Origin of the sequence: Thermogutta sp., assembly GCF_039793925.1 — a bacterium.
Classification (GTDB): domain Bacteria; phylum Planctomycetota; class Planctomycetia; order Pirellulales; family Thermoguttaceae; genus Thermogutta.
Genome location: NZ_JBAMME010000130.1, coordinates 1 through 49,704, shown reverse-complemented (window position 1 = coordinate 49,704; position 49,704 = coordinate 1). Strand labels below are relative to the sequence as shown.

The 49,704-nt window shown below is 56.2% G+C and carries 35 protein-coding genes; 17 read left to right on the top strand and 18 right to left on the bottom strand.

Annotated elements, in window-relative coordinates; all coding sequences use genetic code 11:
* The first annotated feature begins 171 nt into the window (after window positions 1–171).
* The 11 genes from ABJK56_RS04970 (at window position 172) to ABJK56_RS04920 (ending at window position 16,267) form a co-directional block, all read left to right on the top strand.
* The gene (locus ABJK56_RS04970; RefSeq protein WP_347243559.1) at window positions 172–1,377 is read left to right on the top strand and encodes an NADH-quinone oxidoreductase subunit D; all 1,206 of its coding nucleotides are present in this window, start codon (window positions 172–174) and stop codon (window positions 1,375–1,377) included.
* A 122-nt stretch (window positions 1,378–1,499) separates the two neighbouring features.
* Window positions 1,500–2,669 (top strand): NADH-quinone oxidoreductase subunit NuoH, encoded by a 1,170-nt coding sequence (nuoH, locus tag ABJK56_RS04965; protein WP_347243558.1) that lies wholly within the window; start codon window positions 1,500–1,502, stop codon window positions 2,667–2,669.
* A 13-nt stretch (window positions 2,670–2,682) separates the two neighbouring features.
* The gene (locus ABJK56_RS04960; RefSeq protein ID WP_347243557.1) at window positions 2,683–3,273 is read left to right on the top strand and encodes an NADH-quinone oxidoreductase subunit J; all 591 of its coding nucleotides are present in this window, start codon (window positions 2,683–2,685) and stop codon (window positions 3,271–3,273) included.
* Window positions 3,274–3,394: 121 nt separating this feature from the next.
* A complete protein-coding gene (gene nuoK / locus ABJK56_RS04955) occupies window positions 3,395–3,745 on the top strand; it encodes an NADH-quinone oxidoreductase subunit NuoK (protein ID WP_347243648.1) in 351 nt (116 codons plus the stop codon).
* Between the two features lie 32 nt (window positions 3,746–3,777).
* Window positions 3,778–6,093: an NADH-quinone oxidoreductase subunit L gene (nuoL, locus tag ABJK56_RS04950; RefSeq protein ID WP_347243556.1), complete on the top strand. Its 2,316-nt coding sequence runs from the start codon at window positions 3,778–3,780 to the stop codon at window positions 6,091–6,093.
* 76 nt (window positions 6,094–6,169) lie between these two features.
* The gene (locus ABJK56_RS04945; protein ID WP_347243555.1) at window positions 6,170–7,978 is read left to right on the top strand and encodes an NADH-quinone oxidoreductase subunit M; all 1,809 of its coding nucleotides are present in this window, start codon (window positions 6,170–6,172) and stop codon (window positions 7,976–7,978) included.
* Between the two features lie 33 nt (window positions 7,979–8,011).
* Entirely contained in the window at window positions 8,012–9,583 is a 1,572-nt protein-coding gene (locus ABJK56_RS04940) for an NADH-quinone oxidoreductase subunit N (protein WP_347243554.1), read from the top strand.
* Window positions 9,584–9,710: 127 nt separating this feature from the next.
* A complete protein-coding gene (locus ABJK56_RS04935; RefSeq protein ID WP_347243553.1) occupies window positions 9,711–10,235 on the top strand; it encodes a hypothetical protein in 525 nt (174 codons plus the stop codon).
* 45 nt (window positions 10,236–10,280) lie between these two features.
* Window positions 10,281–11,111 (top strand): TatD family hydrolase, encoded by an 831-nt coding sequence (locus tag ABJK56_RS04930; RefSeq protein WP_347243552.1) that lies wholly within the window; start codon window positions 10,281–10,283, stop codon window positions 11,109–11,111.
* A gap of 328 nt (window positions 11,112–11,439) precedes the next feature.
* Window positions 11,440–13,326, top strand: coding sequence for a hypothetical protein (locus ABJK56_RS04925; RefSeq protein WP_347243551.1), 1,887 nt, complete (start codon window positions 11,440–11,442; stop codon window positions 13,324–13,326).
* 106 nt (window positions 13,327–13,432) lie between these two features.
* Window positions 13,433–16,267, top strand: coding sequence for a tetratricopeptide repeat protein (locus ABJK56_RS04920; RefSeq protein ID WP_347243550.1), 2,835 nt, complete (start codon window positions 13,433–13,435; stop codon window positions 16,265–16,267).
* A 149-nt stretch (window positions 16,268–16,416) separates the two neighbouring features.
* On the opposite strand, the gene purB is transcribed toward ABJK56_RS04920, so the two are convergent.
* Complete coding sequence (purB, locus tag ABJK56_RS04915) at window positions 16,417–17,856, bottom strand: adenylosuccinate lyase (protein WP_347243549.1); 1,440 nt, start codon at window positions 17,854–17,856, stop codon at window positions 16,417–16,419.
* Window positions 17,857–17,924: 68 nt separating this feature from the next.
* A complete protein-coding gene (locus tag ABJK56_RS04910; RefSeq protein ID WP_347243548.1) occupies window positions 17,925–19,328 on the bottom strand; it encodes an HD domain-containing protein in 1,404 nt (467 codons plus the stop codon).
* Between the two features lie 234 nt (window positions 19,329–19,562).
* Between ABJK56_RS04910 and ABJK56_RS04905 the strand changes: the two genes are divergently transcribed.
* Window positions 19,563–20,264, top strand: coding sequence for an O-methyltransferase (locus ABJK56_RS04905; RefSeq protein ID WP_347243547.1), 702 nt, complete (start codon window positions 19,563–19,565; stop codon window positions 20,262–20,264).
* A gap of 201 nt (window positions 20,265–20,465) precedes the next feature.
* On the opposite strand, the gene ABJK56_RS04900 is transcribed toward ABJK56_RS04905, so the two are convergent.
* Both ABJK56_RS04900 and ABJK56_RS04895 read right to left on the bottom strand, forming a co-directional pair.
* Window positions 20,466–20,813, bottom strand: a complete 348-nt coding sequence (locus ABJK56_RS04900; RefSeq protein ID WP_095414661.1) for a P-II family nitrogen regulator — start codon at window positions 20,811–20,813, stop codon at window positions 20,466–20,468.
* Between the two features lie 278 nt (window positions 20,814–21,091).
* The gene (locus tag ABJK56_RS04895) at window positions 21,092–22,483 is read right to left on the bottom strand and encodes a Gfo/Idh/MocA family oxidoreductase (protein WP_347243546.1); all 1,392 of its coding nucleotides are present in this window, start codon (window positions 22,481–22,483) and stop codon (window positions 21,092–21,094) included.
* Between ABJK56_RS04895 and ABJK56_RS04890 the strand changes: the two genes are divergently transcribed.
* A complete protein-coding gene (locus ABJK56_RS04890) occupies window positions 22,482–22,691 on the top strand; it encodes a hypothetical protein (RefSeq protein ID WP_347243545.1) in 210 nt (69 codons plus the stop codon). The two genes, ABJK56_RS04895 and ABJK56_RS04890, sit on opposite strands and share 2 nt — an antisense overlap.
* A gap of 236 nt (window positions 22,692–22,927) precedes the next feature.
* Here the strand turns inward: ABJK56_RS04890 and ftsY are convergent, their stop codons facing one another.
* The 7 genes from ftsY to ABJK56_RS04855 form a co-directional block, all read right to left on the bottom strand.
* The gene (ftsY, locus tag ABJK56_RS04885) at window positions 22,928–23,845 is read right to left on the bottom strand and encodes a signal recognition particle-docking protein FtsY (RefSeq protein WP_347243544.1); all 918 of its coding nucleotides are present in this window, start codon (window positions 23,843–23,845) and stop codon (window positions 22,928–22,930) included.
* A 186-nt stretch (window positions 23,846–24,031) separates the two neighbouring features.
* Window positions 24,032–24,484 carry a transcription antitermination factor NusB gene (gene nusB, locus ABJK56_RS04880; protein ID WP_347243543.1) on the bottom strand — a complete coding sequence of 151 codons (453 nt, stop codon included), beginning with the start codon at window positions 24,482–24,484 and terminating at the stop codon, window positions 24,032–24,034.
* Entirely contained in the window at window positions 24,477–25,076 is a 600-nt protein-coding gene (ribH, locus tag ABJK56_RS04875) for a 6,7-dimethyl-8-ribityllumazine synthase (RefSeq protein ID WP_347243542.1), read from the bottom strand. The genes nusB and ribH overlap by 8 nt, the downstream gene beginning before the upstream one ends.
* 188 nt (window positions 25,077–25,264) lie before the next feature.
* Window positions 25,265–26,761, bottom strand: a complete 1,497-nt coding sequence (gene rho, locus ABJK56_RS04870) for a transcription termination factor Rho (protein WP_347243541.1) — start codon at window positions 26,759–26,761, stop codon at window positions 25,265–25,267.
* A gap of 525 nt (window positions 26,762–27,286) precedes the next feature.
* Entirely contained in the window at window positions 27,287–27,901 is a 615-nt protein-coding gene (coaE, locus tag ABJK56_RS04865; RefSeq protein ID WP_347243540.1) for a dephospho-CoA kinase, read from the bottom strand.
* A gap of 113 nt (window positions 27,902–28,014) precedes the next feature.
* A complete protein-coding gene (gene polA, locus ABJK56_RS04860) occupies window positions 28,015–30,888 on the bottom strand; it encodes a DNA polymerase I (protein WP_347243539.1) in 2,874 nt (957 codons plus the stop codon).
* Window positions 30,889–30,940: 52 nt separating this feature from the next.
* Window positions 30,941–31,681, bottom strand: a complete 741-nt coding sequence (locus ABJK56_RS04855; RefSeq protein WP_347243538.1) for a DUF3047 domain-containing protein — start codon at window positions 31,679–31,681, stop codon at window positions 30,941–30,943.
* 370 nt (window positions 31,682–32,051) lie between these two features.
* Between ABJK56_RS04855 and pncB the strand changes: the two genes are divergently transcribed.
* The 4 genes from pncB (at window position 32,052) to pncA (ending at window position 37,091) form a co-directional block, all read left to right on the top strand.
* On the top strand, window positions 32,052–33,503 hold the full coding sequence (gene pncB / locus ABJK56_RS04850) for a nicotinate phosphoribosyltransferase (RefSeq protein ID WP_347243537.1): 1,452 nt from the start codon (window positions 32,052–32,054) through the stop codon (window positions 33,501–33,503).
* Window positions 33,500–35,497 carry an NAD(+) synthase gene (nadE, locus tag ABJK56_RS04845; protein WP_347243536.1) on the top strand — a complete coding sequence of 666 codons (1,998 nt, stop codon included), beginning with the start codon at window positions 33,500–33,502 and terminating at the stop codon, window positions 35,495–35,497. Before pncB ends, nadE begins: the two co-directional genes overlap by 4 nt.
* Window positions 35,498–35,534: 37 nt before the next feature.
* Window positions 35,535–36,272, top strand: a complete 738-nt coding sequence (locus tag ABJK56_RS04840) for an NUDIX domain-containing protein (protein WP_347243535.1) — start codon at window positions 35,535–35,537, stop codon at window positions 36,270–36,272.
* Between the two features lie 183 nt (window positions 36,273–36,455).
* Window positions 36,456–37,091, top strand: a complete 636-nt coding sequence (pncA, locus tag ABJK56_RS04835) for a bifunctional nicotinamidase/pyrazinamidase (RefSeq protein ID WP_347243534.1) — start codon at window positions 36,456–36,458, stop codon at window positions 37,089–37,091.
* A gap of 139 nt (window positions 37,092–37,230) precedes the next feature.
* Here pncA and ABJK56_RS04830 read toward each other — a convergent pair whose 3' ends face one another.
* The 7 genes from ABJK56_RS04830 to amrS form a co-directional block, all read right to left on the bottom strand.
* Entirely contained in the window at window positions 37,231–40,293 is a 3,063-nt protein-coding gene (locus ABJK56_RS04830; RefSeq protein ID WP_347243533.1) for a hypothetical protein, read from the bottom strand.
* A gap of 2 nt (window positions 40,294–40,295) precedes the next feature.
* Window positions 40,296–40,925, bottom strand: a complete 630-nt coding sequence (locus tag ABJK56_RS04825) for an HAD hydrolase family protein (RefSeq protein ID WP_347243532.1) — start codon at window positions 40,923–40,925, stop codon at window positions 40,296–40,298.
* Between the two features lie 76 nt (window positions 40,926–41,001).
* Window positions 41,002–42,165 carry a KpsF/GutQ family sugar-phosphate isomerase gene (locus tag ABJK56_RS04820; RefSeq protein WP_347243531.1) on the bottom strand — a complete coding sequence of 388 codons (1,164 nt, stop codon included), beginning with the start codon at window positions 42,163–42,165 and terminating at the stop codon, window positions 41,002–41,004.
* Window positions 42,166–42,482: 317 nt separating this feature from the next.
* Window positions 42,483–43,937: a glucose-6-phosphate dehydrogenase gene (gene zwf, locus ABJK56_RS04815; protein WP_347243530.1), complete on the bottom strand. Its 1,455-nt coding sequence runs from the start codon at window positions 43,935–43,937 to the stop codon at window positions 42,483–42,485.
* Window positions 43,938–44,056: 119 nt separating this feature from the next.
* Window positions 44,057–45,628: a prenyltransferase/squalene oxidase repeat-containing protein gene (locus tag ABJK56_RS04810; protein ID WP_347243529.1), complete on the bottom strand. Its 1,572-nt coding sequence runs from the start codon at window positions 45,626–45,628 to the stop codon at window positions 44,057–44,059.
* Between the two features lie 472 nt (window positions 45,629–46,100).
* On the bottom strand, window positions 46,101–48,194 hold the full coding sequence (amrB, locus tag ABJK56_RS04805; RefSeq protein WP_347243528.1) for an AmmeMemoRadiSam system protein B: 2,094 nt from the start codon (window positions 48,192–48,194) through the stop codon (window positions 46,101–46,103).
* 141 nt (window positions 48,195–48,335) lie between these two features.
* The gene (gene amrS, locus ABJK56_RS04800; protein WP_347243527.1) at window positions 48,336–49,457 is read right to left on the bottom strand and encodes an AmmeMemoRadiSam system radical SAM enzyme; all 1,122 of its coding nucleotides are present in this window, start codon (window positions 49,455–49,457) and stop codon (window positions 48,336–48,338) included.
* Window positions 49,458–49,704 lie beyond the last annotated feature (247 nt).

The following is a 49,704-nucleotide window of genomic DNA, read 5'->3' as shown; positions in this document are numbered from 1 at the left end:
TGAGTGAAGAATTTCGAGTTGACGAGGCAGCCGAGGAGAAAAGGACCGGGTCGAGTTTCGACAGTAGTGGGCAGTCGACCGACGCAGCGGTTTAGAACGATGCAATTTCCTGAATCGCCGAGCGGTCCATTTCAAGCGGCTGTCAGGACCCTCATGAGTTTGTAAATACCCATGGCCGAAGCTGAACTTCAGCGTCAGCAACAGGAATCGGAAGGGGAGCTCCGAACAGAAGAGCTCCTCATCAACATGGGACCCCAGCACCCCAGCACACATGGTGTGCTAAGGGTTGTGCTGCGGACCGACGGGGAACTCGTCCTGGAGGCGACACCGTATATTGGTTATCTCCATCGGTGTGCCGAAAAGATCGGAGAAAACGTCACCCCGCGACAATGGATTCCCTACACCGACAGAATGGACTATCTGGCGGGGATGAATATGAACCTGGGCTGGGCCCTGACGGTGGAGAAACTATTGGGACTTCAGGTCACGGAAAAGGCGCGACACCTTCGGGTGCTCATTGTGGAGCTGGGGCGTATTGCCAGCCACCTTGTTGCGGCGGGGACGTATGGACTGGATTTGGGTAGTTTTACCCCTTTCATGTATTGCTTCCGAGAACGGGAGAAAATACTCAATCTCTTTGAAGCAGTCTGCGGTGCCCGTCTGACGTACAGCTACATAACGGTGGGTGGTCTCATGGCCGATCTACCGCCGGGCTGGCTGGAGGAGTGCGAAAAGTTCCTGGATCAGTTTGAGCCCGTCATCGACGACCTCCATGAACTTCTTTCAGTAAATCACATTTTTATCAAACGGACGGCCGGTGTAGGGGTGCTGCCTCCGGAGATGGCCATCGATCACGGATGCACAGGGCCTGTGCTACGCGGGAGTGGAGTGGATTGGGATCTGCGCCGGGATGGCGATCCCTTCTATACCCGCATGTATGAGGGATATCAATTCGATGTCGCCGTGTGTAAGGACGGGCGTTATCCTGGTCCCTGTCCAGAGGTCCCGCGGGAAACCGTGCTTGGCGATTGCTGGCACCGGTTTTTTGTTCGAATGGTCGAGGTCGTGCAGTCGGTTAAATTAGTCCGTCAGGCCATCGAAAAATACCGCGCAGCCGAGGGCGATATCGGCAAGCCGATCAAACTGAACCAGAAATTGCCGCCCGGCGAAGTGTATCTGGAAACGGAGTGCCCTAAGGGACAGATGGGATTCATGATCGTGAGTTTGGGCGAGGCAATTCCCTGGCGCGTTCGGGCCCGCAGCAGCAGTTTCTGCAATCTCTCCGTCCTGCCAAAACTGTGTCGGGGCTGTCTGGTGGCGGACGTGCCGGCAATCATTGGTTCCCTTGATATTGTCCTGGGAGAAGTCGATCGATAGCGATTGAGGAATAAGGTGAAAGACATCTGTTTGGTGATGTTGGGTGTTTTTTTAAAAAGTTTTAATAGTGTAAATCTTATTTGCTCTGATAGGAAATTCAGAAGCAAGTAATTGGGTGATATATGGACGAAATTGTCGCTCACTGGCTGCAGATAAGTGCGACCAGTGCTTGGTTCGTCACAGTCGGCGTAGCTTTGCTCCAGGTCGCCTTGCTCCTGGCCGTGGTCATGACGCTGGTGGCGGCCGCCACCTGGGCAGAGCGCAAAGTGGCAGGGCGAATTCAGGATCGATTGGGACCCACACGGGTGGGGGGACGATTCGGCTGGCTCCAGCCCGTGGCGGATGGCCTGAAACTCCTTACTAAAGAGGACATTATCCCTCTGAATGCCGATCGAATATTATTCAGGATAGCGCCCTATCTCGCCTTTGCTCCTGCTTTTGCCGTCTTTATGGCCATGCCGTTTTCGGATGGCTGGGTGGCCCAACGACTCAACACTGCGGCTTTCTTTATCCTGGCGGTGCTCGGCCTGGAAGTCTTCGGAATTATTCTGGCAGGCTATGCTTCCGGGTCAAAATGGTCCTTCTTGGGGGCGATGCGCGAAGCTGCACAGGTGGTGAGTTACGAAGTTCCCCTGACTTTTGCGGCCCTGATTCCCATTCTTCTGGCAGGAAGCATGGACCTGGTGGCCATCGGCGAAGCGCAGCGGGGTTGGTTCTGGAATTGGTTTGTTTTTCATGATCCATTCACCTTCGTGGCGTTCTGGATCTTCGTGACGTGTGCCGTAGCTGGAACCAATCGGGCACCATTCGACCTGGCTGAAGCGGAGAGCGAGCTGGTCGCCGGGTTTCACACGGAGTATTCCGGATTTCGCTGGAGCGTCTTTTATATGGGCGAATACGCGGCCATGGCCGCAGTGAGTGGTTTGGGAGCCATCTTGTTTTTGGGCGGCTGGAATGGGCCGATTCCGTTGGCCTCTATTCTCGGCTTGACGGAGGCTGTCGGTCCCTGGGCAGGCTTCTTTGGCCATTTTCTCGGCGCGATCAACTTTCTTATGAAGTGTGTGAGCGGCATTCTCTTCATGATGGCCCTTCGCTGGACACTTCCGCGGCTAAGAATCGACCAAATATTGAGTATGTGCTGGAAATATTGCTTTCCGCTAACAGCACTGTGCTTCGTCGGAGTCACGATTTGGATGCTGGCATTTCCAGACGGAGTCCTGGGCATTGGACATCCTAAAACGGAAACTGGCGAGTTTATTGTTTACGTTGTAAAAATCATGGCAGAACATTAGTCAGATACTCGTTATGGACGCGATCGCTGTTTTCTTTTGGTTATTGGCTGCCCTGGCTGTGGCGGGCGCTCTGCTCGTGGTCATAACGCCGCACATTGTGCACGCGGCGGTCGGCCTCATTCTCGCACTGAGTGCCGTTGCTGGACTGTTTTTTCTGGCCGGTGCAGAGTTCCTTGGCGCCATGCAAATCATGATTTATGTCGGCGGGACGGTCGTGCTGCTCGCGTTCGGCGTGATGCTCACGGCTCGCCTGACCTTCGTGCGAATGCGGACCACCGCCGACCAGTGGGTCATTGCCATCTTGCTCGCGGCCCCCCTCGCCACCATACTGCTGCAATCTGCCTGGGCTTATGGGCATTTAAAATCGGCCCAATTGTCATTGGAGACAAAAGCGACGAAGGCTGAAGTCGTCTCGGCGACGGATCTTGGCCTTGCGTTAGTAGGGGTCCGTCCGCAGGTCGATGGAGTGAATGGATCGGAGCGGCAGAGTGCGTTAGACCAAACGACTAGGGACGGCTATATTTTGCCCTTCGAGTTAGTGTCCCTCCACCTGGTAGTGGTCATGGTAGGGGCGGCCTACCTTGCCAGACGGCGAATGGAATGAATCAGTATGGCTGGCCCGCTACGGCTTCGGGGTAGAATACGAGCAGTCACGTCAGATTTTAACACAAGAGATTGAACAGTCACGGACATACGAACGCAACCACTGGAACATGATGGCAACAATGCTGCTGGCCGGTATATTAAGCCCAATTACAGTGACCCATTATTTAGTAGTCGGGATCATCCTGTTTGTATGCGGGATCGTGTGCCTCGTTGTCAAGCGGAATATTATCGCAATGTTAATTGGCGTGGAGCTCATTTTAAACGGAGCCAATATCAATCTGGTGGCGTTTTCCAGCCCGCAACTTTTTCCGTTGGGAACGGCCCCTCTATTGCTGGACGGCCAGGTCTTTGCCCTGTTTGTGATGATTTTGGCCGCAGCGGAGGCGGCGGTGGCCCTCGCGATTGCCCTTCAGTTTTATTCACGGTTCGGGACCGTCGACGTTGACCAGGGTGGTCAGTTGAGCGGCTGAAATACTGTGATTGGCGGAGTGCTGAACAGCTTATGGAAGCGATTTTACCCCAGCTAGTGCTGGCTGCCTGGCTCTTGCCGTTGCTGTCGTTCGTTGTGATTCTCCTGGCCGGAACGCGGATGGGAGAAGGTGGACGCGGTGCCGGTTATCTGGCGACCGTCGCAGTTGGAGTTTCTTGTGTTCTTTCGATCGTTGCGCTGGCGTGGTGGCTGATGCATCATCCGCTTGGTGGGCATGGCGGCCACTCAGAAATTTTGACGGGCGACTGGTACACCCTGGCCAAGTTCGAATCCCTCCGCTTCAGCGTTGGCTATTATGTGGATTCGCTGACGCTGGGCATGTTCGTTATGGTCACATTTATTGCCTTCTGGATCCACGTCTATTCTTTTGGATACATGCATGAAGAACTGCATGACGTTCGCGATCCATTTGTTACAGGTAGCGACGGCCGGAATCTGGTCAGGCCCGGGCGGTTCCATCGTTTTTATCAGTATTTGTCTCTATTTTGTTTTAGTATGTTGGGACTGGTCGTCGCGAACAATTTATTTATGGTTTTTGCCTTTTGGGAATTAGTCGGTATCTGCTCTTATTTTCTCATAGGGTTTTACGTGGAGCGCCCCTCCGCAACGCTGGCCGGTAATAAAGCGTTTATCGTGAATCGCGTGGGTGACTTTGGAATGATTATCGGCCTGGCCACTTTTCTGTTTGCATGTGGGACGCTCCATTATGCGATGCCCGGGAGTGCTTCCGAACATCATCAGGGGCTTTTTGCGATAGTGAAAGAGGTGACCAGCCAGTTGCCGGGCAAAAGTAGTTCTGCACCGTCCGAGAAGAGCACGAGTACAAATGTTGATCACGGGAAGGGTGGGGACAGTTCAGGCTTAGAAACCACGAACAAGATCGAGAAAAACCGCAGATTGACGCCCGCTCTGTTGACTCTGGCAGGGCTTGCGCTCTTTTGTGGGTGCATCGGAAAAAGCGCCCAGTTCCCCCTCCATGTGTGGTTACCGGATGCAATGGAGGGACCAACGCCGGTGAGCGCGCTCATCCATGCAGCGACCATGGTGGCCGCCGGTGTGTATCTTGTCGCCCGCACTTATCCACTTTTAACTGCGGATGCGCTGCTGGTTGTCGCCCTGGTAGGGACGGTGACGCTTTTTCTCGCGGCGACAATGGCGGTGGTGGCAACGGATATTAAGCGAGTCCTGGCCTATTCCACGATTAGCCAGTTGGGATATATGATGCTGGGTCTGGGTGTCGGTGGCTGGGTGGCAGGGCTTTTCCATCTTTTCACACATGCATTTTTCAAGGCTCTCTTATTCCTCGGGTCAGGATCAGTGATCCACGCTTGCGGAACAAATGAGATGCCTGCGATGGGTGGCTTGTGGCGAAAAATGCCCTGGACGGCCGGAACGATGCTGGTTGGATGTCTGGCCATTTCAGGGGCGGGTATTCCCCTGGTTATTGGATTAAGCGGCTATTATTCGAAGGATGCCATACTGGCGCAGACATTTCTTTTCCACCGAACAAATCCGCTATTCGGCTGGATGTTCTATGTGGCCCTGGGTGTAGCGGGTGTCACCGCATTTTATATGTTCCGGCTATGGTTCCTCGTTTTTTGGGGACAGCCGCGCGATGAGCACGTGGTCCACCATGCCCATGAGTCGCCCAGAACCATGGTGGCGGCTTTGGTGGTATTGGCCGTTCTCTCTGTGATATCGGGGTGGACCGTTCCAGGAACGAGCTGGGGCATCACCTCGCTTTTGGAGCAATCTCGTGTGACACCCGCCACCGCAATGGGCACTTTACAGACCGCGGTAACACTCCGAATCCCCGATGAGCACGCCTCACACGAACACATTATTCACGCCTGGGTGTCTGGACTGGCGTTCCTGGCCGCTTTGATAGGTTTTGGAATCGCCACAGTATTCTATGGAATCCGATGGTTGGATCCGGAAGATGTCCGCCAGCGATTCAAGGGCGTCTGGGAATTACTTGCTCAGCGATGGTACATCGACCAGATTTATGACGCTGTGTTTGTCCGCAACGCGCTTCGCCTGGCGGCTGTGGCCGCGTGGATCGATCGAAACATTATCGACTGGCTCGCGGATCACGCGGCGATTTCTGTTAGACGCCTTTCACAATGGGATGATTGGATCGATCGCACCTTTGTGGATGGGGCAGTAAACGCCCTGGCGGCGGGCATCTACGATATGGGAATTCGTGTCAGACGGTGGCAGGTGGGGAGAATTCGCGTTTATATCATGTGGATCGTCATCGGAATTGTAGCACTCTTTATTATTGGAACGATTTATTTGGGAATCGGCGCGAATCTTTCGCGCGGATGATGGTATTATGGTCGTTAACGGCTGAAATTCAGGAACTGCAAAATTGGTTCGATTGTGAATCCATAGAGGGTTATCCATGGCGGGTTTGATCTTTCTGAGTGCGATCGTTTTTCTGCCGGCACTTGGGGCATTGATCCTCCTGTTCTTCCCGGCTTCAGCAGAAACAGCCATCCGGCGCATGACTCTGGGAGTCACCCTGGTGGTTTTTCTGATGACGCTGCGGCTCGTCTTCCCGGGAGACGGGCCAGCCGGAGAGACGCTCCTGGAAAGGAGCATCCACGATGTGCGTTTTGTGGCCGGGGAACCGGGCTACCAGCACGCATTGGCGGTACCTTGGATTCGTTCCTTCAATATCGAGTATTTTCTGGGAATTGATGGGATCAGTCTTCCGCTGGTCCTGCTGACATCTTTCTTATCCCTTCTTGCCGCCGCAGCGAGCTGGTCCGTCACAAAGCATGTCAAGGCATACAGCGTGCTCTTTCTTCTGCTGGAGACGGGAATGCTTGGCGTCTTCCTGGCGCTCGATTTCTTTCTTTTCTATGTGTTCTGGGAAGTCATGTTGTTGCCGATGTACTTTCTTATCGGCATTTGGGGAGGGCCACGGAAGGAATATGCCGCGATAAAGTTCTTTCTCTTCACGCTGGTGGGTAGCGTTCTCATGCTCATCGCTTTACTGATGCTTTACTTCGCCAGTGATGTGCGGAAATTGCCGGAACAGGCGCGACGGGAAAGCCTGCTCTCCTCGGAGATGATCGTGAAATCGCTTGCTCCCGGCGAAAAGCCGCTTCATACCTTCAACCTGGTTGCGCTGGCAAAGCTCGGACAGATGCCGGATTCCCCATTTAATGAACCAGCATGGTTGGGAAAATCGATCGCTTGGTGGGCGTTTTTACTGTTGCTGGTGGGTTTTCTCATCAAGGTGCCCTCGGTACCCGTTCACACGTGGCTTCCGGATGCGCACGTGGAAGCCCCCACCCCGATCTCGATGATACTGGCCGGGGTGCTCCTGAAGATGGGTGGATACGGCATCATCCGCATCTGTTACCCGGTTTGCCCACAGGGTGCGTATGAGCTGGCCTGGTTTGTGTGTGGGCTAGGGGTTGTGAGTATGGTCTATGGTGCCTTAGCGGCCATGGCGCAACAGGATTTCAAGCGCCTCGTGGCTTACAGTTCCGTCAGCCACATGGGCTACGTGGTGCTTGGCCTCGGTGCGTGGAGCCTCGTTCCCGGGATCTGGGACACACAATACTGGAAAATGGGAATGAACGGGGCCATGTTCCAGATGATCGCGCACGGGATTTCGTCGGCGGGCATGTTCTTTATGGTCGGCGTGTTGTACGACCGAGTTCATCATCGGGATCTCGATCAATTCGGAGGTATTTTCGGAAAAATGCCTGCCTACACGGCTCTGGCGATTGTGATTTTCTTCGCGGCACTGGGCCTACCTGGTCTTTGCGGCTTTATTGGTGAAGTGCTGGTGATATTTGCGGCATTCAGCTATAGTCGCGTGCTTGCTATTATTGGGGCATCGGTAGTCATTCTAACAGCCGGATATATTTTGTGGACAGTGCGGCGCGTCTATCTCGGTGCGGAATATCGTGGACCGCATGCGGATGCTCTTACACCGTTGTCGGTGCGAGAGTTTGCGGTGGGGGCAACGCTGGCTGTAGCCGCCGTTATTTTCGGCGTGTTCCCGCAGACGGTGTTCCGATACATGGCGCCCAGTGTGAATCGTACCGTCGACGAGATGGCCCAGTGGATGAAGGCAGTGTCCATCAATGTGGTGGATTCGTCGGAAGAACCTGCTGAAAAATCCAGACGTGAACCCACGGAGGTTCTTGGCAATCTAAGTGGCAAGGTTCTGGAGGCTGGTTCACAGCAGTGAGTAAAAAGCATAAATAATAGTCGCTGAAAAAAGATGAATGAGCTTCTTGAATTAATCACCCGGATTGAGCAGAATCTCGCCGTATCAGTGCGGCTGTGGATTCCCGAAATATGCCTGGTGGTGACAGCGATCGCTCTTTTGCTACAGAGGATGGTGTTTCCTTCCTGGCGGCGGGGGGCGTCCTTTATCATGTTCGTGGGATCCGTGGCCGCGCTTGCGGTTTTATTCTGGCAGACGGCGGCCCAGTCTGCTCCAGCCAGCCCGGTGGGAGCGTTTCTGGATGTGCTGAGATTGGACCGTTTGGCAGCGTTCTTTCGAGGATTGATCCTTCTTTTTGCTATCTTATTCAGCGTTCTCACCTGGTTGACTCATTGGCCCCGCATTGAAGACCGAGGCGAGTTCTATGTATTGTTCCTGGGTTCGGTCATTGGCATGTCCACAATGGTTGCCGCCGAGAATCTCCTTTTGGTGTTTCTCGGCATGGAAATGGCCAGTCTACCCTCCTACATTCTGGCTGGATTCGAAAAGCGGGAACGGCGGGCCGGCGAAGCTGCCATGAAGTTCGCCGTGTTTGGCGCTGCCATGGCCGGGGTGATGCTCTATGGCCTGAGCCTTTTAGGAGGATCGCTGGGATCTCTCAACTTGCCGACCATGGGGGCGAATTTGGCTGCCTTGGCGAGTAACCAGGAATTTCATGGGCACGGTTTAAGCCTTATTGTTGGAACACTCATGGTGCTGGCGGGGATTGGCTTCAAACTTTCTGCAGTGCCGTTCCACTTTTGGTTACCGGATGTATTTGAAGGGGCTGCTGCAGAAGTCGGCGCTTTTCTCTCCGTGATCTCAAAGGCTGCTGCTTTGGGGCTGCTTACCCGGTTGTGTCTCACACTCCTGGGGGCTGAGCAGGCATCTGCCGCGGGGTTGCCGGGGCCACTCATTCCGTTTGTTGTGGGAACGCTCTCACTCTTGGCCGCCGTCACCTGCACGTATGGGAATTTGGCAGCCTACGGGCAAGGCAATTTCAAACGCCTCCTGGGTTATTCCACCATCGCGCATGCAGGTTATCTCATGATGCCGGTGGCGGCTGCCGTGGCGGCCCTACCCGTTAGCCGGGAAACAGCCCGCTGGGCCGTCGCTTCGATGTTGTTTTATTTAGTAGTGTACATGTTTATGAACATTGTGGCGTTCGCAGGTGCGGCGTTCCTATCGCGCGGGGCCCCGGGAGAGAAAATTGAGAATTATTCCGGCTTGGTCCGGGCAGCGCCGGGGTTTGTTATCTGTCTTACGCTCACTTTGTTCAGTCTGGTGGGATTGCCACCGCTGGGCGGGTTCGCTGGAAAATTTGCCATCTTTGCCAGTTTGGCTTCTGCACAGCTCTGGGCGCTGCTTGTCGTTGCCGCGCTCAATACCGTTTTCAGCCTCTTTTATTACGTGCGTGTGGTGAAAGTCATGGTCCTGGATCCTGCCGTCCAGCCCCCGAGTTTTTCCCTGCCGCTGTCGTCCCCCCAGGGGATGTTCCTCGTGCTGGCAACGACGCCAGTGGTGCTGCTGGGAATCCTATGGCAGCCGGTCTTTGATCTGGTGTGTCGGGCGGCTGGTTGTCAGTAAAACGACAGAATAGACAGTTTAGTGTTTCCAATCAGTTGATGATATTCGCCACGGTTATAAATTAAACAATACGTCGTTAAGTCTAAAACAGGGCGACCGTTATCTTGAAAAGCTTCCGGATACACGGATGGCGAGGGTTGATTATCACAAATCAGACACATCGCTAGCAATGAGCGACGACGCAACCGGCAACAGAGCGCCTCTCACGAACGTTTTGACGAGCCTGATGCGACGATTGGGACGGTCGCTGGCGGTTTATGCGATGCAGGCACGGCCCTGGATCCCGTACCGACGGGAAGAGCTCTGGGAACTGCTGGAAGAAATCGCGTCTCAGCACCGCGAGTGGGCCGAGCAGCTCGCAGAGGAAATCACGGCTGGGGGCCGAATGATCGAACTGGGGCCTTTCCCCTCGACTTACACACGCTTTCACGATGTGAGTGTCGACTTTCTGGCCATTCGTATTCTCGATGATTTGCGAGACATTCGTTCGTTGGCCGAGCAGGCAGGGCAGCTTCCTGGGATTGGTTCGGAGCTGGCTGCTCTCCTAACACGCATTAGCAGCGGTTTAAGCGACCAAGCAAGCAGCCTGGAAAAGGCACTTATCCAGGCCAAGATTCTCGCCGCTCAAGCGTCGGATTCAAGTGGACTCTGAACCTTAACACGAGACAACTTTTCACGGCAACGCGGGAGCCCTCCCATGTGGTTCGACACCCATGCGCATCTCTTCTTGTTGGAAGGTCCCCATACTGTTGAGCAAAATCCTCCAGTCACATTCTCAGAGGTCATTCAGGCAGCTATCGATCAGGGAGTCACGCGGATTCTTTGTGTGGGAATCGATGTGGAAACGAGCCGGCGAAGCATTAAGCTTGCGCGTCAGTTTCCCGATCGGGTATGGGCCGCCGTAGGAATTCATCCGAATTCCGCAAGCAGCGCATCCTTGGCAGATTGGGATGAGATTGTGGAACTGGCCCGGGACCATTCCGTTGTGGCCATTGGCGAGACGGGGCTCGATTGGTATCGCGATTATACACCGCCTCCCGTGCAGGTCGAATGGTTTGAAAAACACTGGGCTCTTGCAAAGGAGTTGGGCAAACCACTCGTGGTGCACTGTCGAGACGCAGAAAAGGATATAACGGAAATTCTCTCTTGTTGGTCGCGAGAAGGAGTACTTCGGGCTGTGATGCACGCCTGCGCCGCACCGTGGGAAGTCGTCAGCCGATGGCTGGATTGGGAGGGGATCGTCATCAGCTTTGCTGGGTCCGTAACGTACAAAAACACGAAATTTGCACCAATTCGAGAAACAGCGCAACATGTGCCATCGGACAGGATTTTGGTAGAAACCGATTGTCCATATCTCGTCCCGGAACCATATCGTGGCCGGGTGAAGGCCTCCGTGCCTCTCCACGTGAAAGACACCGGTTACTTCTTGGCGAAGCTGCGGGGTGTGTCACCGGAAGAGCTGGCAGCTCAGACGACGGACAACGCGATCAGGACGTTTGGCATTTCCCCTCCAAAGAAGGGTTATTGATTGACCGGGAGAAAGCGGTCCGTAATAATCACAGGGGCGATTCCTCGCAGTCCCGAACTGCGGTGCAGTGTGTCCATCTGTGGCGTTGGTCCCGGGTGTGCGGAGGAGAGCCGTCGGCGAGATGCCGGTTGCTAGGTAAGGGAGCTGTTTTTCGCCGTTGGAAAAGGTTCGTGCGACGGTTGGGGCTCGGGGAAGACCTTGTGGAGGCAGGAAGCACGATCTTCGAACGCTCCATTTGTTTTTGTTTTTATGAGGCGCATTTCGAAAGGGGGCTGTTATTACTTGGATGAGGAATGTGGATTGTCTTCAAGGACTGTGACTTGTCGGGATGCACGATCATCGCTTGGAATCTTTTGCTGAAGGTGCGGCTCCCGCTTGGGTGAAGCGATTGCCATTTCAGGTGGACGTGGCAGGTATCATCCGCCTCATGGGGCGATCACTCTACAGCCGGCCCAATGCAGCAATTCGGGAACTCATTCAGAATGCCCACGACGGCATCATCAGGCGGCGTTCCAAGGACCTGCAGTATCATGGGCGGATTGACTTTTATCAGTATCCCCAGGAAGGCGTCGTCGAGGTGGCGGACGATGGTGTGGGCTTAACGCTGGAAGAAGTGGAAAAATATCTAGGTACTCTTGGGATTGGGCTGAGCGGCTTACTCAGAGGGCAGGGGGAAGGCACCGGTGAAAGCGTCGGCAATTTGATCGGCGAGTTTGGAATTGGACTGTTCAGCGCTTTTCTGCTGGCCGATCGGGTGGAAATCTGTACGCGCCACTTTGTGACGGGAGAAGTCACCCGGTGGGAGGCAGGACCCGAAGTTGATATCGTCATCACGCCCGGACAACGCGAGACCCCAGGGACAACCGTCCGCTTATATCTTAAGCCAGAGCACAGAGCCTTTGCTGAAGACCAAGATCTTTTGGAAAGTGCTATCAAAGAATATGCCGAGTTTTTGCCCCTCCCCATCCACATCAACGGAAAACAGCACCGTGTCAACGTCGGGACGGCCTCATGGCTCGAACCCACCCCGGATATGGGGGCTTTGGAACTCGAACTGGAGAGCTATTTTGGGGAAACACCCTTGGATGTGTTTGCCATTCGTCAGGAGAAACCGGTCGTCATTCGTGGTGCCTTGTATGTGACACCCCAGCGCACCCCGGGGTTTACTGACGCTCCGGCAGTGACCGTCACCGTCAGGCGGATGATTATTTCTCGCAAGCTCCACGGATTGTTACCGGATTGGGCAAGCTTTGTGCGGGGGGTCTTGGAACTATCGGAGTGCTCTCCCACAACGAGTCGCGAAGATCTGGTACGGGACGCAACGTTCTACCTGGTACGGGAGTTCCTGGACCGATTCATTCTGGAACACTTTCAAAAACTGGCTACGGAAGCCCCGGCCCGGTGGCAATCACTCATTGCATGGCATCGGTATCTGCTTGCCGGGGCAGCTCTGGAAGTGGTTCCGCTGCGTTATTTGCTTCGGGACACGTACCGTTTTATAACCTCTCGGGGAGAGATGACATTTCCTGAAATTCTAAAGGCAAGCACCTGCGAAGGATTTTCAGAACACGGTTACGAGGCGGTCATCTGGTATAATCCGAGTCGCCACCTTGAAGCCTGGCTGAACGAAGTATTTGCCGAGCACCCGGCACCGTGCGTGCATACTCTGCGGAGTTTCGAAGAAGCGTTGCTAGCTCTGATGGTGGCAGATGTCGCTTCTGATGGCCAATTGGTGGATTTTAGGATAGCCGGTCCTAGCAGCCCGGGGTTTGCCACCACCGTCTTGGGGATCAAAGAACTCATGGACGCCGCACCCGAATGGCAGCATTTCTTGGGGACTGATCGGATCCATGTCAGCGTAGGGGAATATAGCAAGAATATCCCGGTTTTGGCCTTTTTGAGTGAACGATCAGAACTGCACCGGACGTTTGAAGTGCTGCAGAAACAGGGGGGAATGCCCGCCGGTTTTCAGAGACTCATCAGTGCCCATTTCCAGCAGGATATCCCCCAGCCGCATGAGGTCATTCTCAACCTGCGGCATCCAATCGTGGAGCGAGCACTCAGCCAATCCGTTCGATCCCCTCTAGCAAGCGTCTTGCGTTTGTTGGTCAACAAGGCTCTGCAAACGGCGGGGCTGGTCCTTGATGCCACCTTTCGAGAGCGCGAGCAGGACGATCTGACCTGGATTGCAGAAACTCTCTGGGGACGATCCTGATATAACTCCATATAACTCCGAGCATAAACACGCGAAAGTAACCAGAATAAAACGCGGTCATTTGCTAACTATTCTTTTAATTCCGTAGCATCCGGGGGTCGTAATTATGGTCGGGAAGGAAACACCTCAAGAGGGTTTTGAGTCATTGTTCGACAAACTCTTTCAGCTTAATGACAAAGGGTATAAGCGTTCAGCCTTTCGTCTGGCTGAAGAAATCCGGCGGCGAGCCAGGGAGGAGAAGGAAATAATTCCCTATCTTTATGCGAATTTTCATAGCATGAACTGTGCGCAGGCGCTTTTTGATCACCGTACTGGCCGCGATCGCGCCGTGGAAACCATTGCGCTCCTGGAAAGCGAAGAGAAGGCCCGGGAAATCCAACCTGATCTGCCGATTGACGAGTACGAAGCCGTTATCCAGTGGCTGACCGCCTGTGCCTACGACAATCTCGCCAAACACCACGCAATCTGCGAGGGATACGGCCGGGAAGAACTTCAGGGATTGATCCAGGAAGGTTTTGACGTTTGCCGTCGGACCGGAAAGCTTCAATGTCTCACCTGCTTTCGAGAATACGCCGTGAACGTTTATGAAGCCGCCGGGGATCTCGATCTGGCGATGCACTTCGCGCGGTCTGTTTATCGGGAGTTGCCCCTGGTCGAGGAAAACGATCGACGGAGTGTGGGGGCCCTCCAGTATTCACGGCATTTGACCATGCTGGGGCGTCTGGAAGAGGCGCGGGAGGTAGCGGAGGCTTCTGTGAGACTGGCCAAGTATTATCACACTCCCCTCGAACAGCGTGTGTTTGCTCAATGTCAGTTGGGAGAGATCCTGACCTTACTGGGACGGAGAGAAGAACTGGAAGAGCGGTGTGCAGTGGTTGGGGAACCCGTGGATTGGACGATCCTACCGCCGCGGGAAGAGAATCCCGAAATGTGGCTTCGACGCGATCTTTTCGAGGCCACAGAGCTGGCCTGCGCCGGCAAGCTGGCGGAAGCTCTTGAGATCCTTCACCGCTGGGATGAATGGCTGGCATCCCGAGAAGTATGGAGTGAGTGGTTCGAGGTGCGTCTGCGGCGGATTTCGCTGACGATGCTGGCACAGGAGGCGGCTTCGGCAGAGTCGTTGGCGCGTCCCCTCCGTCAGGAAGCTCGCCGCCGCAAAGCATGGTTGTATCTCACGCGATTGGCGGCGATAGAGCGGGGGGTTGTGCCGCCTTCGCCCGTGGCCTTCCTCAAGCCACCGGAAAGTGGCCCCTTCCGCCAAAACGGGGCTAAAGCAACAGAAGCTGAAAGTCCGCCACCCAAAGACGAGGAGCAGGCTATCTCCGTGGAACGAGCGGTTCGCCAATCTGCCCATGACGCGGCCGGGGCTGTCGTTCGGGATTCTCAACCAGAGACGTCGGCGGACAAAGCCAGTACGTCGCTGGGCAAGCAGCTCGACGAGTGGTTGGAGCGACTGCTTCAGGAGGGCCTGGAGCCGGATGATGTTGTCCAGGTGTTCGAAAAAATGCTGGCGGTTGATCCGGAAAGTGTGGAAAATCCCGAAGACGGGGCGCGGCTCATCTATTTGGCGGGTCAGCTATCAGAAATGGTGGGACGTCAATTGGACGTGTGGGACTGGGCCCGGCGTCTGCTGACGCGATTCCCCGAAAATGGAGACGTTTTAAACCTGGTGGCGACAGCAGCGCTGGCAGCATGGTCAGCAACCCACCAAGCCGGTGGGGAAGAGTCGCCGGATTCCCCGCCGCGTGAGTCGGCCAGGGATGTAGCTCTTCCTAGTTTGGAGCAGATAGGTACCTGGTTCCGAAAATCGCTGGATTTGTCACCTGATTATCCGCGGCATTACACCCGGGCGGCTCAGTTCTTTCGGATGACAGGCGACATCGGCATGGCCGAGTGGTGCCTTGCCAGGTCTTTTGCTTTGAACCGAAATAATCCGCAGGCTGTGCTGGGATTGGCGCAGATCTACTCCGACGCGGATCGAGAGCAGGATGCACTGGCGGTTCTTGACCTATGTTTGCGAGATGGCAACTGCCAGGATGCAGAAGTGGCCTGGGAAGCGGGATTGGTGGCGTTCCGCCTCGGACGTTATCCTGAAGCCTTGACGTATTTGAATCAGAGCGAGCAGTGGGGCTGGAACAGTCCCTGGCTTTATTTTTATCGGGCGTGGACGCTTTTGAGTCTGAAAGAAGCAGGGGATGCCCAGAAGGATATTGAACGGTTCTTGGCAACCCGAGATGAACCGGGGTTGGCCGGTCACGTCCTCTATGCCTGGCTTGCCCAAGTTCAGGATTTGCCCGATCAAATTCGCGAGCATGTCAAAGCCGTCCTCAGGGTGCGAATACAGGACATTGACGATTTGTCGGAGACGGGCATCGAGAAGAATTTGCAGCAATTGTATGAAGTTGCTCGACAGGGGCTCCCGGCCGAGGACGAGGTGCTCGCCGATCTTCAGGATCGGCTGTTCCAAGCGGGTATTGTGCCGGACAGTGTTTTTGAGGCGGAGCGCAGGAATCGTCCCAAGTTAAACGACCTTAATTACTATGTGTGCGTGTGCCGCCAACCTTTGGAAGAGTCGTGGTCGCAACATCCTGCCTGCTGGCCGCAGCAGGCGTCGTGGCCAGCGTACTTTGCATTTTGGGGCGTGCTTGCGCGGAATATCGAGGAAGCTGAGCATTACGTGCTGCAAGCCCAATCGCGATGTTACCCCGGTCTTTCTGCGGAACTTGTTAGCACGACCATGGAAGAAGGCGGCTTTTTCGATCATCCAGGAGTGGTGTGGCAGGGGGCTCGCCGTTACGATGAGGATCTCGAAGCGATTTACTCCCTCGGCCTGGGCTCCGACGACGCCGATGGCGATATGGACTTGGACGAGGATCTTGATGACGATTTCGATGAAGATGACGACGATTTCGATTCAAATATCCCGCCAGAAGACAGATAAACCTGTCTTGCACCGCTTCTCGTTGCTTGCTGGTGTATAAGGTGCCCGCCCGGTTCACGCGGCGGCCGGGCAGTGACCGCTGTCCGTCTGAATCGGCGAACCGACCCATCCGCAAATGCGTGTGAAACACGCTGTGATTTCGATTAGCCTCACACTCTCACGTCGGCGTTCATGGAGGAGCATGCCGGGTAGCGTCGGCGGATCGGTTCGATTATTTCTGAAAGAAATTCGTCGACCTGCTCTGGGGACCGTCCGACATAGCGGAGCGGGTCGGTCACCTCTGCGAAGTTAACCCCGGCGAAGGCAGGATCAGCGCGGAGTCTCTCGATGAGGTCGTTCTCTTTACCTTCTTCCTTGATGGCCCGTGCGACGGCCTGGCTGTGCTGGCGGATGCGTTCATGAAGGTCCTGGCGGTCTCCGCCTGCCTGAACGGCTGCCATGAGGATCTCCTCCGTGGCCATGAACGGTAGTTCCGCACGCAGATTCTTGGTGATCACCTGAGGATACACGACCAAACCTTCGAAAACGTTGCAACAGAGAATGAGGATGGCGTCCACGGCCAAAAAGGCCTGCGGAATAACGAGCCGTCGATTGGCGCTGTCATCCAGGGTGCGCTCGAACCATTGAACGGCATGGGTCATGTGAGCGTTGGCCTCGAGAGACATCACGAATCTTGCCAGTCCACAGATCCGCTCGCACCGCATCGGATTGCGCTTGTACGGCATGGCCGAGGAGCCCACCTGATCCTTTTCGAACGGCTCCTCTATTTCCTTGCGATGAGCCAATAGCCGAATATCGGTGGCCACCTTGTGCGCCGTGTCAGCAATTTGCGAAAGGACACCAAGTATCTGCGCGTCAATTTTTCGGGAATATGTCTGGCCTGTGATAGCGTAGCTGCCGGGAAATCCCATTTTTTGACAGACGAGCTCGTTGAGGCGTTTGACCTTTTCGTGATCTCCCCGAAAGAGCGCCAGAAAACTGGCCTGCGTGCCGGTGGTGCCTTGAACACCTCGTGCCCGAAGTTGCGAGAGTCGGTATTCGAGCTCCTGCAGGTCGAGGACAAAATCGTATGCCCACAGGCATGCCCGACGTCCCACTGTTGTCGGCTGGGCCGGCTGGAAGTGCGTGAAACTTAGGCAAGGCAGGTCGCGATACCGCTGTGCAAACCGTCCCAAACGATCAATGACGGCGGCAAGTCGCTGGGCCAGGATGTGTAATCCTTCCCGCATCAAGAGTAAATCCGTGTTATCGGTGACGTAGCAGCTTGTGGCACCCAGGTGAATGATCGGCCGGGCCTTGGGGCAGACATCACCAAAGGTATGAACGTGGGCCATCACGTCGTGGCGGAGTCGGCGCTCGTATTCCGCTGCCCTGGCCCAATCGATGTCGTCCACGTGGGCACGCATTTCCTCAATTTGCTCTTGGGAGATAGGAAGCCCAAGTTCGGCTTCCGCTTCCGCGAGAATGACCCACAAACGGCGCCATGTGGAAATACGCCGTTGCGGACTGAACAATTCTGCCATTTCTCGGGAAGCGTACCGGGTGATCAGAGGGTTGTCGCAGATATTGTGATCGATGTGTTTGCTCATGCGCAGGTACCTGTTCGTCAGGGTGTTGACGCTGTATGTGCTCCGACAGCCGAAGTGCCACTAGAAGCTCACATATTTGTTACATCATCCACAGCATCGCCGTTGAGCAGAGCATCCATGGCCGCGGCGATTTCGTTCGCATATTGTGTGTCCAGGGCATAAACCCTGCAAATTCGGTAGCTGAAGGGAATCTGGCGGTACAATTCCCGGGCATCCAGTGTCCGTATAGATTTGGTTGCAGGATCGTAGAGATAATTCTGGCCCGCGGCAGGAGCACGGGTGCCTGGGCGATGGACGTGGCGGGGTGGATCGCAGCGAAGCGGGATCTCTCGCAGACTAGGGGGAAGGCGGCGGCGAATGGCCTCCTCGAAAAGCTTCTCGTCGCTGAAAACGCTCATTTCTTCCGACTTTCCGGGACCGAAAAACACTGTTCTCTCGCATACCATTTTCCACAGGATTTTCCGTCCCAGCCATTCTCGCCAGCGCGAACCTAGGGCGGCCAGCCTTTCATCTGGCGAGTCTGCCCAGCGTTCCACATCCACAAGCAGCGACCAGTCCGTGAAGCGGCGATATTGGTCGAGATGTTCCACAGGGTTCCCCGGGAAAAGATAGTCAGCACTATCGCGGAAAAGGTCCTGGAGTGATAGGTCGATCGAGCGCACAGTGCGGTGGAAATAAATCGATCGGAACAGTTCCGCCCTAACTGTGATGAACCGCACCAGGGCAGGTAGGCCACGTTCATGGATTGTCAAACCCTGACGCGTAAAAAAACTGTAGTGAATGAGTCTGTCTAGGTCAAAGGCGCGTTGACTGTAACCCGACATGTAGGCATCTCGCAGGACAAAATCCATGTTGTCCACGGTATAGATTCCGCTGAAGAGGGATCGCAGAAGTCGCAACCAAAGCGGGGAGGACGATTCTTCAGAGCTTTTGGGTCGGGTGATGAGAAAACAGATTTGTTCGGGTTCGATTTCTTCGTCGGGTCGAAGCTCGCCCAGCGGATTTCGGCGAACACGGCGGAGCAGGGGGGCGAGTTCCCGCCGAATGATCTCGCTTCCCAGCCGTTCGTGATTGAGCCCGTAGCGGGAAAGATAAAATTGGTCGAAGAAATGGCCAAAAGGACCGTGTCCCACATCATGAAGCAGCCCGGCCAGCCGCATGAGCGTCCTCACATAGCCGAAACTGGGCGTATCCGGATCGCTGGCCTGGAGGCTCGGGTAAAGGTGCTCCGTGATACGTCCCGCAAGGTGCATCACGCCCAGAACGTGCTGGAACCGTGTATGCGTTGCGGACGGAAAGACCCACCAGGCCGTTTGAAGCTGGTGGATCTGCCGCAATCGCTGAACCCACGGATGGTCAATAATGTCCTGCTCGGAAACTTCTCCGGGGGCGGCCCCGCGACGCGACACAAAAGGGATATAGCCGTGGATGGGATCGTGGCTGAGACTCTCCCAGTCGTAGTTCGGCTGCATTGCGAGACTCCACGAAAACCGATCCTTGACGCTTTCTGGCGGGTTTATAATGATACGACGCGCCAGTTGCAGGTTTGGTGCTTCCCTGTATTTTCCGAAGGTGGCGGCATTGGGCAAAGGGGCGCTGTGGGCGAAGTTGTGGGGGACTGAGGAGACCAGTGGGCCAAAGGACTGAGAGGGCAGCTTTGGGACAGCTTGTATGATGTGGTCCTTTTTGATGAGGAGGATGCATCGATGGTACGGTTTAGTGTGCTGGTGTTGGCTGCTTGTGGAGTGATGCTTTTTGCCGATGGCCTCTGTCGTGCTCAGCCTCCTGGGGGGCCCCGGCGGTCCGGCAATCCCCGCGCGGTTTTTGAGGTGAAAACACTTCCCAAGGACGACGTCGAAAAACGAATTCTGGAGGTCATTGAGTATGTCGGTCAAAATCAGCGGGCAGGGAATATGATTGTTCCGGAAGAGGATGGACGCCTCCTCCGCGCGTGGGCTGAGGCCGTGGGGGCAAAGCACGTGGTGGAACTCGGCACTTCGGTGGGGTACTCCGGGCTGTGGTTTTGCCTGGTGCTGAAAAAGACCGGGGGCAAGTTGACCACCTTTGAGATCAACGAGAAACGGGCTGCCATCGCCCGGGAGAATTTTGAAAAGGCAGGGGTGAGCGACATCGTGACGATTGTCCTTGGGGACGCCCACGAAACCGTCAAACAGGTGAAGGAGCCGATCGATGTTCTTTTCCTGGACGCGGACAAGACCGGGTATCTCGACTATTTTGAGAAGCTTTCACCCCTTGTGCGCCCCGGGGGAGTGGTGATCGCTCATAACATGATTCCCAGTATGGCCGACCCACGATTCGTCAAAGCAATCACGACGAATCCAGACTACGAGACGGTGTTCCTGCACATGGACGCCTCTGGCGTATCCGTATCCGTGAAAAAGCACTGAGCGCCTTATATCGCCGGTGGGAGTGGTTTGCCTGCCAGACCGACAACGGCGATCTCCTTTGCGGAGAATGGAAAAACGAAAAACCGGCAGGGGTTAGTGGTATCGCCCCTGCCGGTTTATTTTGGTCTTTTCGGCGAATAGCCAGTGGCGGATGGAAAGTGGGAAATCCACAGGTAATTGCCGCTATGGGTGACAAAAGGGTCAGATCGCTTCTCCGCCGCGCTCGCCGGTTCGGATGCGGATGCAATCTTCCAGGGGCAGGACAAAGATTTTGCCGTCGCCAATCTGACCGTGCGGTCCGGTCCGCGCCCCTTTGATGATGGCGTCAATGGTCGGTTCCAGGAAGTTATCATTGACGGCAATCATGAGCTGGACTTTGCGCGTGAGATTCACTGAGTATTCGTGGCCACGGAAAGCCTCCGCATGCCCTTTTTCGCGGCCGAATCCCTGCACGTCCATGACCGTTAGGCGAAATACCTCCACCTCCGCCAACGCCTGTTTGACGGCTTCCAATCGATGGGGCTGAATGATGGCAATGATCAGCTTCATTGGGCCACCTGTGGCTTAAAGCATCGCACTCCTACGGTTGGTATCACACTATCATATCCCAGTACGAACGACAAGACACGTCCGGGACATGTTTCCGACAGCCAAAGCGCCGCCAGTTTACGGCCGTCTGCGAAAACGGGTCGGAGAAAGCCAACCAACTTGAGATGTATGGGGGCGACCGACCCGTCGCCCCCGTGCGCGTCTCCGCGAAACTTTCAGGATAAGATTTACAGAAAACCCGTTTAGCCGCCGAAATTAGCGGTACTGAAATACTGTTGTCACACCAAGGGCGGCAATTCGTAGCCCTTGCGCCGCGGACGTTCCATGTAGGAAGATTTGTTGGCACCGTCGTGGTTGGTGAACTGTTCCGTAGCCGGATCCCAGCGAAGTTTGAGTCCAACCTCGCCGACTTCCCGCACAATATTCACGAGATAGCATAGCGTTGTGGAGCGTTGTCCAAATTCGATGTCGGCGTTGCACCGCTGGCGCGTCTTAATGCACTCAATCCAGTTGGCGATGTGGTATTCCGTTTCCGGTCGTGTGATCGGGCCTGGATAACCCGGGGATTGCATGAGTTCCTTTGGATTGGTGGCAATCTTGTTGCGATTGATTTCCACTTTTCCTTTTTCCCCGATAAAAATGGCACCCAGCCCGGGACCCCAGTCACCATTCAGATGGAGTCGCAGTTCTGTCCCGTTGGCATACCACATCCGCACTTTGGCCCGTGGACCGACCACGGGACGAGCCAGCCGATTGAGATACTCCAGATAGGTAGGATCATCCTCGGGGATGGTCTCAAATTTGCCGCAGGGCTCTACCCGGACGGGCTCCTCGAGCATGATCTCTACCGGCCCCGTCTCATCAGTGCCAAGAGCGCGCTGGATCTGATCGTAGGAATGGGTTCCCCATCCGGTCACGCCAAAGCACAGTCCGCCACCGTCGTAGTCCCACCAGCGCTCCCAACCGTGATGCAGTTCGGGATGGTATGGCCGCAATTCCGCCTGATTCGTCCACACATCCCACCAGTTGGCGCTTCCCCCTTCCGGCATGGGCATTGGGGGTTTCCCTGGCCAGCGCTCCGGACCCACGAAATTCGGAGCAATGACCGTGAGAACTTTGCCTATGGCACCATTTTTGACCAGATCGCTGGCCCAGTTGTTGATGGGCATGGATCGCTGCTGGGTTCCGACCTGTGTCACCCGATTGTACTTCCGCGCTGCCTGGACCATGTAGCGCCCCTCACGAATGGTGAGGCACATGGGCTTCTCAATATAGGCGTCCATGCCCATCTGCATGGCGATAACGGTGATCCATGCCCGCGCGTGCGTGGTGGTTTCCACCATCACACCGTCAGGTTTTTCCTTTTCGATCATCGTACGGAAGTCCTCGTAAGTTCCCCATTTCTGGTCTTGTCCCACATCTTTGACGAAGCGATCGATGGCTGGCTTGAAACAATCGCACACAGCCACAATTTGCATGTCTTTGATTTCCCGGGACTCGTTCACGATAGACCGCGCTCGGCCGCCCAGGCCGATGATGCCCACTTTGACCCGTTCAGATGCTGGCGCCTGCCCTGCCAACCCCAGTGCTCGGCTGGAAACAAGCGTCGGGATGCTCAGGGCAGCGCCCAGCTTCAGAACGGAACGACGGGAAATCTGGTGTTCTCGCATGGCATACTCCTTGCACAAAACGTGGGAATGGGTTAGCGCAGCGACAATCGGCAGTGAAAGCGGATCCGCCCGCTGGCCAGAAACCGATGAAGTCACCACCAATAGAATACACCCCCACCATCCGTTTGCCAATCTTTTCGATTCTTGGATTGCCAAGTCTGGCAATGACTACGGCAAAGGGATGCTGGTTGAGGGCGAGGCATGCTGATTTGCGCGGCAAACCGGCTCAAGATGGTCAAGCCAGCCGGCTGAGTTTCTTCACTGCGCCCAACATTCTGGGTGTTTTGATCCGCCGGCGTCGCTACTTTTGGCCGGGCAAGATCAAACTCGCCAGATTTTGAGCGTGGTGGATTTGGCCTATCGCGTTTGAGAAAGAAAACTTGACAAGCGCAGGGTCAACCGACGCACAGCAGGATTTCAAGGTTTCCCGTGAGAAACACAACCTCAGCTCTCAGCGAACATTGCGTCCACGAAGCTATCGGCATCGAAGGGCAGGAGGTCTTCCGGTTTTTCCCCGACACCGACAAATTTGACGGGCAGTCCCATCTGCTGTCGAATCGCAACGACCACCCCGCCCTTGGCTGTGCCGTCCAGTTTTGCGAGGACAAGGCCGGTGCATTTGACGGCCTCGCTGAAGTGTTTGGCCTGGCTGATCCCATTCTGACCTGTGGTGGCGTCGAGGACGAGGAGGACCTCGTGAGGAGCCTCAGGGATCTGTTTTCCCAACACACGGTGGATCTTGGAGAGCTCCCGCATCAGATTCTGATGTGTTTGCAGCCGTCCCGCTGTATCGACGATACACACGTCGGCGTGCATTTCGATGGCTCGGGCCACCGCTCGATGACCGACGGCTGCGGGATCACTTCCCTGGGGACCTGTCACAATATCCACGCCCAGCCGCTGGGCCCAGATACTCAGTTGCTCCACGGCCGCAGCGCGGAAAGTATCCGCTGCTCCAAGGACGACCTTCTTGCCCTGCGACTGAAACATATAGGCCAACTTTGCGATGGTTGTGGTCTTCCCACACCCGTTAACCCCACAAACCATGATCACGGTGGGGCCTTGACTGGCGAAACGGATAGGGGACTCGGGCTGCCGCAAAAGCTCTTTGAGACCCTTCTTGATTTCCTCAATCGCTTCCGACCACTCGATGACGCGGTTGCGGTATTTCTGACCGATCTGATCGACGAGCTGCTGAGCTGCTTGAACTCCCATGTCGGTCCGAACCAGGACCTCGAAGAGCTCGTCCAGAAAAGCCTGATCGACGAGCCTTCCCCGCGTCTTGAAAAGATCGCGGATATCCGTCTGAAGGATTTGGGCTGTCTTTTTCAGGCCTTGTTTAATGCGGTCGAGCAGTCCCATAGTCGTGACCCACCGAATTGCCTTTTGCCTCCCTCAAAATACTCTCTCTTCCACTTCACAGGCTTGCCGCCTGATACCTTGGGCCTTGCCACCAGGCAGTACCGGCCTGGGATTCCACCATCATGGTTCAAAAACTTTATGGCATGGACCCCCCGTTGTTGTACACGCTGCCGAAGGAGCGCAAAGTCAGGGCTTCTCTGGTGTGCGAGCACACCCCAAAATGATCTCGCGGTACAGTCGGTCGAGAATGCCGTTGACAAAAGGTCCTGATTGTTGTGTGCCGAATGTCTTGGCCAGTTCAACGGCTTCGTCGATCGCCACCTGAGGGGGAACGTCGGTATAAAGCAACTCGTAGGCCCCGATCCGCAAGGCATTGCGGTCAGTGACGGCCATTCGACTTAAGGACCAATTTTCGGTCGCTGCCTCAATCTTGGCGTCCAGTTCCTGACGGAATTTCCGCACTCCACTGAGCAACTCGGTCGCGAAGCGGACCAACTCGGGCCGCCGGAGACGCTGACGCAATGTCTGTTCATCATCGGCGGGGTTGTGTTGCGGATTAAGATCGTCCTGATAGAGGATTTGTAGGACGACTGCCCGGGCTTTTCTCCGACCGGTCATTTGCTCCATCGCATCACGCACTGCAAGCCCCTCCGGACCGTGCTTTTCCGGCGGTTGTCACGTCGTTCTGGTGCGTTTCCAGATGTTGCTTTATTTGCTCCATGAGACGGACCATTTCGAGAGCTGCCTGGGCGGCTTCTGCCCCTTTGTTGCTGACTGGTCGCCCCAACCGATCTTTATTTCGGACAACATCACTGCCTGCTGACCGTGCCATGGCCTGTTCAAGCGTGTCGCATGTGATTATTCCGAATAAAACCGGGACTCCTGTTTTTACACCGATTTCGGCAATTTGCAGGCTCACCGCGCGATTGATGTGCTGGTCGTGGGAAGTTTCCCCTTTAATGACAGCACCCAAGCAGATGACCGCCCGATATTTCTGCGAGCTGGCCAACCGCTGGGCGACGGTGGGGATCTCAAACGCTCCCGGAACCCAGAAGACGTCAATGGCTTCACCGGGGACCCCGCCCGAGGTGAGAGTTTCCAGGGCACCCTGAAGTAACCCACGTGTGATCGTCTCGTTAAAACGGGAAACGATCACGGCAAAGCGTCCTGGGGGTAACTCGGCAGTTCCCTCGAAGACGTAAATTCCGGGAAAGCGTTCACGAAGATTCATAGCTGGCTGCGGATTGGTCGTCGAACCGGCTGTCTGTCACGCCCACTCCCTCAAAACCGTCTCTTTGCCTCCTGTGAAGGGCGGTAGTGATCGGTAGGCGCGTTGTTGAGAAACCGTGGTCCACCACTGCTGGGGTAACACCCGAAAACAGGTTGCCCGTCTGCCGCACGCTCGCATATCCGCCCGCATCAGCGGACGTTGAGGCTCATCAAAAACTCCGCGTTGGTCTTGGTCTTAGCTAGGCGGCTCACGAGAAACTCCATGGCATCGGGTGGATTCATCTCATTGAGAACACGACGGAGGATGCAAATCCGCCGATGCTCTTCCGGGTCCAGGAGCATTTCCTCGCGGCGAGTTCCCGAACGATTGATGTCGATCGCCGGCCAGATGCGTTTGTCCACCAACCGACGATCGAGCACGATTTCCATGTTTCCGGTGCCCTTAAACTCCTCGAAAATGACTTCGTCCATCTTGCTGCCCGTGTCGATCAGGGCGGTGGCGATGATCGTGAGGGAGCCGCCTTCGTCGATCTTTCGCGCCGACCCGAAGAACCGCTTGGGCCGCTGCAGGGCATTGGCGTCAACGCCACCCGTGAGGATTTTCCCAGACGCCGGGCACTCGGCATTCCATGCCCGAGCCAGTCGGGTGATGGAGTCCAGGAATATGATGACATCCTTCCCGTATTCCACCATCCGCTTAGCCTTCTCGATGACCATTTCCGAGACCTGGATGTGTCGGGCAGGGGCCTCGTCAAATGTCGAACTGATCACCTCACAGTTGCGACCTTTGACCTGGCGCTCCATATCCGTCACTTCTTCCGGGCGCTCGTCGATGAGCAACATAAAGACGTAGCAGTCCGGGTAATTTTTGAGGACGGCCTTGGCCATCTTTTGGAGCAGGATCGTCTTCCCCGCTCGAGGTGGGCTCACGATCAAGCCCCGCTGTCCAAATCCCACGGGGGCGATGAGGTCCACCACCCGACATTCAATCTCTTCCGGGGTCGTTTCGAGGATGATTCGTTTGTCGGGATGGCAGGGGGTGAGGTCGTCGAACCAAATCTTTTTGGCAGCCAGGTTGGGATCTTCATAATTGACGGCTTCCACCCGCAAAAGTGCAAAGTACCGCTCGTTTTCCTTGGGCGGCCGAATTTGGCCTGACACCGTCATTCCCGTTCGCAGGCCGAAACGGCGAATCTGGCTGGGGGAAACGTAGATGTCGTCCGGGCAGGCCAGATAGTGGTAATCGGGACTTCGCAAAAAGCCGAAACCATCCGGCAGGATTTCCAAGGTTCCTTCTCCATACATCAGCCCGCTCATCTTCACCCGCTCTTTGAGGATGCGGAAGATGAGGTCCTGCCGTTTCATGCCCGCGATTTCGGTATCGGAGAGGTTTTCTTTGCGGGCCTCCTCAATGAGTTCGGCCATCGACATCCTCTGAAGCTCGGCGATGTGGGTGTCGCCCGATCGCTTCACCTGTTCGAACTGCTGGGCTTCTTCGTCGTTTTCTTCCTCTTCAAAGCGGCCATCCATGAGCTGTTCCGCAATGGAGAGTGGTTCGTCACGGTCGTGACGACGGCGACGAAAGCCTTGCCGACCACGCTGGGGGGGCGCACCTTTCCCGTTGGATTCTTCCTCGCCGAATCTTCGGGAATCGGAAAAAGATCGGACGTCTTTCGACTGGGACATGGCGTCAGTCTCCTGTGACAAGGTTACGACCTTCCGGCGGCACGCGAACGGTGCCAGTAGGTGGGACTCAACATTGTAAAACGGATGGAGTAGCCGTTACCGCACCCAACCAATGTTCTAGGGGATGGATCACTCCCGCTTCAAGTGGCTCAGGTCGGAAGATTCAAAGAATCTTTTCCAAAATCGAACCGGAAAAAACATACTCAACGCACCGATGTGCCGGCGCATAGGCCGATGAGTTCTCTTTCCGCCTCACGGCTACGCGCCGCACTGTGTTCGCTTTGACTCCTTTTATGTAAATTTCGCAATTTCCTCGGATTGCCGCCGGGCATCGTCTTTTATTTGCGACCCCATCGAACGCGGGCATCGGAAAACTCGGTCACTCCCGATAGCCGGAATCGCGTAAGCCAGCTATTCCGCTCCGCTTGGTCGCAGCTCGCCAAACCCAGGGCGCGAACGTCAGACGACCCTTGATCTTTTACACCACCCCATCGAGATCGGCAGGCATGGCGCGATTGTCAGGGGCTATTGGGAAGTTAGTTCGGCGATAAGGATCTGCCAGACGTCCGTGACCTGTTCTCGGAGGTGAGAGATACTCTCGGAGTTGTCAATCACAAAGTCCGCCCGGACCTTTTTGACGCTCCGCGAGATCAACCACCTCTCCCGGCGTTCCAATTCTTCGGGCTTCCAGCCTCGAGCAGCCGCCCGATCGTATCGAATCTTGTTTGGCGTGTCAACATAAACTAACCTCTGACATAGTGTACTCCAGCCAGCCTCCAAGAGCAACGGGGCGTCAATGACGAAGACCGGGCACCCCTGTTGTCGGTGCTTTTCTTGCTCCTTCAGACATTCTTTCAGGACGGCCTGATGGATGACCCGCTCCAGGATTCGACGTCGCTCCCGGGATAGCTCATCATCTTCAAATACGAGCTGTGCAATGCGTCTTCGATCGACTTCCCCCATTAAGGGGAAAATCGACGATGGGAAAACTCGGCCGAGAAAGCGCCGAATCGCTGGCTGGCCAAGCGCCCGATGCGCTGCTTCGTCCGCATCGAAAACTTCCGCCCCAAGCTGAGCGAACTCCGATGCGACCAGAGACTTTCCCGATGCTGGGGGACCGAGTAGACCCAATGTAATCATGCTTGATGTGCTTCACGAAAGGGCGCCCCTGCCGGTAGCTGACCGCGGGAGGGAGCCTCCTCCCATACGCCTGACAGGCTTGTCCTGTGTCAGATTTGATACAGGGCCCTGGTTTATGCTGGCTCCATATCATTCCAATTCGGTCCGACACCCACATCCACCTTGAGCGGGACATTCAACTTCATGACCGATTCCATTTCCTGGCGAACGATGCGGGCCGTGGCGGACACTTCGTGGGCTGGGCATTCGAACACGAGTTCGTCGTGGACCTGGAGAATCATCCTTGCGGCCAGGCCCGCCGCTCGGAGAGCGTTCCGGACTCTGATCATGGCCAGTTTGATAAGGTCGGCCGCCGAACCCTGCACAACCGTGTTGATGGCCGTCCGTTCCGGAAGGTTACGCTGGCGGGTAGGATTTTCCCGCACGCCGGAAATCCGCCGTTTTCTCCCCAGGATTGTGCGAACATATCCTTGACGACGGCACTCCTGCAGCACGCTGAGGAGAAATCGATCAATTCCCGGATAGCGGGCAAAGTAGGCCTCGATAAAGGATGCGGCTTCCTCTTTGGAGATTCTCAATTGCTTGGCCAGGCCAAATGGCGTTTGCCCGTAGATTACTCCAAAATTGACAGCTTTGGCTTTCCGCCTCATTTCGGGGGTTACCTGGTTGGGAGGGACGCCAAACACCTCCGCAGCAACTGCCGTGTGAATATCCTCGTCGCGGTGGAACGCTTCACACAAGCGTTCGTCCTGGGAGAAATGCGCCAGCATACGGAGCTCGATCTGGGAATAATCGGCGGAAATCAGACGCCAACCTTCTTCGGCGACAAAGGCGGATCGGATTCCGCGTCCCTCCTCTGTTCGCACCGGGATGTTTTGGAGATTGGGATCGCTGCAACTGAGCCGTCCTGTGGCGGTCACGGCCTGGTGAAATGACGCGTGGACTCTGCCGGTTCGCGGACACACCATTGTGGCCAGGCCGTCAACATACGTGCTCTTCAGTTTGGCGTACTGCCGATAGTCAATGATCTTGGCGGGGAGAGGATGAATGGCGGCGAGCTCCTCCAGGACCTCGGAATCTGTGCTGATCCCGGTTTTCGTTTTCTTCGAGCTGGGCAGTTGAAGTTTATCGAAAAGGATCTCCTGAAGCTGTTTTGGAGAGCCGATGTTGAATCTTTCCCCGGCCAGTTGGTAGATCTCCTCTTCCAGGATCTGCATTTGTCGTTCGAACTCTTCCCCGAGCTTTCGCAGGCGTTCCGTATCCACGCGGATACCGTGATATTCCATTTCTGCCAAGATTTCCACGAGGGGCATTTCCACCTCGGCGAACAGTTTTGCCAGTTCCTCCCGCTCGAGTTGCGGCTGCAGTTTTTTCCGCAGATGCCAGGGGAGAATAGCGTCCTGGACGGCGTACCGTGCAATGTCATCGAGCGCCACCTCGCTCATTTGCTTTTGCTTGCGGCCGGTTCCGATGAGCTCGGATATCTTGATCGTTTCGTGGCCCAGCAACCGGGCGGCTTGCTCGTCCAAACTGTGGGATCGCGAACCGGGATCCAAAAGATAGTCGGCGAGCATGCAATCGAAACCAAGCCCCTGGACATCGAATCCGCAGGAGCGAAGCACGACCAGATCGTATTTCAGGTTTTGGCCGATTTTTGCAATTTCTTTGTTGCTGAGAATCGGTCCCAGATGGGCGAGCACATCCTCGCGTGAGAGGGCCGGACTTCCTTCTGGCGTGAGCACCGGGATGTAAAATCCCTCGTGTGGGTTCACTGCCAGGGAGATACCCACCAGATCGGCCCAGCGGGGTCGGATGTCCGTGGTTTCTGTATCCAAGCTCATTGCGTTGGCTTGGGCCAGCCTGTCCGCCAGGTCCTTCAGATCTCGAATTGACTGGACAACGTGGTAACGATAGGAGACGGTCTGGGAAGGCGGGACCGCTTCTTGCTGGGGTGCGAGCTTTTGAAGATCTGCAATGAGTCGGCGAAAACCGAGTTGGCGGCACAACTCGATGGCCCGATCTATCTGAACAGGCTTCAGCGCGAGCTCCTGAGGTTGGAGATCCAGCGGCACGTCCCGTCTGAGGTGCACGAGCTCTCGAGAGAGAAAGGCCTGTTCGCGATAGGCCTCAAGATTGTCACGTTTTTTGCCAGGAGAGAGGTCTCCAAGATGCTCGTAAATGCCCTCGAGCGTTCCGTAGCGCTGTAGGAGTTCTTGGGCCGCCTTAGGACCAATCAGGGGAACGCCCGGCACGTTATCGCTGCTATCTCCCACAAGGGCTTGAAAATCGACGACCTGTTCCGGGGTGATGCCCCATTCGCGGAACAAGGCCTCGCGATCCATATACGTTTCCTTGCGCAGATTGAGCAGTTTTACACGATCGGTGATAAGCTGGCGGCAGTCTTTGTCGTTGGTGACGAGGACGCACTCGCCTCCCTGCGATTCAACAATCGCCGCGAGCGTTGCCATGATGTCGTCGGCTTCGAACCCCGGCCGACGGATGACCGGTATGCCGAGGGCTTCCAGAAATTGTTCGATGAGTTCAATTTGCGGGATGATGTCGGCATCGAGTTCGGGCCGGTGGGCTTTGTATTCGGCGTAAATTTCCTTCCGGAAGCTTGGTTCCTTCGCATCAAAGGCGCAAATGAGAAAATCCGGCCTGTACTTGGTCAGCAGATGAATCATATCCCGGACGAATCCGAATACAGCATTGACCGGGCGCCCGTCGGGGGAGGTCATTTCTGGCAAAGCATGAAACAACTGGTGGATGAGCGAGTGGGCGTCCACCACAAAGACGCGTTTGCCACGAAACAGCTCTTCTGATTTGTGGCTTGAGGCGGAGGATGGCGCGGATGTCGACACGGCGGGATTGTCCGTCTGTCCGGGCGCTGGATTGTCTTGAGATGCCCCTTCGAACAGATCGGGAGCTGGCTCCTGCGGGCGCGTCGCTGTGGTACGGCGGGAACGGCTGGCTCGTTTCGGGCTCATCGATGGGCCTGTTTCTTCTTTCCCTACGCTTGATTGGGATTCGCGAATACCATCACGGCTTGGCGGTCGATTCGGAGAAGATAAGCGGGCCGATCAGCCCTTCCGCCACACTGCTTGTGTGATCGGAATCGCACCAGATGCCGATGGCCACCACAAGGGGGCGCGAGTTCTTGAAGTACCTGTCATGGTCCTCTGTGACGTTGCGGCTTTCTGTCAACCACTCGTCAGCAGTGCCCCGCCGCAGAACGAGCGTATAGAGCTCCACCCGGCCGAAAATGAGCGAATTGTATGTGCGGTGGATGACGTCTTTGTCTCCTTCTCGGGCGGGATTATCCCATACGTAGCCGATCACGTCATATCCGTCGGAACGACGGAAGGCGAGATACACCTGAAGGACCTGATCATTGGTCGAGTCGTAATTGGCATTTCCGCCCCGGGGAAGCGTCAGGGCCTTCCATCGCCAGGAAAGTAAAGGAAAGCGATCCGCGGCAAACGGCCGAGAGCGCAGATCCTGATAAAGAACGAAAGATGCGCGTGTCGCCCGCAAACGGAGCACACGCTGGTGAGGGTCTTGGGGGTCGGCTTCCACCGTGATGCGAACATCGCCACCCAACCCGGCCTTTTGATATTCCCATGGACTTGGCCAGCTCACGCTTGTCAGCCAGCGTGAGACGAGCGGCCCATTGAAGCCAAAAACTTTCTGATTTTCTTCCCCCGCCGCACTGGATGTCACACTGCCCGAAGCCACTAGGAGCAAAATGCAGAAAAGGGTACAGAACAAGCGCGATAGCATCGTGTGACGTGGTCGTCGCCGACGGGCCAAGGGGTGGCGGGAGAACATGGGAGAGCCCTCTCGCTGAACGAATTAATAGCGAAAACTCACGGTTTGCGCAAACCAGAGCCCGGCCTCGGAATCCTCCGGGCACCCTCACACCGAAGCTAGTAATCCTCAACCTATTCTATGCCTGATCAGATTGGCTCACAACGTAGCGGAATTGCTCGGCCGCGTCAGTGAAAGGCCCACGACGTTCAAAATGGGGAAATATTGATTGGACGCAGGTCACGGTGGCTGACCACTATGGTGCCCTACACCGGCAGGTAAAAGGGAAAGATTTATAATAGGGAAAAACCCATGCAAAATAAATCTTTAGGACGGTTGGTGTATGACGAGCTACGCGAAGGCGATCTGTGCCAACCCAGCACTATTGACCGACCTTTATCAGTTGACCATGGCCCAGGGATACTGGCGCCAGGGTTGGGCGGATCGCCACGCTGTTTTTCATCTGTTTTTTCGCCGGGCACCGTTTGGCGGACGGTTCGCCGTCGCGTGCGGGATGGAAGCGGTGATCGATTTTCTGAAGCGATGGCGATTCACCGAGGAGGATCTTGGCTATCTGGCTACTCTTAAGGCGTCTGATGGCCGAACGCTCTTTTGTCAGGAATTTCTCGATTATTTGGCCCGTCTGCGCTTTGAAGGGGAGGTCCTCGCTGTAGAGGAGGGAACACTCATTTTTGCCCACGAGCCTTTTTTGCGGGTTCAGGCTGGACTGTTAGTAGCACAACTGCTAGAGACGCCGCTCCTCAATCTGATAGGATTTCCCACGCTGGTGGCCACCAAGGCAGCAAGGGTGACGCTGGCCGCTCATCCTGATCCGGTCATCGAATTTGGGTTGCGACGAGCGCAGGGATTCGAGGCAGCGCTCATCGCGGCGCGGGCGACATACATTGGCGGGTGTGTAGGCACTTCTAATGTGCTGGCTGGCAAACTGTGGGATATCCCTGTTCGAGGAACCCAAGCGCACAGTTGGATTCTCGCATTTGGTGACGAGCGCCGGGCTTTCCAGGCCTACGCCGAGAGTTATCCTTCCAGTTGTGTGTTGTTGGTGGATACGTTCGACACCATCCAGGGAGTCAAACACGCGATCGAGGTAGCACAGAAGCTTAAACAAAAAGGCCACCGGCTGGTCGGGATTCGTCTGGATTCCGGGGAGTTGGTGGCGTTGAGCCAGAAAGCTCGGCAAATGCTCGATGAAGCTGGCCTGAATGATGTGCTCATTTTCGCGTCCGGCGATCTGGATGAGTACCGGATCACCCGGCTCAAAACTGCTGGGGCTCAGATCAACGCATGGGGGGTTGGTACGCGGCTGACTACGGCCTTCGATGAGCCGGCGCTGTCCGTGGTTTACAAACTGGCGGCCATCCAAGATGGGGACGGAAACTGGCATGATCGAATGAAAATCTCGGCGGAATCCGCCAAACAGACCCTGCCGGGAATCCTGCGGGTTCGCCGGTATTATGTGGCGGACCAGCCCCAGATGGATGTGATTTACGACGAACGCGATTCCCAGGCACTCCAGCTTCCCCCCCAGGGACCGGAGAAATATTCGGCTGAGGACACAAAAGAATTGCTGCAACCGCTTTGGATGGGGAGCGAACCAGTTCACAGGGACAGGAATCTGGAAGAAATTCGGGAGTATGTTCAGCGCCAGCTGGGTGCCTTTCCCGCTGAGTGCCTTTCCCTGCGAGGGGCAAAACCGTTCCCGGTAAAGATCGCTCGCGGCGTTGCTCGCCGCCGTCGCCAACTCCGCTTTCACCACGAGGAGTTTTCACCATGAGTCGGGTCCGCGTGGCAGGGGCGACGGTTAATCAGACGCCCTTGGATTGGTCCAACAACTTCACCAATATTGTGCGTGCTATCGAAATTGCCCGAAACGAAGGGGCAACCATCCTGTGTTTGCCGGAATTATGCGTCACGGGCTATGGCTGTGAGGACGCGTTTCTTTCGCCGGGCGTCCACAAAACAGCATTAGAAGTGCTGATGGAGTGTCTGCCCCATACCAAGGGGATGATTGTCTCCTTGGGACTGCCCCTTTTCCACCGATGCGCCGTATTTAATTCCGCCTGCCTGGTCGCCGATGGGGAAATCCTTGGCTTCGTCCCTAAGAAGTTCCTGGCCTCCGAGGGCCTCCATTACGAGCCGCGGTGGTTCAAGCCCTGGCCGGCGGGTGTGTGCGATCAGATTGAGATTGCCGGCCGCGATTACCCGATCGGTGATTATGTATTCAGTGTGGGCGGGATTCGACTCGGCTTTGAGATCTGCGAGGATGCTTGGGTGGCGCAGCGACCAGGAAGTGAACTGGCCTCCCGCGGAGTTGATTTAATACTCAATCCAAGTGCGAGCCATTTTTCATTTGGCAAGTACGAGGTGCGCAAGCGATTCGTGGTGGAAGGCTCGCGGGCATTCCATGTGGGATACATTTACACCAACCTGATGGGTAATGAAGCCGGGCGGGTCATTTATGATGGGGGAGTCCTGATTGCCTCGCAGGGACGGATGATTGCCGCAGGCCCCCGGTTCAGTTTTCGGCCAGTTACGGTGACCACCGGTGTCGTGGACGTGGAGCTTAACCGCGTGAACAGAGCCCGTTCCGCAGGTTTTGATCCTCATCTGGCTTTCCGCAATGACGGGGTGGTCAATATCGCCTGGGATTTTCCCGACATTGAACCTTCTGTGGAAGTAGGGCAGTGGCCCGCCTGGGAAACGGGACCGTATCTCAAAGAGGAGGAATTCGCGCGGGCGGTGATGCTTGGGTTGTTCGATTATCTCCGCAAGAGCAAAGCCAGGGGATTTGTCGTCAGTGTGAGCGGTGGAGCTGACTCCTCGGCAGTCGCCTGCCTTGCGGCTCTCATGGTCGAAGCAGCTCATCAGGAGCTGGGTCACGAAGCCTTTTGCCAGGCCCTCAGCCACATTCCCGAGCTGAAAACGACTCAAACTCATCAGGAGCGGATTGCAAAACTTCTTCACTGTATTTACCAAGCCACTCGGAACAACAGTCCCGCTACTCGGGAGGCAGCCACGGCCGTGGTGACCTCCCTCGGCGCTACCATGTCTTGTATTTCTGTGGACGAAATCGTGACACTCTACATCAAGCGGATCGAAGAGGTTCTCGGGCATCCACTTACATGGGAGAAACATGACATCGCTTTGCAAAACATCCAGGCCCGCGCGCGGGGTCCCAGTGCCTGGCTGCTGGCCAACGTCAAAGGCGCCTTACTTTTGACTACCAGTAACCGCTCCGAAGCGGCGGTGGGGTATGCCACCATGGACGGCGACACCTGTGGGAGCATCAGCCCGATTGCGGGTATCAACAAAACATATTTACGGCAGTGGTTGAAGTGGTTGGAGCAGGTGGGGCCTGAAGGATTGCATCCCGTGCCGGCTCTCGCCAAGGTTAATGCTCTCACGCCCACGGCAGAATTGCGGCCCAGCGAGCAGCAGCAGACGGACGAAGCTGATTTGATGCCTTATCCGATTCTCGATTTTATTGAAAAGGCGGCCATTCGCGACAAGCTTTCGCCGAGGGAGATCTATCGCCTGATGCGGCACGAATTCCCGGACTATGGTCCCGAGCAACTGGTCACGTGGGTCGAGCGATTCTTCCGATTGTGGTGCCGCAACCAGTGGAAGCGCGAGCGGTATGCCCCGGCTTTTCACGTGGATGACGAAGATCTTGACCCACGCAGTTGGTGCCGATTCCCGATTCTTTCGGGAGGATTCGAGCGGGAGTTGGCGGAGCTCCGCCAAGCAGTCGAAAACGGCAAGGTGTAATGCGAGGGGTTCTGCAAATCAGGGAGCGATTCATTCGATGAGCTACACGTATGAATATCCCCGCCCCGCGGTGTGCGTGGATTGCGTGATTTTTGGACTCCCTACAATCAGCTCCAGCGGCTCTCAGGCATCACCAGAGGTTCTTCTTATCCAGCGGGGGCGACCACCGTTTGCAGGGATGTGGGCGTTGCCCGGCGGGTTTGTGGATATTGACGAGCCTTTGGAGGTAGCAGCGGCGCGTGAACTAGAAGAGGAAACAGGCATTCGGTGTGCAGCGCTGGAGGTTGCCGGAGTTTACGGTACACCGGGTCGAGACCCACGGGGGCGTACCATTTCGATTGTCTATCGCGCTGTCGTCTGGAAGTCGGCCCAGTCACCTCAGGGTGGGGATGACGCCGCGAAAGCCGAGTGGTTCAGCCTTTCGGCCCTTCCGCCGATGGCCTTCGATCATAATCAAATTGTGGAAGAGGTGACGGAAAACTTTCGACGTGAGATTCGTACCCGACCGTTCGGGCGGGAATTGTTTCCGGATACTTTCACGATCGAGGACCTTCAGTGCGTCTATGAGAGCATCCTGGGCTGTTCTATTTCAGCAAGAAAACTCCGAAATTTTCTGCTGAAAGCTGGGCTCGTTGAGGAGGCGGAAGGGCCCACTTCGAACTCCGTCAAGACACCGAGTCACGGTCGGGTGAGCACGCTGTTTCGATTCTGTCCAGCGGTGTACGAGAAGCTATCGCGCACCGGTTTTGCGCCTGAAGTATTCGCCGGTACGTGAGCAATACTCGGCACCAACCCGCCGGCAGGCAGTCTCCGGTGAGTTGACCATCGCTGTTTAAAACGCAAATATGAAACGTAACATCGTGGTCGAACCGCTGGGATGCACCCAGGGCATATCCTTTACTGAGCCCAATGAGGAAAGTAAGGAAGTACAGGAGATTTGGAGAGAAGAGTTTCGTCCATGGACGCCCTGATCGTGGTGGATGTGCAGAACGACTTTTGCCCGGGAGGTGCGCTGCCTGTACCGCGGGGCGACGAAGTAGTCCCTGTTATCAATCGGGTGATGCCACTTTTCCGGCTGGTGGTGGCCACCCAGGACTGGCATCCAGCCGAACACTGCAGTTTCGCGGCCAATCACCCCGGCAAGCAGCCAGGGGAGGTTGTGGAAATCAACGGAGTGCCACAAATCTTGTGGCCCGTGCATTGTGTTCAGGAAACTCCGGGAGCCAAATTTCATCCCGGACTTAACACGCAGCTTTTCCAAGCAGTGTTTCGCAAAGGCACGGATCCGGCTATCGACAGTTACAGTGGTTTTTACGACAACGCACGGCAGCGGGCCACCGGGCTCCATGAATACCTTCAGGAACACGGTGTCACACGCATTTTTGTGGTGGGGTTGGCGACCGATTACTGCGTGAAGTGGACCTGTTTGGATGGGGTCGAGTTGGGCTATCAGACGTTTCTCGTTGAAGACGCCTGCCGGGGTGTGGAATTGATGCCGGGTGATGTGGAGCGTTCGTTGAAGCAGCTTCGGGAGGCCGGTGTCACAATCGTTTCGAGCGCCGAACTCAACTCGATTCTGCGGCAGCGCTGCTGAGTTTAAGGCATGCTCGTGGGCACTCGGTCGCTGACCGGTAAGGGGCAAATTGTCCAGAATACGATTGGGGATCGACAATCTCCACGGTGGTGAGGGATACTCCCTCCGATCATGAAAGAAGGGCTGCACCGTGGACCATTCAACCACCCAGGGGAACAGCCGGCGAGCGGCTGATCTCCAGGGATTTGGCGTCGTCCACTTTGACTGTTTTGGTGGAATACCAGAAGTAAATTCGCCGGGCTGTTGTCTTCTGAACAGGGCCACCCCGAAATTCTTGCCGGTAAAGCTCTGCGGGAACATCGCCGTCGCCTTCTAGAACTAGGAGCGTTTTCGATTCATCCAGAGACAGACGCCTTGCCCGAGCCGTATGAAATTGGGCCTCCAGAGTAACGTTTCCCAAAGCGAGAAGCTCAAGATGGGGGCGTTGCTCCCCCGGCGTCACAATTTGAAACGCTGTGAGCTCCTGACAATTGAGGACCATTCCCTCCGGACCAAGGAGGGCAGGATCGTCGGGAAGGCTCTCTGCGGACCAGGTGGCCACCCCGCCATATCGGGCTTTGACCCGGCCGTAACAACCTACTTGTCGCTGGTGAATATTTCCCTCCAATCGCTGGTGGAAACTGATGTCCAGCATGACCAGCCGTTGATCCGGTGTGGTTACGGGGGAAGAGTTGGTTTGGTGATTGGGGTTCGCGCCAGGGGACGAATTTTGCTGTGAGTTATTCTGCTGCCCCGGGTCAAGCGGCTGCTGCTCGACGGATGGTGGCGTGCCACCGGTCTGGAAAATACCGGCGAGACTAGCCGCCTGGCGGACTGTTCCAAATCGTCCTGGTCCAGGTGCGGAGATCCGGCCGCTGAGGAAATCCACGCTGATTTCGCTGACCCGCAACATATCCCGGGCAACGAGGTCGCCTGATGGAGCAAGCTCGAGATTCTCCACAAACACATTCCCGATGGCCCGAACCAACCGCACCTGGTGTCTTTCGAAACTGGAGAGACTGGAAAGGATGACTGGCTGTTCCAGTTCAATTCCCAGCGCATTGGCTTGCAGACGCCGGGGCCCGGAAGTGAGCTGAACTCCTCCTTGGAAAGAAATCGTTCGACCGGCGAAGTCCATGCCCTGGTTCCACTGAATGGCAACGCGGTCCTGAATAGAAACGGGAACAGTTCCCGCAGCAGATTTCTCAATATCGAGACGACCCACCCCGGCGACAGAGAGAAGATTACGGCCGCGGTCGAGGAAAATCTGGTATCCTGTCAAGGCCAAACCTCGCCCTGCCACGTAGGCAGGATTTCCAGTGAGTGAAAAAATCGTGGTAGGACGCGTGGGGTGAGTAACCTCGAGGTGGTCGCCGCGGAGTTGTAAGGGGTGAAGGTCCGGTTGTTGGGGACGTTCATCGGCAACGACGCTACCGTCCGCGGAAAGGGCTGTCAATTCCGCTGCCTGGCCTGCATAAGCTGCGAACTCCATTCGCAACAGATTGGCGCGCAGGACAATCTGGCCTGGGTTCCTTGGAAAAGCCGAATCGTTGTCTTTCCCGGAAGTTTTTTCAACCGGTGGAGCGGAAATAACGTTCGACGACCGAAAAGCTTCTGCTGATGAGGCCTCCTCCCACTTGATCCAGGCTTCCAGGCGGTCAGTTTGAGCGACAAACTGGGACGACCTAAGCTCGACACCCGATTCCGCCACGAACCGACGAACGCGAAGCGTGGCAAAATCGGCTGCGTGTGGACCGGCATCCGCCCAACACCAGACTTCCTGGGCCTCGAGGGTCCCCAAACTGGCGGCTTCAATGTGAACTCCGCCCTGCAGAGCGGCGATGCGCTCGTTCGACTGGTTGGTCAAAGTCAGGCTGCGGCCCCACGTCAATATCCATTCCTGCGAAGAGTTGGTGGGAGTGAACTCAGCTTTCCCGGGCCCCACGGCTGCCAGCATCTGAATGTCCCCCATTGGGCTCAGTTGGCATTGCACCCCCCGAGCCGAGAACTGATCTTTCCCCCTTTTTCCGTGTACGCCATTGGAACCATCCAGAGACATAGCACCCGAAGTGGCGTCGTAGCGAAGGTCATCTCCTTGCAATTCGCCATTCCAGGTTGGAAACACAATGCGCACTGGTTGGCCGACGGCCCGGACGAGGTGGACCTGCCATTTCGACGATCCCGGAACCGATTTCTTAGCATTCGCAGGATCACGGGACGCTTGAGCCACTGTAGGTGAATCGTTTGTGCTGTTGGGTGCTTGTTTATCCTGGAAAGTCACCACGAGCTGTTGGCAGCGGAGCTGCATGACGGTCTGGCCGTTTCGGGTCCGTGCAACTTCCACGCGGTCTTCCAGGGTGATCGTTTTCTGAGCCGGGACGAAGAGCAGGGGCCCCTGACACGAAATGTCGAGCGATTCATCTCGCGATGATGGGGACAAAGAGTCAGGTGACGTGGTCGGCTGCCATTTGTCGGGAGGCCTGAGGGTCTCCAGATCGATGTGAAGGCGATCCACATGGCGGAGCAGAAACCGATCGACATTGAGCGGTTCCTGCTGTGACCCTCCCCGCGAAAATGGCGTCCTTCCTCGGAAGACGATTTCCATTCCAGCGCCCCGGGCGCGATGTTTTCCCCAGGAAAGTTCCAGGGGATGATTCGTCCAAACGCGATGTTCTGTAACTGTAATGTCGCGAGTTGTGAGCCGGAAATCCGGATTATTCACGGTAGGGTTTTCGCCCCGTACAACAACATTACCCAGCAGTTGACCAGCGATGAACCGGCCGATTCGGGCGGTACGCAGATCGAGGGGGCGATCAAACTGGAAAATTGCGCCGTCGAGAGCTTCGAGGATGAGTATTTCCGGAAGATTTGACGGCCATTTATGAGACCCTGATGTGCGCGAATCAAAGACCAGGAGGCAGGGCCGAACCAGCACGCGTCCCTCGCCGAGATTCCAGTAGTCCTGGAAAAGCACGGTCGTTTGGTCGATTTCTAGCATTTTGGCATTTTTGATGAGCTGACTTCGACCGGGAAAGAATGCCGAAAGTGCCTCCAAGCGTTGCTGAAGCCGCTGATCGGCTGGAAAGTCCACACTGCGCGGGGAAGTCTCATGAAGATTCGGTTCGGGCTCGATAAGAGGTACCGCCAGTACGGCATAGAGCTGGTAGGCCGCGGCCGTCACCAAAAGGCTCACAATGATCTGTGCCCAGCGGTGCCTCAACATTTTTAACGGATGTGTGAAGCTGAAACGGGAAGGCCGGCATTCTTGCCCGATTGGCCGAGACCACGTTCTTCACCGAGGTAACCCTCGAGGAGCATATCCCAGAGGCCCTGCGTTCGAAGGATCATTTCGATCACCTCGCGGAGGGCTCCGCCGCCCCCTGGAGTGGCCGTCACATAATGCGCCGCAGCACGCACATCTGAAGCGGCATCCGCTACGGCTACACCCAGTCCCACCCTTTCCATCACGGCAATGTCGGGCAAATCATCGCCCAGATAGCAGACTTCGTGAGGGGATAACCCCCACGCATTAAGGACGTTCTCCACCGCTGGCCACTTCGGTCCGACCCCCTGAATCAATTGATCGACCTCCATTTCCCGGGCACGCTGTTCTACGACAACTGACCGTCGCTTACTGAGCAGGCCCAAGCGGTATCCCGCTTTTTTCCACACATGGCATCCCATTCCATCGCGGACGTGAAAAGCTTTCAGTTCATAACCGTGCTCACTCAGCCAGAGTTGGCCGTTTGTCAAAACCCCGTCCACATCAGAAATGATCGCGCGAATACGTAAGCAACGCTGGCGAAGATCGTCGGGCAGGTCGGGGACGGTATCTGTTGAGTGATGGGGCGGCATCATCGGCCTCGTTACGATTTCAGGTGCGTGTTTCAGGTTTCGTCAGTTTTATCAAAAACGGCAAAGCCCGGGATTGTCAGTCTGCTTGATTGGCCCTGCTCCTCTTTGAGCGGTCGAGAGGGATGATCGTCGGTGGTGCATCAGTCGTACGGTTGGTCGACTCCGTGGAGGAGTTGCCCGGTCGCGCATGTTCTGCGGGTTCGTCATCCAAGACGAACTCGGCATCGACGGCGGAAGCCTCGGGAAACAGGCCGATCACATCGGTGATATCGAGCAGACCGCAGGGCCGGTTCTCCTCATCAACAACCGGGAGTTCGCTGATTTTTTTCTGGGCAAGCAGCACCACGGCTTCCCGAAGCGGCGTCCCCACCAGCACGGTTATCGGAGATCGAGTCATGTGCTCGGAAACGGGTTCGTCGAGAACGGACTCGCGACGACTTTCCAGAAGTTTTGCAAGGTCGCTGTCGGTAAAAATGCCGGTCAATCGCCCGTTATCATTGAGGAGCATAATGGCTCCCGTGCGGCGGCCGGGAAGGCGTGTTTCCACAATGATCTGGCGAATGGTGTGTCGTTCGGAAGCCAACCGACATTGGGAAAGAGGCCGCATCTGGTCTTCGACTTTTCCGAGTTTACGGCCAAGGCTTCCGCCCGGATGAAACCGAGCAAAATCTTCCGGTCGAAACCCGCGCAGGTACGAAAGCGTCAGAGCAATCGCATCTCCCACTGCAAGCATGGCAGCCGTCGTGGTGGTTGGTGCGAGTTGTAAATGGCCGGCTTCGCACATGCTTCCGAGTGCGATCACAGCAGCCGCTGCGCGACCCAGCCGACTTTCCGCTCGGCTGGTGATCGCGATAATGGGAACATCTATTTCCCGGAAAAACGGAAGCAACCGAACAATTTCTTCGGTTTCTCCGCTCCAGGAGAGCACAATGGCCACGTCTCCCTGGCGTATTCTTCCCAGATCACCATGGACAGCCTCGGCCGGATGAAGAAAGTGGCTGGGCGTGCCCGTGGATGCCAGCGTGGCGGAGATTTTCTGCCCGATAAGCCCCGCCTTCCCGATACCCGTGACAATCACGCTGCCGGGGCAGGAATATATGAGAGCAATAGCCTTACAAAAAGAGGGGCCGAGGCAACTCGCCGCTTGAATGACCGCCCGGCCGATCGTGCTGACGACCTCCCGAGCAAAGCGGAGTTGTTCAAATTCTGAGTGTTTGCTCAGCGCTGCATCCGTGCCCATGTTGGGAATCCTTCCACATTGGCAAGGTCGAACAAGGCCAGGGACCCACCAGGACTAGACCGGGATCCTGCTGGGACTCGGTCCAGAAAATGGCCCGCCAAGCTCCGCAATTCTACCCATCTTTCCAGGACGCCGCAACGCGAGAATGTGAAAGGAGTGGAGCTTCCAGGATGGAGATCTTGAAGTGTGCCAGTGAAGACAGAGGCTTTTGGATGTTCTTTCTTGCGCAGATTGCTTACATTACCGCAACCTGTGGCCGCGGAAGCTGCACTGCCCTCTCCGGCGGAGTGTGCGGCTATTTATTTTGTGCATGTCATCTACTCTAACACCGGGCATACATTGAACCATCGGCGTCCTTGCCGCTGCATCCATTCTTCTGAGTAAGGGGGGCCCCATCCACCCGCTTCGTACAGCTCCAGTTGAGGAGGCCCGCCAGCGTCCCACACCCGTTGGATGGGGTCGATGATTCCCCAGGCTAGTTCGACCTCATCTGCGCGGGCAAAGAGGCTCGGATCGCCAATCATCACATCGAGGAGCAATCGCTCGTACGCCTCCGGCATCTCGCCCGCAAACTTCTCTCGGAAGTTGAAATCCAGATCGGTCAGACGCATTTTCATTCCCGCATCCGGCACTTTGGTCTGAAAATGGATCTGGATCCCCTCCGCGGGCTGGATTTGAAGCACCAGACGGTTGGCCTCGTGAATATGTTTAGGGCCTTCCTCGAACATCATGTGGGGAGGTTCACGGAACTGGATCACAATCTGCGTGGTTCGGCAAGACATCGCTTTTCCGGAGCGGAGATAAAACGGCACGCCTTGCCATCGCCAGTTGTCCACGTACAGTTTAACCACTCCAAATGTCGCTGTCTGACTGTTGGGCGGTACGTTTGGCTCGTCGCGGTACTTGCGGTACTGGCCGCGGACCGTATTCGCCGCCACATCGGCAGGCGTGAAGGGACGGACCGCTCGCAGCACCTTGACTTTTTCATCGCGGATGTCGTCCGCGTTGACCCGGCTAGGCGGTTCCATCGCCGTGAGCGTGAGGAGCTGGAGAAGATGGTTCTGGAACATATCGCGGAGAATTCCAGCCGACTCATAAAAACTTGCCCGCCGACCTATCGGCAAATCCTCCGCGGCGGTGATCTGAACGTGATCCACATAATTTCGGTTCCAGATAGGTTCAAAGATGGTATTGGCGAATCGTAAGACAAGAACGTTGGCGACAGTCTCTTTTCCAAGGTAGTGGTCAATGCGGTAAATCTGATGTTCGGCGAATACTTCATGGATCTTGGCGTTTAGCTGCCGTGCCGATTCACGATCGCGTCCGAACGGTTTTTCCACCACGATTCGCCGCGGTCCTGAGGATTCGACCGCCATTCCCGCGGCTCCGAGATGGGATACCGTGCATTCGTAAAATTCTGGTGCCAGCGCCAGATAATAGATCCGCGTCGATGGTTGGTGGTTTTCCAGCTCGGAGAGGAATTTGTCAAGTTCCGGAAAACACTCCGCGCGACTGACATCCCCAGGATGGTAATAGATGTTTTTGGCGAACTCTTCCCACAAGCTTGGGTCGAAACGTTTTCCCACCTGCGCCAGGCACGCTTCTTTGAGCGTCTCTCTCCACTGGTCGTGTGAATATTCCGTCCGGGCCATGCCCACGATAAGGAGCGTGCCCGGCAGGCGTTTTTTTCGATGGAGTTCATACAGCGCTGGGATGAGCTTTCGCCGGGTCAAATCTCCTGATGCTCCGAAGATGATAATGGTGTTGACCATTGCGGGCACTCTCCATCTTCTGAGTTTGGATTCGGCAGGGCGTATTTATCTTCGGGTAGAAAATCTTCTCAGGCAAAGAGCTTTGCAAAACGCCGAAGCCGGCAGATGACAGCATCATTTTACTGGTTGATCGCGGCCGGGTGCGACGTCGCTTCCGCCGGCGGTGCGGGAGAGGTGCTCGAAATCAACCGCAGAGCACCGGACGAATAGAGCGGAAGATGGCGGTAGTACACTTCCAGGCAGTAGATCGAGAGGCACGTCACGTAGAGACGCCCGCCTTCATTGGCCCAGGCATCACGAGAGGGTTTGATGGGGTCCCAACTGCCAGCCTCGCGCCCCGTTTTTACCTGGTTTTCCGGAAGAAGCTGCCGCATAACCGAATTCCATTTTTTCCAGTAATCGCCCTCCATGTGATGACAAACCTGGGTCGCGTAGTACCAGTAGTAAACGTCTCGGTCTCTTTCGAAATTGATCAAATTGGCAGGTTCGGTGATCCAGCTCACCCCCTTGATAAGCCGGTCGTCATCGCGTGACCATCCCAAAAACTGTCGCATGAGCAAAGCCTCGGCCGTCATCGCGAGAGTAGCCTCGCGTCCTTTTTGATAGGGATATTTGCTTCCGCCTTCGAGGGCGATCCGATCGAGAAACCGCGTCACTTTGTGGAAGACATCGGCCGGCACGTTCAGGCCTGCCATCCTGGCGCTTTGGAGAGCCATCACGATCCAGCCGGTGACAGAGACGTCACTATCTGCATTGGGACTATACCGCCAGCCACCTTCCGAGCTTTGGGAGCGAATGAGGTAATCGACCGCGCGGAGCGCTGGCTCCCGAAATCGGTCATCGCGCGTCATCCCATAAATTTCACAGAGGGCAATAGTACATTGGCCCTGCGTATAAAACCGATGGTTAAACGCTCCCTCGTGGAAGAAGTTTCCGTCGGCGTCCTGCTGTTGAAGGAGCCAATCCCAGCCTCGGGCCACGTTTTCCCGGAACTTGCCCCGTTTGTGCGTGATGCCGGCGCCCTGAAACGCGAGGAGAGCCATCGCCGTGGCGGCCTCTGGATTGTCGTCCTGGGCTCCGTTGGTATACGGACCCACGAGGCTCCACGAACCGTCCTTACGCTGCTGTCGTGCCAGCCACGCCAGCCCAAGGGCCACGGCCGCTTCGGTCGTCGCCGTACCACCATACGCCGCTAAGAGGGCTTCTTTCGCACCTTCATCTCGTCCCTTCAGGGCATAACCAATGACGGTCGCTTGGAGGTCGCTTGTGGAAGTGACACCTTCCGGGATTATTTCGGCAGGAGGCGGTGCGGCGAAGGGATTCTCCACCCGGTTGAGATCGGGCGGGGTGAGAAGTGGCTCCTCCACTTTTTCCGGGTCGTTTCCAGCAAACGGGGAATCGAATTCAAGCTGATCGCCGAGTTTCTCGGCGTAAATCTCTGCCGTGAGATCCACTTCCCGATGGAAAAATTGCGGAATAACGATCAGCGCCAGGATGATCAAAAGAATCATATGTACGATGGCGCTGATGAGCCAGGGTTGCGCGTAATATACCAGTGTGTCGCCTAGATCCTCTTTCTCGCCGTCCTCCTGCTCCGGTGATTGCGCGCTTCCTCCCGGCGCAGCCAAACGCCCGGGAGCAGCCCGGGGATAAGTGGCGCGACCAAGGATTGGGGTCTGGGGTGTAACCACGCCAGGGTGGCCTCCTGGAACGCCCGGGGGAGTCACCGGAATCGGCACAGGTCGGGCGGGAGAAGCAGCGCCAGGGGTAACGTTTGGACTGCCCGGTGCACTTCCCGAGGAAGGTTGCGGGACAATGCGGCGAGCCTGGTCGGGGAATGAACCTGATGGGGGCACGGGCGAGTTTTGAAATTGTTCTTTGCCCTCAGGTCCTCCAGACGAACGCGGATTCGGGGATGGCTGGGGCGCAGACGGCATCATTATGGTGATATCCCTGGATTCGCTGGCTCCCAATCACGCATAGTGTTACTCATCGAAGACGATTCTAACCATTCCGAAAAGACAATTTTCCTGTTGTTATCATCGGTTCCAGCCGTGGTCGAATGCCATCCGTTGCCCACAAACCCCTGCGGTCTAGTGTAGCACCCCACGGAAAGCCTGACAATTCAACTCTGCATGGCGTCGGGCAGTATCTTCTGATGCATCACCGGAACAGAGCTCCCGCGTATCCGACCACGCGATCCTGACGTCCCGACACCTCGCCACTTGTGGTGTAGCCGACAACCTTGCATTCGTTGAGACGCCCCATCTGACGGAGAGTTTCCAGGACAAACACTGCAGGAACGAGGCCGCACATACTGATGCGATTCTCCCGGACGGTTTTCCACAATCGCAGCGGGTCACGCGCCTCGAGGGCATCGAGGGCCAGCCGGTCGAGCCGCCGTGTTGTCTGCTCGTCGGCGTAGTGATTCATATCGGAGGAAATCACCAGCAGAGGAATTGGGTCCAATGTGGCAAGGAAGTTTGCGAACTCGGCGGCCGCTTTTTGAAGGAGGTCATAATCGGCTCCATGCATGACCACGCCCACCACTCGGCTTGCGGAGGCCACCCGGGCCACAATGGGCAACTGCACTTCGATGCAATGTTCCATGGCGTGGGCAGCGGCATCCAGTTCCATCAAGGGAACGGCCTTAGCTAAAGCCTCCGCCAGCTCGGGGTCAGCATGCAGACTAAGTCCGGGTAACGCCCATGTGCGATGAGGAGTCACAGCCCAATCGCATCCAATCGCGTGATGCTTGGGACCAAAAATGATCACCTGCGGGGGCACTCGCAGCCGTGCCCAAACTTCTGCCGCAAGTTTTCCGGAGTATCGCCAGCCGGCATGGGGAACTAAAGCAGCGGCCCATTTTTCACGGTCCACATTCTGCGGAAGCATCTCATTGAGAAACTCGTCCACACCGTTGGCTGTACCGGGATAAAACTGACCGGCCACGGCAGCGGGGCGAACCGAAGGCCCCGCCACGGGGCGGCTCACATTGGACGCCTCCACCGAGTCTTCCGTCGAGAGCGCCGTCAATCGATACACCTGGGTGTGAGAAGGCCGCGACGATTTGAGGCGTTTCATCACGGCTTCAAACAGCTCGGCGGAGTTTTGAGAGGGGTCATACCGCGCAGCCCAGCGATCATCCTGAACCAGGCACAGCGCATGAAAACGCGGATCGACCCCATCTAGAGCACAATCCACGGCGGTTCCAATGTGGTGAGGCTCCACCAAGATCGTCAGGCCAATTCGTAAAGAACTGACGAATCGCGGATCGAGTTGCTGGCCCCGAAACCCGGCCACAATTGTTTGAAGGAGATCCATCAGTGTGGCCTGAAGTGGGAGTTCACCGCGCGGGAAGACCCTGCTCGCTTCCATCACGCGCTCCGCCGCTCCTCCATCGTTGGCTTGTTTGATGGTAAGCACAACTCCTTGAACCGGTCCATCGTAGGCGGCCGACGTGTAAAAGTTCGGCGTTGCCCCTTGGAACATGGCTAAAAGGTTATGGTGAGCCAACGCGGCGAGACGAACAACATCGCCCATCGCCAGGTTTCCGTTGGCCAGCTCCCGCAGGTCCGGCGGCAGCAGGGACGCCATGGGGGCCTCCAGCGAGTAACCTTCAAAAGTAAACAGCTGCGTGGCCGAGTCCAACCAGGCGTTCGCCGGCAATCCCGCTTTGCGGCAGACATGCTCGAGGAATTGACGCGCGTCCAGGTGGTGTTCCACTGCAACGCCTGGAAGCAACAGACCGCGGTGCTTTCCACGAATCACCTGGAGACCATGGCGACCAATTTGCACCGCCTCGACGCGAGATTCTCCTTCCGCCGTTACGAGCTGACAATTCCACAAAATCCACACCTCCAGGGTGAGCTCCGCGATTTCCCCTCGCTGGATGGCTGGAAACCGTAGGTCCCATCGCGCGGCTCGGTCCGCTGCAGCGTTGAGCGCGCTACCGAGAGGGGACGCATCTCCCACCTGCCCGCAGCAAGCACGAAGGCTACCACCGGGGCCCTTGAGAGTCACAAAGGCTCCCCACACCGGGACTTCGCCCGCGTCGCCCAGTCTTTCTTTCAGCCGTGATTGAGGGCCGCCGATCACAGCTTCCGCGACACGTCGGGCTACCGCCTTGAGGATGAGATCCTTTTGCTCCTCGGAAAGTTCTGGCTTTTTAGGAACCGACACACCGCTCGGCTGCACTTCCGGATGCTGCGAATCGGGCTGTTGGGACGACAAATCGTCTTGTCGATAGGTTTCCATAGATTTTCTCCGACTCCCTTATGGCAAGCACGCCGGGCATGCCGCCCGTAACGTGGCTCTCAGTTGGCTTGACTGGGCAATAACTCCCTGCTCTCCAGGAGCTTTCGCACCTCAATTACTGGCGAAGACATACGTCGCCGATCATGCGAAGTTGGCAATCCGGACGGGCTGACGCCGGGCGCCCCACTGTTCGCGCGGACCCTGGGGATCAAACCGGCCGGCGATGGGGGCACCGCAGTAGCCGCAATTTGACCCTTTAAGAGCATACCTTCCGATCCAGTAGCCCTGGCGTTCTATAACCACATTCCCGCATTTTGGGCAGTAGGTGCTTTGCCGGGCTATGTCAAGGACGTTCCCTGTATAAACATAGTGCAAGCCAACTTCGCGGGCTATGTCGTAAGCACGGATGAGCGTGTCAACAGGCGTGGGCGGGTGATCCATCAGACGAAAATCAGGGTGAAATGCCGTGAAATGAAGCGGGACATCCGGTCCCAATTCCTTGAGAATCCATTCGCACATCGCGCGAATTTCGCCCGGGTCATCATTTTCGGAAGGAATAATAAGATTGGTAATTTCCACCCAAACCTGCGTCTTGTGAACTAGATACTTAAGCGTATCCAGTACCGGTTGCAGATGGCCCGCACAGAGACGGTGGTAAAAGTCTTCGGAGAACCCTTTCAGGTCCACGTTGGCGGCGTCCATGTGTTCAAAGAAGTAATCCCAGGCCACTTCGGAGATATATCCTGCGGTCACGGCGACATTCTTGATCCCCAGTGCGTGACAGGCTTTGGCTGTGTCGACAGCATACTCGGCAAAAATGACCGGATCGTTGTAGGTGTACGCAACGCTCTTGCAACCGAGCGCTTTGGCCGCGCGGGCGATTGCCTGGGGAGACGCCACTTCGCTCAGCCGTTCGATCTCTCGGGACTTGGAAATTGACCAGTTTTGACAGAACTTACAGCCGAGATTGCACCCAGCCGTGCCGAACGACAAAACGGCCGTGCCCGGATAAAAATGGTTGAGAGGCTTTTTCTCGATGGGATCAATGCAAAATCCCGTACTTCGGCCATAGCTGGTGAGCACCATTTGGCCGCCTAAATTCTGCCGTATAAAACAGAAGCCCCGCTGCCCTTCGCCCAGGCGGCACGACCGCGGACACAGGTCACAGACAAGTTTTCCGTCTTCTTCGTGCCACCAGCCAGCCGGCACGATTCCCGAAGCCGTGGGAGAAGCAGGCGGAGGTATATCAACTCGGCGGCTCATATGGCCCTCCTTTTTTAACTTTCCATAGTGGACATGACTCGCACTGGAGCGAGCCAAAAAAACCTCTTTCCAAGCAAAAGCGAAGACCCCGCTAAAGGTTAAAGATAGGAAACAGATTGTCTATCAGTTGCGAACAGACACGGGCGGACCTTTTACACCACCTCCAGGGGGTTCAAAGCCTTCGCCATTAATTCTACGGCCAGGACACGATGAGGATCAGGCCCATAATCACGCCGGGCAGAAAGGC

What these genes read in the sequence shown, in the direction of transcription:
- ABJK56_RS04945 (WP_347243555.1), top strand. Translation starts at nt 6,170, where the DNA reads ATGGCGGGTTTGATCTTTCTGAGTGCGATCGTTTTTCTGCCGGCACTT.
- ftsY (WP_347243544.1), bottom strand. Translation starts at nt 23,845, where the DNA reads ATGGGACTGCTCGACCGCATTAAACAAGGCCTGAAAAAGACAGCCCAA.
- ABJK56_RS04840 (WP_347243535.1), top strand. Translation starts at nt 35,535, where the DNA reads ATGAGCTACACGTATGAATATCCCCGCCCCGCGGTGTGCGTGGATTGC.
- ABJK56_RS04820 (WP_347243531.1), bottom strand. Translation starts at nt 42,165, where the DNA reads ATGGGCACGGATGCAGCGCTGAGCAAACACTCAGAATTTGAACAACTC.
- ABJK56_RS04905 (WP_347243547.1), top strand. Translation starts at nt 19,563, where the DNA reads ATGGTACGGTTTAGTGTGCTGGTGTTGGCTGCTTGTGGAGTGATGCTT.
- ABJK56_RS04855 (WP_347243538.1), bottom strand. Translation starts at nt 31,681, where the DNA reads ATGCTATCGCGCTTGTTCTGTACCCTTTTCTGCATTTTGCTCCTAGTG.
- pncA (WP_347243534.1), top strand. Translation starts at nt 36,456, where the DNA reads ATGGACGCCCTGATCGTGGTGGATGTGCAGAACGACTTTTGCCCGGGA.
- nuoH (WP_347243558.1), top strand. Translation starts at nt 1,500, where the DNA reads ATGGACGAAATTGTCGCTCACTGGCTGCAGATAAGTGCGACCAGTGCT.
- ABJK56_RS04890 (WP_347243545.1), top strand. Translation starts at nt 22,482, where the DNA reads ATGGCATACTCCTTGCACAAAACGTGGGAATGGGTTAGCGCAGCGACA.
- ABJK56_RS04940 (WP_347243554.1), top strand. Translation starts at nt 8,012, where the DNA reads ATGAATGAGCTTCTTGAATTAATCACCCGGATTGAGCAGAATCTCGCC.
- ABJK56_RS04925 (WP_347243551.1), top strand. Translation starts at nt 11,440, where the DNA reads ATGCACGATCATCGCTTGGAATCTTTTGCTGAAGGTGCGGCTCCCGCT.
- ABJK56_RS04935 (WP_347243553.1), top strand. Translation starts at nt 9,711, where the DNA reads ATGGCGAGGGTTGATTATCACAAATCAGACACATCGCTAGCAATGAGC.
- ABJK56_RS04960 (WP_347243557.1), top strand. Translation starts at nt 2,683, where the DNA reads ATGGACGCGATCGCTGTTTTCTTTTGGTTATTGGCTGCCCTGGCTGTG.
- ABJK56_RS04825 (WP_347243532.1), bottom strand. Translation starts at nt 40,925, where the DNA reads ATGCCGCCCCATCACTCAACAGATACCGTCCCCGACCTGCCCGACGAT.
- ABJK56_RS04830 (WP_347243533.1), bottom strand. Translation starts at nt 40,293, where the DNA reads ATGTTGAGGCACCGCTGGGCACAGATCATTGTGAGCCTTTTGGTGACG.
- nuoL (WP_347243556.1), top strand. Translation starts at nt 3,778, where the DNA reads ATGGAAGCGATTTTACCCCAGCTAGTGCTGGCTGCCTGGCTCTTGCCG.
- zwf (WP_347243530.1), bottom strand. Translation starts at nt 43,937, where the DNA reads ATGGTCAACACCATTATCATCTTCGGAGCATCAGGAGATTTGACCCGG.
- purB (WP_347243549.1), bottom strand. Translation starts at nt 17,856, where the DNA reads ATGAGCAAACACATCGATCACAATATCTGCGACAACCCTCTGATCACC.
- pncB (WP_347243537.1), top strand. Translation starts at nt 32,052, where the DNA reads ATGACGAGCTACGCGAAGGCGATCTGTGCCAACCCAGCACTATTGACC.
- polA (WP_347243539.1), bottom strand. Translation starts at nt 30,888, where the DNA reads ATGAGCCCGAAACGAGCCAGCCGTTCCCGCCGTACCACAGCGACGCGC.
- nuoK (WP_347243648.1), top strand. Translation starts at nt 3,395, where the DNA reads ATGCTGCTGGCCGGTATATTAAGCCCAATTACAGTGACCCATTATTTA.
- ABJK56_RS04920 (WP_347243550.1), top strand. Translation starts at nt 13,433, where the DNA reads ATGGTCGGGAAGGAAACACCTCAAGAGGGTTTTGAGTCATTGTTCGAC.
- amrS (WP_347243527.1), bottom strand. Translation starts at nt 49,457, where the DNA reads ATGAGCCGCCGAGTTGATATACCTCCGCCTGCTTCTCCCACGGCTTCG.
- rho (WP_347243541.1), bottom strand. Translation starts at nt 26,761, where the DNA reads ATGTCCCAGTCGAAAGACGTCCGATCTTTTTCCGATTCCCGAAGATTC.
- ribH (WP_347243542.1), bottom strand. Translation starts at nt 25,076, where the DNA reads ATGAATCTTCGTGAACGCTTTCCCGGAATTTACGTCTTCGAGGGAACT.
- amrB (WP_347243528.1), bottom strand. Translation starts at nt 48,194, where the DNA reads ATGGAAACCTATCGACAAGACGATTTGTCGTCCCAACAGCCCGATTCG.
- coaE (WP_347243540.1), bottom strand. Translation starts at nt 27,901, where the DNA reads ATGATTACATTGGGTCTACTCGGTCCCCCAGCATCGGGAAAGTCTCTG.
- nadE (WP_347243536.1), top strand. Translation starts at nt 33,500, where the DNA reads ATGAGTCGGGTCCGCGTGGCAGGGGCGACGGTTAATCAGACGCCCTTG.
- ABJK56_RS04900 (WP_095414661.1), bottom strand. Translation starts at nt 20,813, where the DNA reads ATGAAGCTGATCATTGCCATCATTCAGCCCCATCGATTGGAAGCCGTC.
- ABJK56_RS04930 (WP_347243552.1), top strand. Translation starts at nt 10,281, where the DNA reads ATGTGGTTCGACACCCATGCGCATCTCTTCTTGTTGGAAGGTCCCCAT.
- ABJK56_RS04910 (WP_347243548.1), bottom strand. Translation starts at nt 19,328, where the DNA reads ATGCAGCCGAACTACGACTGGGAGAGTCTCAGCCACGATCCCATCCAC.
- ABJK56_RS04970 (WP_347243559.1), top strand. Translation starts at nt 172, where the DNA reads ATGGCCGAAGCTGAACTTCAGCGTCAGCAACAGGAATCGGAAGGGGAG.
- ABJK56_RS04895 (WP_347243546.1), bottom strand. Translation starts at nt 22,483, where the DNA reads ATGCGAGAACACCAGATTTCCCGTCGTTCCGTTCTGAAGCTGGGCGCT.